Source organism: Streptomyces sp. SS1-1 (assembly GCF_008973465.1).
Taxonomy (GTDB): domain Bacteria; phylum Actinomycetota; class Actinomycetes; order Streptomycetales; family Streptomycetaceae; genus Streptomyces.
This window is the reverse complement of sequence record NZ_WBXN01000004.1, coordinates 3177843-3234066: the sequence shown is the minus strand read 5'-3', so window position 1 is coordinate 3234066 and position 56224 is coordinate 3177843. Positions and strand designations below refer to the sequence as shown.

Here is a 56224-nt window from a genome sequence, read left to right as displayed (position 1 = left end):
GGCCGTCGCGACGGTGCCGTCCTGGGGCCTGACCACCCCGAAGTGGCCCGGCAACCCGGTCGCCAGTCCCGACTTCGGCCTGATCGGCGAGGTCAGCCTGTTCGGCGGCTTCGGCAAGGTCGGCGTGCTGACCGGCGTCCTCTTCGTCTTCACCGTCCTGCTGTCCTGCTTCTTCGACGCCATGGGCACGATCATGGGCGTCAGCGACGAGGCGAAGCTGACCGACGCCCGCGGCCAGATGCCGGGCATCAACAAGGTGCTGTTCGTCGACGGCCTCGCCGTCGCCGCGGGCGGCGCCAGCTCCTCCTCGGCCACCACGGCGTTCGTGGAGTCCACGGCCGGCGTGGGCGAGGGTGCCCGGACGGGCCTCGCCAACGTCGTCACCGGCGGTCTGTTCGGTGTGGCGCTGTTCCTCACGCCGATCGCCACGATGGTGCCGTCCCAGGCGGCCACCCCGGCCCTGCTCGCGGTGGGCTTCCTGATCCTCGCGAACTCCGTCAAGGAGATCGACTGGGCCGACTACACGATCGCCATCCCGGCCTTCGTGACCATGGTGATGATGCCGTTCACCTACTCGATCACCAACGGCATCGGCATGGGCTTCATCACCTTCGCGGTCCTGCGGCTCGCCGCCGGGCGCGGCCGGGAGGTCCCGGCCGCGATGTACGTGGTGGCGGCGGTGTTCGGCTTCTACTACCTGATGCCGGCGCTGGGCCTCACGTGACGCCGTAGAACCTCTCGGTCTCCTCGACGGCGGTCTTGAACCGCTCGTCGAAGTCATCGCGGATGAGCGTCCGGACGACATAGTCCTGGACGCTCATCCCTCTTTTCGCGGCATGCTCGCGCAGCCGGTCGAGCAGCTCGTGGTCCATCCGCAGGCTGAGCACGCTGGTCCCCATGCGAAGAGGGTCGCGGCACCTTCCGGCATGACGTGTCACGTTCCGCCGCTGGATCACCCATATGAGTGAAGACGGGATGACGTGGCGGGAGTCACGGGGGACGGGGGGCATCCCGAGTGGTATTTAGCCAGAGTAATGAGTTACGCTAATGAACATGTCGGACCTCACCCATGGCGACGACGCTGCCGCCGTGAACTCCCTGCGCTCCGGGGTCATGCGCCTCTCCCGCCGGCTCAAGCACCAGCGGGTCGACGAGTCGCTGAGCCCCACCGAGATGTCGGTGCTCGGCACCCTCTCCCTCTGCGGCAGCGCCACCCCCGGTGAGCTGGCCCGCAAGGAGCACGTCCAGCCGCCGTCGATGACCCGCATCGTCGCCCTGCTGGAGGCCAAGGGCCTGGTCCGGCTGGAGCCGCACCCGGAGGACCGGCGACAGAAGGTCGTCTCGAAGACCGAGCAGGCCGAGACGATGCTCGCCGAGAGCCGCACCAAGCGGAACGCCTTCCTGGCCACCCTCGTCGAGGGACTCGACGAGGAGGAGTGGGCGACGCTGCGCGCCGCCGCCCCCGTGCTGGAGAAGCTCGCACACCTGTAAGCAGTCACCAAGGAGGCGACCACTTTTGAGTTCGGGACCCGGAGCAGACTCCGCCCCCGCACCGACCACCCACGACTCCCCGCCCGCCCCCGAGCGCCGCTCCTCGATGTTCAGCTCGCTCCGGATCCGGAACTACCGGCTGTTCTTCCTCGGCCAGGTCGTCTCCAACACCGGCACCTGGATGCAGCGCATCGCCCAGGACTGGCTGGTGCTCAGCCTCACCGGCTCCGCCACCGCCGTCGGCATCACCACGGCCCTGCAGTTCCTGCCCATGCTGCTGCTCGGACTGTACGGCGGCGTCCTCGTCGACCGGCTGCCCAAGCGCCCCACGCTGATCGTCACGCAGTCCGCGATGGCCCTCACCGGCATCGCGCTGGCCGCCCTCACCCTCACCGGACACGTCCAGGTCTGGCACGTCTACCTGGCCGCCCTCTTCGTCGGCCTCGCGACCGTCCTCGACAACCCGGCCCGGCAGTCGTTCGTCTCCGAGATGGTCGGCCCCGGCCAGCTCCAGAACGCCGTCAGCCTCAACTCCGCGAACTTCCAGTCCGCCCGGCTCGTCGGCCCCGCCGTGGCCGGCCTGATGATCACCGGCGTCGGCACCGGCTGGGCGTTCCTCGCGAACGGCCTGTCCTTCGTCGCGCCCATCACCGGGCTGCTCATGATGCGGGCCCGCGAGCTGCACGTCGTCGAACGGGCGCCGCGCCGCAAGGGACAGCTGCGCGAGGGCCTGCACTATGTCGCCGGGCGCCCGGACCTGATCTGGACCATCGTCCTCGCCGGGTTCGTCAGCACCTTCGGCTTCAACTTCCCGGTCTTCCTGTCCGCCTTCGCCGACGACGTCTTCGACGCGGGCGCCGGCTCCTACAGCCTCTTCAACACCCTGATGGCCGTCGGCTCCCTCGCCGGGGCGCTGCTCGCCGCCCGGCGCGGCACGGCCCGGATGCGGGTGCTGATCGCCGGGGCCGTCGCCTTCGGCACGATGGAGATCGTGGCGGCCGTCGCCCCCTCGATGTGGCTGTTCGCCGTGCTCATGGTGCCCATCGGCATGTTCGGCATGACGGTCAACGTCACCGCCAACAGCAGCATCCAGATGGGCACCGACCCGAGCATGCGCGGCCGGGTGATGGCCCTCTACATGATGGTCTTCATGGGCGGCGCCCCCATCGGCGCGCCGATCGCCGGCTGGGTCACGGACGCGTACGGCGTCCGGGCCGGCCTCGCCTCGGGCGGCGCCGTCACCGCCGCCGCGGCCGTCGCGGTCGCCCTGGTCCTGGCCCGCGTCGGCGGACTGCGCCTCGCCGTCGGCTGGTGCCACGGGCACCCGAAGGTGCGGTTCGTGCCGCGCGAGCGCGAGCGGCTGGCCACGGCCGCCTGAGTCCCCGGGACGGACACGGGCACGGCGGCGAGACTCTCCCCATGAGACTCTTCGCCGCCGTGCTGCCCCCGGACGACGTTCTACGGGAACTGGACACCGAGGTCGCCGCCCTGCGGGAGCTGCCCGGTGCCGACCGGCTGCGCTGGACCGCCAGCCCCGGCCGGCACCTCACCCTCGCCTTCTTCGGCGAGGTCGACGACGCGCTGTTCCCCGAACTGTCCGCCCGTCTGGAACGCGCCGCGCACCGGACCTCCCCCTTCCCGCTGGCGCTGCACGGAGGGGGCCAGTTCGGGCACGGGCGGGCCCTGTGGACGGGAGCGCGCGGCGATGTGCCCGCCCTGCGCGTGCTGGCCGGGCGCTGTGAGGCGGCGGCCGTGAAGGCGGGCGTGCCGATGGGGGAGCACCGCCGGTACACGGCCCATCTGACGCTGGCCCGCAGCCGTACCGCCGTGGACACCCGGCCGTATGTGACGGCCCTCGCGGACTTCGCGAGCCGCACCTGGACGGTGACCGAGCTGGCGCTGGTCCGCAGCCGGCTGCCCACCTCCGGCGTGCCGGGCGAGCAGCCCCGCTACGAGGTGGTCGCCCGTCGCCCGTTCGGCGGCGCCGGTTAACCTCGATGGCGTGGACCCGAAAACCCGTAACCGGATCATGGCCGGTGCGCTCGTGCTGATGTTCGTCCTCGTGGCCCTGGCGGCGGCGCTCGGACGCTGACGGAAGCCGACGCCCTCACGCCGCCCCTCAGGTGCCTGGGAGCGCTGGGAGCGCCCCTACCAGGCGAACGCCTCCGGTGACGGTCCCGGGCCCGGGAACACCTCGTCCAGCCCGTCCAGCAGCTCCTGGCTCAGCTCCAGCTCCACGGCCCGCAGCGCCGACTCCAGCTGACCGGCCGTGCGGGGGCCGACGATCGGGCCCGTGACGCCGGGCCGGGTGAGCAGCCAGGCCAGGGCGACCTCGCCGGGCTCCAGACCGTGCTTGTCGAGCAGGTCCTCGTACGCCTGCAGGCGGGCGCGCGCCGCCGGGTCGGCGAGGGTGTCCGCCGCCCGCCCGGACGCCCGGCGCCCGCCCTCGGCCTGCTTCTTCAGCACCCCGCCCAGCAGTCCGCCGTGCAGCGGCGACCAGGGGATGACTCCGAGGCCGTAGTCCCGGGCTGCGGGGATCACCTCCATCTCGGCGCGGCGCTCGTAGAGGTTGTACAGGCACTGCTCGCTGACCAGGCCGATGGTGCCGCCGCGCCGGGCGGCGGTCTCGTTGGCCTGGGCGATCTTGTATCCGGGGAAGTTGGAGGACCCGACGTAGAGGATCTTGCCCTGCTGCACCAGTACGTCGATCGCCTGCCAGATCTCGTCGAACGGGGTGTCCCGGTCGATGTGGTGGAACTGGTAGACGTCGATGTGGTCGGTCTGGAGCCGCTTCAGGCTGGCGTCGACCGCGCGCCGGATGTTCAGCGCGGAGAGCTTGTCGTGGTTGGGCCAGACCTCGCCGTCGGCGCCCATGTTGCCGTACACCTTGGTGGCGAGGACGACCTTGTCGCGCCGGTCGCCGCCCTGGGCGAACCAGTTGCCGATGATCTCCTCGGTGCGGCCCTTGTTCTCGCCCCACCCGTAGACGTTGGCGGTGTCGAAGAAGTTGATGCCGGCGTCCAGCGCCGCGTCCATGATCGCGTGGCTGTCGGCCTCGTCGGTCTGCGGTCCGAAGTTCATCGTGCCGAGGACGAGTCGGCTGACCTTGAGTCCCGTGCGTCCGAGCTGCGTGTACTCCATGACCACCTAGCCAACGGCTTGGAGTGCGCTCCAGGCAAGGGCGTAGGTTCTAGTCGCGGGGGAACGTGGCCGTGTCGAGGGCGAGGTCGAGGGGGGTGTGGGTCAGATCCATCCGCTCGCCGAAGTCGTACCTGGACTCCGTGCGGTACTCGCCGTCCTTGGGGTCGGTGAAGAGGTGGCAGCGGCCCTGGTAGGGATCGGCGACGAGGTAGACGGGAACCCCGGCCTCCGCGTACGCGGCCTTCTTCGGGCCGTAGTCGTTCATGCCGGTCCCACGGGAGATGACCGCGGCGACGAATTCGACGTCCTCGTGGCGCCAGCCGCGCTCCGGGTCGCGTTCCGCGTCGTCACGCAGCTTCATCACGTCGGGGCAGAAGCCGTTCTCGAAGCCGGGGAAGTCGATGCGTACGTCCGACTTCACGTTGATGTCCCTGCCGAACCTGTCCTCCAGCGCGTGGATGATCCGGCGAGTGATCTCCCAGTGCGTGTCCCGCTGCGGCACCATGTGGACGGCCCCCTCGACGACCTCGGCTTTGTGACCCTCGGGGACCATCCGCTCAATCAGCTCGAACCACTGGTCGAGGCGCTGGGCGTTGTCGTCGGCCATCGCGATCCTGTCTTCGAGGACGGTCATCGTGGCGCTCCTCCCCGGCCGTCCACGGTCGGTGCGACCGCGCTGTACAACGATACGCACGGTGACCTCGGTACGGAGACGAAGCTCACACAGCGGTGTACGGCTCGCCCAGGTCCCACGCCTGGTGCATCGCGTCCGCGAAGGCGGCGGCGATCTTGTGCTCACCGCTCGCGTTCGGGTGGGTGCCGTCGTATGTGTCCAGGTCGATGGCGTACGACGGCGGCGGGGACGCCAGCAGCAGCGGGGAGCGGGGCTGGTCCAGATCGGCGACCGCCTTCGCGAGGAGTTCGTTGAAGCGGGTGACCTGCGCGGCGAAGGGGGCGTCGTTCGTGGCCCGCACGTTCGGGATGACCGGCAGTACGACGATCCGCACGCGCGGGTTGGCCGTGCGGGCCTCGGCGACGAAGGCCCGCACGTTCTCGGCCGTCTGCTCGGCGTTCGTGTAGAAGCCCAGGTCGATCAGGCCCAGCGAGACGAGGAGCACGTCGGCCCGGTGCGCGCGGACCGCGTCGGCGATCAGCGGGGCCATGTGCTGCCAGCCCTCGCCCCAGCCGGCCAGGTGGGCGCGGGGGAAGTCGGGGTCGGCGTACTCGTACGAGTCCGGGGCCTCCGTGGCCTTGTCGTACAGCGTCTCGCGCGGGCCGACGAGGGCGAAGGGACCGCCGTAGGTGTCCCGCAGGTGCTGCCACATGCGGTAGCGCCATGTGTGTTCGCCGGCGCTGCCGATGGTGATGGAGTCGCCGACGGGCATGAACCTGAGCATCCGCTCATGATGGACGATCTCCGGGGGGTGCGAGGAGCCGGTGGGGTGTGAAGCCCGCCACGCGGTGCCCCGCCCGCGCCGGGCCTCGCGGACCCCGGCTCCGAACGCCCGGGCGGGATGGCAGGCTTGGGGCATGCGCCGACCGCTCGCCATACTCGCCGGGGTCCTGCTCACCGGTGCGCTGACGCTGCCCGCGTCCGCCGCCGACGGAGCCGGGAACGAGGACTTCACGATCAAGGACCCGCGGATCACCGAGTCCAGCGGCCTGGCCGCCTCCCGGCAGCACAAGGGGATCTACTGGACGCACAACGACCAGGACACCGGCGCCTACCTGTACGCCGTCGACAGCGCCACCGGCAAGACGGTCGCCCGGATCACGATGACCGGCGTGGGCACCCCGCGGGACGTGGAGGCGATCTCCATGGGTCCCGACAACCAGCTGTACGTCGGCGACATCGGGGACAACGACGGTGTGGAGTGGCCCTATGTGTGGGTCTACAGGCTGCCCGAGCCGAAGGTCCTGAAGGACCAGACGGTCCGTGCCACGCAGTACGTCGTGAAGTACTCCGACGGCCCCCGGGACGCCGAGTCGATGGTGGTGCACCCGAAGACCGGGCGCGTCTACATCATCGACAAGCAGGAGGAGGGCGGGCACCTGTACGTGGGGCCGGAGAAGCTGTCCCCGTCCGGCACGAACGTCTTCGAGCCGACCACGCCCGTCGACCTGTGGGCCACCGACGCCGCCTTCTCACCGGACGGCAGGAGGCTCGTCGTACGCGGCTACTTCGGGGGGCTCGCCTACGACTGGAACGGCGGGAAGCTCAAGCGCCTGGAGCGGGTCAGCGTGCCGCTCGGGCAGGGGGAGTCGGTGTCGTACTCGCCCGACGGAAGCAAGATCATGCTGGGCAGCGAGGGTCTGAACAGCAGGGTGGTGGCGAAGGACGCGCCGGGAGGCAGCGAGTCCGACGCGTCGTCGTCCGGCGGCGATTCGGCCTCCTCGGACGGCGACGGCGGCACGGACGGCACCCTCAAGGCCGGCGCGGTGGCCGTGGCGGCGGTCCTGGTGGTGCTGTTCGCGCTGCGGAGGCTGTTCCGGCGGGCGTGAGGCCGCGAGTGTCGGCAGTCTGTCCGGGTATGGCGGGAACTCCCCGTTCCTGAGCGGCTCTTGAGAGCTGACTGTGCCTCGATTTGGTCAAGTCTTGCTCGAATTCGCCCATGCGCGGTGCGCGCTTCCGCGACGATGCCGGTCGGCCCGCGTCACTCGCGGGTCTGTCCCCTCACCGTTGCGAGAGACTCCATGAGAAGAAGCGCAGCCGTACTGTGCGGCGCCACGGTCGTCCTGGCCGGGACGCTCACCGCCGTCCCCGCCAGCGCCAGCGCGTCCCACTCCGCGAACACCGCCCTGGCCACCGCCGCGGCGAAGGTCACCTGGAAGAAGTGCGGGACGGACGACACCCCGACACTCCAGTGCGGATCGATCAAGGTGCCGCTCGACTACGCGAAGCCGCACGGGAAGCAGATCAAGCTGGCCCTCTCCCGCGTGCCGCACACCGCGCGCAAATCCCAGGGCCCGCTGCTCGTCAACCCCGGCGGCCCGGGCGGAAGCGGACTGGGGCTGGCCGAGTTCGTCGCCTCCTCCCTGCCCAAGGCGGTCGCCGCCCAGTACGACGTCATCGGCTTCGACCCGCGCGGCGTGGGCGAGAGCGAGCCCGCCATCGACTGCAGGCCGGGCCACTTCGACCCCGTGCGCCCCGACGCCGTGCCGAGCACCCCGGCGCTGGAGAAGGCCAACCTGGAGCGCACCAAGGCCTTCGCCAAGGCCTGCGGCACGAAGTACGCGGCCGTCCTGCCCTACATCGACACGGTCAGCGCCGTGAAGGACATGGACTCGATCCGCAAGGGCCTAGGCGCGTCGAAGATCAACTACTTCGGCTACTCGTACGGCACCTACCTCGGCGCCGTCTACGCCAAGCTGTTCCCCGAGCGGGTGCGGCGCCTGGTGCTGGACTCGATCGTCGACCCGACCGGTGTCTGGTACGAGGACAACATCCAGCAGGACTACGCCTTCGACAAGCGGCACAAGGCGTTCACGGCGTGGGTCGCCAAGTACGACTCCACGTACAAGCTCGGCACCAGCGCGAAGAAGATCGAGGCCAAGTGGTACGCCATGCGGGCGGCCCTGGCGAAGAAGCCGGCCGGCGGCAAGGTCGGCGCCTCCGAGCTGGAGGACATCTTCATACCGGGCGGCTACTACAACGGCTACTGGCCGACGCTCGCCAAGACGTTCTCGGCGTACGTCAACAAGCACGACACGGCGGCGCTGGTCAAGGCGTACGACAACATCGCCGCGATCGACGCCTCCGGTGACAACGGCTACAGCGTCTACGCGGCCGTGCAGTGCCGTGACGCCTCCTGGCCGCGCGACTGGAAGCAGTGGCGCAAGGACACCTGGGCGGTGCACGAGAAGGCCCCGTTCATGGCGTGGAACAACGCCTGGTACAACGCGCCGTGCGCGTTCTGGCCGACGAAGACGCTGAAGCCGGTGAACGTCTCCAACAGCAAGCTCCCGCCGGTGCTGCTGTTCCAGGCGACGGACGACGCGGCCACGCCCTACCAGGGCGGTGTCACCATGCACCGGCTGCTGAAGAACTCCAGCCTGGTGGTGGAGCAGGGCGGCGGCAACCACGGCATCACGCTGAGCGGCAACGCCTGCCTCGACAAGCACCTCGCGGCATACCTCACCAACGGCAAGGTCCCGCACGGCAAGGGCGTGGCCGACGCGGTGTGCGCCAAGCTCCCCGACCCCACCCCGCAGCCGGCGACGGCGCAGAAGGCGGCGGCGGGCAACAGCCTGCGCGCCCTGCTGAGTTCCGCGCGGTGACCCGCTCCTGACGTAACGCCAGAGGGGCGTCCGGCGACTGTCGCCGGACGCCCCTCTCGGCTGTCCGGCCGCGTCCTCGCCGTTAACATGCGGCCCATGGAGCAGTACAGACGCCCGATCGGGGAACTGCCGGGCGATCCACGCCGGTTGACGCTGGAGTACCGCCTCGGGGAGTCCTTGAGCGGCGTGGACGACCGGTACGGCGTCGAGGAGTGGACGGTGTCGGTGCGGGTGGCGCGGTTCCGGGACCGCACCGTCGGCGGGGCCGTCGGCTCCCTGACCTTCTTCCGGCTGCGTCAGGACGAGCGGTTCAGCCCGTTCCCGGCCGGGGACGCGGAGGGCGAGGACCGTGCCCTCTTCCACACCGTCATGGGCTGCTACGACCTCGGACGGGGCGGCTACTCGCGGGAGTTCCGAGACAGCGTGACGTCCGCCGACGGCGACCTGCTCGTCCTGGGGGACGTCCGGCTGGACCCGGAGTGGCGCGGTGCCGGACTCGGGCCCGTGCTCGCCTCCCAGGCGCTGTGGACCCTGGCCACCGGGTGCGCCGCGGTGGCCGCCGCTCCGCCGGGGCCCGCGCTCACGGCCCGGTGCGCGTCGCTCGGCTTCCGGCGCCGCCCCCGGCCCCTGGGACACCTCCTCGACCCGGCCGCCGAGGAGGCGCGGGACGCGCGGGAGGAGCAGCGCCGCCGGTACGACGCCCTGGCCGACGCCTGGCGCGCGGCGCATCGCGGATGAGAAAGGGCGCCCGGTCCACCGGGCGCCCTTTCCGTCACGTGCGGGAGAAGGTCAGAGCTTCTCGATGACGTGGTCGACGCACTTCGTCAGGGCCTCGATGTCCGCCGGGTCGATCGCCGGGAACATCGCGACGCGCAGCTGGTTGCGGCCGAGCTTGCGGTACGGCTCGGTGTCGACGATGCCGTTGGCGCGCAGCACCTTGGCGACGGCGGCGGCGTCCACCTCGTCCGTGAAGTCGATCGTGCCGATGACCTGCGAGCGCTTGGCCGGGTCGGTGACGAACGGGTTGGCGTACTTGCTGTCCTCGGCCCAGCCGTACAGGGTGCGGGCGGAGGCGGCGGTGCGGCCGACCGCCCAGTCCAGGCCGCCCTGGCCGTTGATCCACTCCAGCTGCTGGTTCAGCAGGAACAGGGTGGCGAGGGCCGGGGTGTTGTACGTCTGGTTCTTGCGGGAGTTGTCGATCGCCGTCGGCAGCGAGAAGAACTCCGGGATGTGGCGGCCGGAGGCGTGGATCCGCTCGGCGCGCTCGATCGCGGCCGGGGAGAACACGCCGATCCACAGGCCGCCGTCGGAGGCGAAGGACTTCTGCGGGGCGAAGTAGTAGACGTCCGTCTCGGCGATGTCGACCGGCAGACCGCCCGCGCCGGAGGTCGCGTCGACCAGGACCAGCGCGCCCTCGTCGGCGCCGGCCACACGCTTGATCGGCATGGCGACACCGGTGGAGGTCTCGTTGTGGGTGAAGGCGTACACGTCGACGCCGGCCTCGGCGGCCGCCTCGGGGTGCGTGCCCGGGTCGCTCGCCACGACGGTCGGCTCGGCCAGCCAGGGGGCCAGCTTCGCGGCCTTGGCGAACTTGGAGGAGAACTCGCCGAACGTGAGGTGCTGCGACTTGTTCTCGATCAGGCCGTGCGTCGCGATGTCCCAGAACGCGGTGGAGCCGCCGTTGCCGAGGATCACCTCGTACCCGTCGGGCAGGGAGAACAGCTCCTTGATGCCCTCGCGCACCTGGCCGACCAGGTTCTTCACCGGGGCCTGGCGGTGGGAGGTGCCGAGCAGGGAGGTACCGGTCGCGGCCAGCGCGTCCAGCGCTTCCGTCCGCACCTTGGAGGGGCCCGCGCCGAAACGACCGTCGGCGGGCTTGATGTCAGCGGGAATCTGGATCTCAGCCACGACACGGAGGGTAGCCGGTGGAGGAAACCCGGGTGAAACCTCGTCCGTCCGGTGAGACGGCGGCCTGGTTGAGTGGACGTATGGCCGAACTGGAGACGGAACTGCGCGCGGCGGTCCGGGGCGAGGTCGGGTTCGACGTCACGTCCCGCGCGCTGACGACGATGGACGCGTCCAACTACCGGCGTGTCCCGCTGGGGGTGGTGGCCCCCCGGGACGCCGGCGACGTCGCCGCCGCGCTGGCGGTGTGCCGGGAGCACGGGGTGCCGGTGGTGGCGCGCGGCGGGGGCACGTCCATCGCCGGACAGGCCACCGGCACCGGGGTCGTGCTGGACTTCACCCGGCACATGGACCGGCTGCTGTCGCTGGACCCGGAGACACGCACCGCCGTCGTGCAGCCCGGACTGGTCCTCGACCGGCTCCAGGAAGCCGCAGCCCCGCACGGACTGCGGTTCGGGCCCGACCCGTCCACGCACAGCCGCTGCACCCTCGGCGGCATGATCGGCAACAACTCCTGCGGGTCGCACTCCGTGGCGTGGGGGACGACCGCCGACAGCGTGCGCGAGCTGGAGGTGCTCACCGCGCGCGGCGAACGGCTGCGCCTCGGCCGTGACTGGGCGGGCGCGCCCGAGGGGCTGCGTGCCCTGGTGGAGGGCGACCTGGCGCGGCTGCGGACCGGCTTCCCGGAGCTGCCCCGCCGGATCTCCGGGTACGCCCTCGACGCGCTGCTGCCCGAGAACGGCGCCGACGTGGCCCGCTCGTTCTGCGGCAGCGAGGGCACCCTCGGCGTGCTCACCGAGGCCGTCGTGACGCTCGTGCCGGCGCCCCGCGCGCGAGCGCTCGCGGTGCTGGCGTACGCCGACGAGAGCGCCGCCGCCGAGGCGGCCGCAGGACTGCTGCCGCTGGGGCCGCTCACCGTGGAGGGCATGGCCGCCGACCTCGTGCCGGCGTCGGCCGCGCTGCCCCGGGGCGGCGCCTGGCTGTTCGTGGAGACGGGCGGGGAGTCCGAGGGCGAGGCACGCGCGCGTGCGGAGGCGGTCGTGCGTGCCGCCGACGTGGTGGACGCGGCGGTCGTCACCGACCCGGCCGGGCAGCGGGCCCTGTGGCGGCTGCGGGAGGACGCCAGCGGCACGGCGACCCGGATGCCGGACGGCGCGGAGGCGTGGCCCGGCTGGGAGGACTGCGCGGTGCCTCCGGCGCGGCTCGGCGCCTATCTGCGGGAGTTCCGGGCGCTGCTGGCCGCCCACGGGCTGCGCGGGGCGCCGTACGGGCACTTCGGGGACGGCTGCATCCACGTCCGGATCGACTTCGACCTGCTCACCGAGCGGGGCGTCGGCCGCTTCCGGCGCTTCTCCGAGGAACTGGCCGCCCTGGTCGTCGCGCACGGCGGCTCGCTGTCCGGGGAGCACGGCGACGGGCAGGCACGGGCCGAACTGCTGCCGAGGATGTACGGGCAGGAGACGGTCCGGCTGTTCGAGCGCGCCAAGGGCGTGTGGGACCCGGACGGCCTGCTCAACCCGGGGATGCTGGTGCGCCCGGCGCCCCTCGACGCGAACCTGCGCTTCGCGGTCCTGCCCCGCGAGCCCGTCGACGTCGCCTTCGGCTACCCGGCGGACGGCGGCGACTTCACGGCGGCCGTCCGCCGCTGCGTCGGCGTCGCCAAGTGCCGTACGACGTCGGTGTCCGGGTCCGCCGTGATGTGCCCGTCGTTCCGGGCGACCGGGGCCGAGGAGCACTCCACGCGCGGGCGTGCCCGGCTGCTCCACGAGATGCTCGCCGGGGAACTGGTGACCGACGGGTGGCGCTCGGACGAGGTGCGTGACGCGCTGGATCTGTGCCTGGCCTGCAAGGGGTGCCGCTCCGACTGTCCGGTCGGGGTGGACATGGCCACGTACAAGGCGGAGTTCCTGCACCACCACTACGCAGGCCGGCGCCGGCCCGCCGCGCACCACAGCATGGGGCGGCTGCCCCGCTGGCTGCGCCTGGTGGACCGGACGCGGACGGCGGCCCTGGTCAACTCCCTCGCCGCCGTCCCGCCGCTGGCACGGCTGGCGCGACGGCTCGGCGGGATCGCGCCCGAGCGGCGGCTCCCGAGGCTCGCGACCCGCACCTTCAGCCGCTGGTGGGAGACGCGGGAGCAGCCCGCGGCCCCGGCGGGCGGGGAGCTGGTCGTGCTGTGGCCGGACACCTTCACCGAGCATCTGTCGCCGTCCGTCGGGCGGGCGGCCGTCCGGGTGCTGGAGGCGGCCGGGCTGCGGGTCGCGCTGCCGCCGACGGTGCGCATGACCCCGTCCGGGCGGGGCGGGGGCCTCGCGGTGCCGATGGACCCGCTGTCCGTGCTGCGCGGCCGGGAGCGGGTCTGCTGCGGCCTGACGTACGTCTCCACCGGCCAGCTCGACCGGGCCCGCGCGGTGCTGCGGCGCACGCTGGACCTCGTGGAACCGCTGCTGGAACGGGACACGCCGGTCGTCGTCCTGGAGCCGAGCTGCGGGGCGTCCCTGCGCACGGACCTGCCCGAGCTGCTGCACGACGACCCCCGCGCCCGGCGCCTCGCCGACCGCGTATTGACCTTCGCGGAGGCCCTGGAGCGGTACGCGCCCGGCTGGACGCCGCCCCGGATCGGACGGCAGGCGGCCGGGCAGACCCACTGCCACCAGCACGCCGTCCTCGGTGACGCGCCCGACCGGCGGCTGCGGGAGGCGGCCGGGCTGACCGGCGAGCTGAGCGGCGGCTGCTGCGGCCTCGCGGGGAACTTCGGGTTCGAGAAGGGGCACTACGACATGTCCGTGGCGTGCGCGGAGGAGCAGCTGCTGCCTGCGGTGCGGGACGCCGGGGAGGACGCCGTCGTCCTGGCGGACGGCTACTCCTGCCGGACCCAGCTGGCGCAGCTCGCGGGCGTGCGGGGCCGCCATCTGGCCGAGGTCCTCGCGGACGCGCTGGAGACGGGGGGATTGGGCCGTCCGGGAGCGGACGGACCCGCAGGAGATGAGCGGGACGGGGGCCGCGCCTAGGCTGGCTGATCAGTGGACCGCCGCCCCCCGGTGGGGCCCGGCACCCCCTTCCCGGACCGTCCGTCCGGTCGTCGACAGGAGCCCCCATGCCCCTCCTCCTCCGGCCCATCACGCGCGACGAGCACCTGGCGTTCGTCGCGGCCCGCCGGTCCGCCAGCCACACCCAGGTCCCGTCCTGGGGCGAGGTGAAGCCGGACTGGACGGCGGAGAGCCTGGGCTGGTTCGACGACGAGGGGCGGCTGCTGGGCACGGGCCTCGTGCTCTACCGGCCGCTGCCCCGCCTGAGGAGGTACCTGGCGTATCTGCCGGAGGGCCCGCTCATCGACTGGCACGCGCCCGACCTGGCCGAGCGGTGGCTGGCGCCGATGGTCGCGCACCTGAGGCGCAAGGGCGCCTTCTCGGTGCGGATGGGCCCGCCCGTCGTCGCGCGCCGCTGGAGCCCGGACACGGTGAAGGCGGCCATCGCCGACCCCGCCGCGCACCGGCTGCGCGACGTGGAGCCCACGGCGGACGACCCGCGCGCCGCCGACGTCGAGGAGCGCCTGCGGGCCGCCGGATGGCGGCGGTCGGAGCCGGCGAGCGAGGAGGGCTTCGCGGCGGGCCAGCCCCAGTACGTCTGCCAGGTGCCGCTGGCCGGGCGGTCGCTGGAGGACGTGCAGCGCGGGCTCAACCAGCAGTGGCGGCGCAACATCAAGAAGGCCGAGAAGGCGGGCGTCAAGATCGTGCGGGGCGGCCGGGAGGACCTGCCCGTCTTCCACGAGCTGTACCGGGAGACCGCCGAGCGGGACCGGTTCGTGCCGCGTCCGCTGCCCTACTTCGAGCGCATGTGGAGCGCGCTCACCGCCGAGCACCCGGACCGGATGCGGCTCTACCTCGCCCACCACGACGGCGAGGTCCTGGCCGCCGCCACGATGCTCACCGTCGGCGAGCACGTCTGGTACTCGTACGGCGCCTCCACCAGCCGCCGCCGCGAGGTCCAGCCGAACAACGCGATGCAGTGGCAGATGATCGCCGACGCGCACGCGGCGGGCGCCGCCGTCTACGACTTCCGGGGCATCACCGACACCCTGGAGGAGTCCGACCACCTGCTGGGCCTGCTGCGCTTCAAGGTGGGCGCGGGCGGCGAGGCCGTCGAGTACCTGGGCGAGTGGGACCTCCCGCTCAACCGGCTGCTGCACCGGGCCCTGCATCTGTACATGGCCCGCAGGTAGGTCGGGGCCGGGGCGGCCCCGCCGTCCACAGTCTGGGACAGTGGCATAAGCAGTTCACACGCCTGACCGAGTCCACTACCGTGGACTAGGCAGTACAGCACGCTGAACGACTTTCCAGCCAAGCCCAGGAACGCCCCGTGAGCCTCCCCGAAGCCGCCGCAGCCCCCGCGCACGCCGGCGCCCCGGCCCCCTCCGCGCCGCCGGTCCCCGGCACCCCCGGCCGCCGCGGCTCCCTCGGTCCGGTGGGCCTGGTGCTCGCCGGCGGCATCTCGGTCCAGTTCGGCGGCGCCCTCGCGGTGGGCCTGATGCCGCGCGCGGGCGCGCTCGGCGTCGTCGCGCTGCGGCTGCTGGTCGCGGCCGTCGTCCTGCTGCTGGTCTGCCGGCCCCGGCTGCGCGGCCACTCCCGGACCGACTGGGGCACGGTGGTCGTCTTCGGCGTCACCATGGCCGCGATGAACGGCCTCTTCTACCAGTCGGTCGCCCGCATCCCGCTCGGTCCCGCGGTCACCCTGGAGGTGCTCGGCCCGCTCGCCCTGTCCGTGCTGAGCTCCCGGCGCGCCCTCAACCTCGTCTGGGCCGGGCTGGCCCTCGCCGGTGTCTTCCTGCTCGGTGGCGGCGGCTTCAGCGACCTGGACCCGCTCGGTGTGGCCTTCGCCCTGGGTGCCGGCGCCATGTGGGCGGCCTACATAGTCTTCAGCGCCCGCACGGGCCGGCGCTTCCCGCAGGCCGACGGCCTCGCACTGGCCATGACGGTGGGGGCGGTGCTGTTCCTGCCCCTGGGCCTGGCCGAATCCGGCGCCAAGCTGGCCGACCCCGTCACGATCGGGCTGGGCGCGGCCGTGGCGATGCTCTCCTCGGTCCTGCCGTACACGCTCGAACTCCTCGCCCTGCGCCGGCTGCCCGCCGCGACCTTCGCGATCCTGATGAGCCTGGAACCGGCGATCGCCGCGACCGCCGGGTTCCTCGTCCTGGACCAGGCCCTGTCCACCACCCAGGCGCTCGCCATCGCGCTCGTCATCGCGGCGACCATGGGGGCCGTGCGGACACAGGTGGGGCGGGGGAGGAAGGCGAAGGCCGCGTCCCCCGTGGGCGACGCGGCCTGATACCTCCTGGGCAGGGCTTTCTAGCGCATCAGCAGGCCGCGCATCCCCAGGCCGTAGTGCACCCGCAGCCGGTGCAGTTCCCACAGGCCCACCGCCGTGACGGACAGCGGGGAGCCCAGGATGAACACGTACCGGACCACCGTCGGCACGCCCTCGTGGGCGCCGGTGAACACGTCGATCAGCGCCATCTCCCACGCCAGCGCCATGATCAGCAGCGGCGGCACCGTCTCGTGGATGTCGGCCGTGCGGAACACGTGCTGGACGGCGAGTCCCACGCCCCAGACCACGAACGGCAGCACCCAGAAGAAGATGAAGACGCTGACCGCGAGGACGAAGCCCTTCATCGGGGTGAAGTCGCCTTCCCAGAGCGAATCGTCGTCCCCGTAGAACCCCGACAGCACGACGATCGGGAAGACGGACGCCGCCGCCATCATGGCCACGATCGCGCCGAAGCACCGCCCGGCCCGGCGCAGCAGGTCCCGCCGCGCCGCCGGAGCGGCCAGGACGTAGAGGACGCCGACCAGGATCGGGAGGGTCGCCGCCAGCGCGAGGGCGCTGGTCCACGACTTGTCGACCTGGTCGCCCGCCGTATCGCTGATCCTGGTGGAGAGCTTGTAGGTGTAGGACATCCACAGGAACGCGGCCACACCGACCCAGGTCCTGATCCTCCGCATCCGGGCCACCTCGGGGTCCGAGACGATGCCCGGCCGGGACGGGGTGAAGACCCTGCGCGCGGTGTGGATGGGGCCGATCCGCCGCCGCAGCCGGGTGACCGGCCCGCCCGGCGGCGGCCCCGGCGGCCCCGGGTAGGGCGGCTGGGGCTGCGGCGGCACATGGGGCTGGGGCACATGTGGCTGGGGCACATAAGGCTGCGGCGGATAAGGCTGAGGTGGCTGCGGCTGGTAGGGCTGGGGCCCCTGGGGCGGTTGTCCGCCCGGGTTCCAGTTGCTCATCGTTCGTCCCCCGATATACGCGTGTGCGCCGCGTAGGGCGCGATCGCCGAGTGTAGGGAGCACACAGGGTCCGCACAGCCCTCACCTCGGGTCGTGCACCGAACGAACGCAATTATGCAAGCATGCTTGCTTGTTTTCTCCGCCGCTGCCATGCTCCTCAGCACGCCGCACACCGCCGTGCCCCGAGGGGAGCGTCCCGTGTCCGATCCGACGCCCGTGTTCGACGACCTGCGCGAGGAGAGCGAGGAACTCGACCGTCTCGTCGCCGAGTTGAGCCCCGAGCAGTGGGCGCTCGCCACCCCGGCGCCCGGCTGGAGCGTCGCCCACCAGATCGCGCACCTCGCCTGGACGGACCACTCGGCGCTGCTGGCCGCCACCGACATGGACGCCTTCCACACCCTGGTGGAGAAGGCGCTGGTGGCGCCGGGCTCCTTCGTCGACGACGGCGCCGAGGAGGGGGCCGCGCTGCCGCCCGCCGAGCTGCTGACGCGCTGGCGCGAGGGAAGGGCCGCCCTGGACAAGGCGCTGCGCGCGGCCCCGCGGGGAGGCAAGCTGCCCTGGTACGGCCCGCCCATGTCGGCGGCCTCCATGGCGACGGCCCGGCTCATGGAGACCTGGGCCCACGGCCTGGACATCGCCGACGCACTCGGTGTGGTGCGCCCACCCACCGACCGGCTCCGGCATGTGGTGTGGATCGGGGTGCGCACCCGTGACTTCGCCTTCACCGTCCATGGCCTGCCCGTGCCGTTCGAGCCGTTCCGCATCGAACTGACCGCCCCGTCCGGCGAGCTGTGGACCTACGGCCCCGAGGACGCCGGCCAGCGGGTCACCGGCTCCGCCGTCGACTTCTGCCGGCTGGTCACCCAGCGCGCCCACCGCTCCGACCTGGACCTGCGGGCCGAAGGCCCGGACGCCGACCGCTGGTTCGACATTGCCCAGGTCTTCGCGGGACCGCCCGGCGCCGGACGCGGCCCGAAGGGGGACGCCCGGTGACGGCGGCCGCCCGGCCGCTGCGGATCGGCAACGCCTCCGGCTTCTACGGCGACCGCTTCGACGCCATGCGCGAGATGCTGACCGGCGGCGAACTGGACGTCCTCACCGGTGACTACCTCGCCGAGCTGACCATGCTCATCCTCGGCCGCGACCGCCTGAAGGACCCCGGAGCCGGGTACGCCCGCACCTTCCTGCGGCAGCTGGAGGAGTGCCTCGGCCTCGCGCACGAGCGGGGCGTGCGGATCGTCGCCAACGCGGGCGGACTCAACCCGGCCGGGCTCGCCGACGCCGTACGGGCCCTCGCGGACCGGCTCGGAGTGCCCGTGCGCGTCGCCCATGTCGAGGGCGACGACCTGGCCGCCCGCCACCCCGGCGCGCTCGCCGCCCACGCCTACCTCGGCGGCTTCGGGATCGCCGCCTGCCTGCGGGAGGGCGCCGACGTCGTGGTCACCGGCCGGGTGACCGACGCGGCCCTGGTGACCGGTCCCGCCGCCGCCCACTTCGGTTGGGGGCCCGGCGACCACGACCAGCTCGCGGGCGCCGTGGTCGCCGGACATGTGCTGGAGTGCGGGGCGCAGGCGACCGGCGGCAACTACGCCTTCTTCGACGTGGACGCCACGACCCGCCCCGGCTTCCCCCTCGCCGAACTGCACGAGGACGGAAGCTGCGTCATCACCAAGCACCCCGGCACCGGCGGGCTCGTCGACGTCGGCACGGTCACCGCCCAACTGCTCTACGAGACGGCGGGCGCCCGCTACCCGGGACCCGACGTCACCGCCCGGCTGGACACCGCCCGCCTCACCCAGGACGGCCCCGACCGGGTACGGATCGACGGAGTGCGCGGCGAGGCCCCGCCCCCGGAGCTGAAGGTCGGCGTGAACCGGCTCGGGGGCTTCCGCAACGAGGTCGTCTTCGTGCTCACCGGACTGGACGTCGAGGCCAAGGCGGCCCTCGTACGGCGGCAGATGGACGACGCGCTCGCCGCGTCCCGGCCCGCCGAGACACGGTGGGACCTGGTCCGCACCGACCGGCCCGACGCGCCGACGCAGGAGACGGCGAGCGCCCTGCTCCGGCTTGTCGTGCGGGACCCGGCCCAGGAGAACGTCGGACGGGCGCTCAGCGGCGCCGCCATCGAGCTGGCGCTCGCCAGCTACCCCGGCTTCCACGTGCTCGCACCACCCGGAAAGGGCACGCCCTATGGGGTGTTCGAGGGTGTGTACGTCCCCCATGGTGCCGTCGACCATGTGGCCGTCCTCCACGACGGACGCCGGATCAGCGTGCCCCCGCCCCAGGAGACGGCTGTGCTCGACGCCGTCCCGGAGCCGCCGCTGCCCGAGCCGCCGCGCGCCGGGCCCACCCGGCGCGCCCCGCTCGGCCTGGTCGCCGGCGCCCGCAGCGGCGACAAGGGCGGGGACGCCAACGTCGGTGTCTGGGCCCGCACCGACGACGCCTGGCGCTGGCTCGCCCACACGCTCACCGTGGACCGGTTCCGGGAGCTGATCCCGGAGAGCCGCGATCTGAAGGTGACCCGGCACGTCCTGCCGGAGCTGCGCGCCCTGAACTTCGTCGTCGAGGGCATCCTCGGCGAGGGCGTCGCCGCCCAGCACCGCTTCGACCCGCAGGCCAAGGCCCTCGGTGAATGGCTGCGCAGCCGCCACCTCGACATCCCGGAGAGTCTGCTGTGACCGTCCTGCCCACCGCCCTGGACCCCACGGGCCCCGACCACCGGGCGAACCGCGAGGCCATGCTCGCCAAGCTGGCCGACCTCGACGCCGAGCACGCCAAGGCCCTCGCGGGCGGCGGCGAGAAGTACGTCCAGCGGCACCGGGGACGGGGCAAGCTGCTCGCCCGCGAACGCATCGAGCTGCTCCTCGACCCGGACACGCCGTTCCTGGAGCTGTCCCCGCTGGCCGCCTGGGGCAGCGACTACACCGTTGGCGCCTCCCTGGTCACCGGCATCGGGGTGGTCGAGGGCGTGGAGTGCCTGATCACCGCCAACGACCCGACCGTGCGCGGCGGGGCCAGCAACCCGTGGTCGCTGAAGAAGGCGCTGCGCGCCAACGACATCGCGCTCGCCAACCGGCTGCCCGTGATCAACCTCGTGGAGTCCGGCGGCGCCGACCTGCCCTCCCAGAAGGAGATCTTCATCCCCGGGGGCGCCATCTTCCGGGACCTGACCCGGCTGTCGGCGGCCGGCATCCCCACCGTCGCCGTCGTCTTCGGCAACTCGACGGCGGGCGGCGCCTACGTACCCGGCATGTCCGACCACGTGATCATGGTCAAGGAGCGCGCCAAGGTGTTCCTCGGCGGTCCGCCGCTGGTGAAGATGGCGACCGGCGAGGAGAGCGACGACGAGTCGCTCGGCGGCGCCGGGATGCACGCGCGGGTGTCGGGTCTCGCCGACTACTTCGCCGTCGACGAACCGGACGCCCTGCGCCAGGCCCGGCGGGTCGTGGCCCGGCTCAACCACCGCAAGGCGTACCCGGATCCGGGCCCCGCCGAGCCGCCCAAGTACGACCCGGAGGAACTCCTCGGCATCGTCCCCGGCGACCTGAGGACGCCGTTCGACCCGCGCGAGGTCATCGCCCGGATCGTCGACGGCTCCGACTTCGACGAGTTCAAGCCGCTGTACGGGACCAGTCTGGTGACCGGCTGGGCGGCCCTGCACGGCTATCCCGTCGGGGTGCTGGCGAACGCCCAAGGCGTCCTGTTCAGCGAGGAGTCGCAGAAGGCCGCCCAGTTCATCCAGCTCGCCAACCAGCGCGACATCCCGCTGCTGTTCCTGCACAACACCACCGGCTACATGGTCGGAAAGGAGTACGAGCAGGGCGGCATCATCAAGCACGGCGCGATGATGATCAACGCGGTCTCCAACTCCCGTGTCCCGCACCTGTCCGTCCTCATGGGCGCCTCCTACGGCGCCGGGCACTACGGCATGTGCGGCCGGGCCTACGACCCGCGCTTCCTGTTCGCCTGGCCCAGCGCCAAGTCGGCCGTGATGGGCCCCCAGCAGCTCGCCGGGGTGCTGTCCATCGTCGCCCGGCAGTCGGCGGCCGCGAAGGGGCAGCCGTACGACGACGAGGCGGACGCGGCGCTGCGGGCCATGGTGGAGCAGCAGATCGAGTCCGAGTCGCTGCCGATGTTCCTGTCCGGGCGGCTGTACGACGACGGCGTCATCGACCCCCGCGACACCCGCACCGTCCTCGGCCTGTGCCTGTCCGCCGTCCACACCGCCCCCTACGAGGGCGCGCGCGGCGGCTTCGGCGTCTTCCGGATGTGAGGGAACCACCAGTGATCACTTCTGTCCTCGTCGCCAACCGGGGCGAGATCGCCTGCCGGGTCTTCCGCACCTGCCGCGACCTGGGCGTCCGCACGGTCGCCGTGTACTCGGACGCCGACGCGAACGCCCTGCACACCCGCGAGGCCGACACCGCCGTACGGCTGCCCGGGGCGGCGCCCTCCGAGACGTACCTGGACGGCGCCCTGATCGTGAAGGCGGCGCTGACCGCCGGCGCGGACGCCGTGCACCCCGGCTACGGGTTCCTCTCCGAGAACGCCGGTTTCGCGCGGGCCGTCCTCGACGCGGGCCTCGTCTGGATCGGCCCGCCGCCGGAGGCCATCGAGGCGATGGCGTCCAAGACCCGGGCGAAGGAGCTGATGGGCCTCGCCCCGCTCGGCGAGGTCACCGACGCCGACCTGCCCGTGCTGGTGAAGGCCGCCGCGGGCGGCGGCGGGCGCGGGATGCGGATCGTGCGCCGCCTGGACGAGCTCGACGCGGCTCTCGCGAGCGCCCGCGCGGAGGCGGCGAGCGCCTTCGGCGACGGCGAGGTGTTCGTCGAGCCGTACGTCGAGGACGGCCGCCACGTCGAGGTGCAGATCCTCGCCGACACCCACGGCACGGTGTGGCCGCTGGGCACCCGGGACTGCTCGCTGCAGCGCCGCCACCAGAAGGTGATCGAGGAGTCCCCGGCGCCCGGCCTGTCCGGCACGCTCACGGCCGAACTGCACGCCCTCGCGGTCCGGGCCGCCCGCGCCGTCGACTACGTGGGCGCCGGCACCGTCGAGTTCCTGGTCGCCGGCGACACCGCGCACTTCCTGGAGATGAACACCCGGCTCCAGGTCGAACACCCGGTGACCGAGGAGGTGTTCGGCGTCGACCTGGTCGCCGAGCAGCTGCGGATCGCCGAGGGCCACGCCCTGGACCCCGAGCCGCCGCCCGCGCGCGGGCACGCCGTCGAGGCCCGCCTGTACGCCGAGGACCCGGCCCGCGACTGGGCGCCGCAGACCGGGCGCCTGCACCGCCTCGCCGTGCCTGGCGCCGTCCGCCTGGACACCGGATTCACCGACGGCGACGACATCGGCGTCCACTACGACCCGATGCTCGCCAAGGTGATCGCCCACGCCCCCACGCGCGCCGAGGCGGTCCGCAGGCTGGCGGCGGCGCTGGAGCGCGCGGTGATCCACGGTCCCGTCACCAACCGCGACCTCCTCGTCCGCTCCCTGCGCCACGAGGAGTTCACCCGGGCCCGGATGGACACCGGCTTCTACGACCGGCACCTGGCCGCCCTGAGCGCGCCCGCGCACGACCCGTACGCCCCGCTCGCCGCCGCCCTCGCCGACGCGCACGGCCGCTCCCGGTTCGGCGGTTTCCGCAACGTCCCCTCCCAGCCGCAGGTCAAGCGGTACGCCGTCGGCGACGAGGAGCACGAGGTCCGCTACCGGCACACCCGCACCGGCCCGGAGGCCGACGGCGTACGCGTCCTGCACGCCGACGCGCACCGGGTCGTCCTGGAGGCGGACGGCGTCCGGCGGACGTTCGAGGTGGCGCGGTACGGCGACCAGGTGCAGGTGAACGGCACCCGTCTCACCGCGCTGCCCCGTTTCCCCGATCCCACGGCACAGCTCGCCCCGGGGTCCCTGGTGGCCCCCATGCCGGGGACGGTCGTCCGGATCGCCGACGGCCTGGCGGAGGGGTCGGCCGTGGAGGCCGGCCAGCCGCTGCTCTGGCTGGAGGCGATGAAGATGGAGCACAAGATCATCGCGCCGGGCGCGGGCACGCTCACCGCCCTGCACGCCGCCCCCGGACAGCAGGTGTCCGTCGGCGCGCTCCTGGCGGTCGTCCAGCCGTCCGACTGACGGCCCCCTCTGCACGGTCAGCCACGACGAAGGAGTCACATGGCCATGATCGAGACCGACGAGCACAAGGCCCTGCGGGCCGCCGTGGCCGCCCTGGGCAAACGCCACGGCCGTGAGTACGACCGGGAGACCCTGTGGGCGGAGGCGGCCAAACTCGGCTACCTCGGCGTGAACCTGCCCGAGGAGTACGGCGGCGGAGGCGGCGGCATCACCGAACTCTCCATCGTCCTGGAGGAACTGGGCGCCGCGGGCTGCCCGCTGCTGCTGATGGTCGTCTCCCCGGCGATCTGCGGCACGGTCATCGCCCGCTTCGGCACCGAGGAGCAGAAGCGGCACTGGCTGCCCGGCCTCGCCGACGGCTCCCTCACCATGGCCTTCGGCATCACCGAGCCGGACGCCGGGTCCAACAGCCACCGCATCACGACCACCGCCCGCCGCGACCCGGACTCGGGGGACTGGATCCTCAACGGGCGCAAGGTGTTCGTCTCCGGCGTCGACATCACGGACGCGACCCTCATCGTCGGCCGCACCGAGGACGCCCGCACGGGCAGGCTCAAGCCGTGCCTGTTCATCGTCCCGCGCGACACCGAGGGCTTCGGGCGCCGGGTGATCGACATGGAACTCAGCGCGGTGGAGAAGCAGTTCGAGCTGACCCTGGACGATGTGCGACTGCCCGCCGACGCGCTCGTCGGCGACGAGGACGCGGGGCTCCTCCAGCTGTTCGCCGGCCTCAACCCCGAACGCATCATGACGGCCGCCTTCGGCATCGGCATGGGCCGCTTCGCGCTGGCCCGCGCCATCGAGTACGCCCGCGAACGCACGGTGTGGAAGACGCCCATCGGAGCCCACCAGGCCATCGCGCACCCCCTCGCGCAGGCGCACATCGACCTGGAGATGGCCCGCCTGATGATGCAGAAGGCGGCGTACCTGTACGACGCCGGGGACGACGTCGGCGCGGGCGAGGCGGCCAACATGGCCAAGTACGCGGCCGGAGAGGCCTGTGTGAAGGCCGTCGACCAGTCCGTGCACACCCTCGGCGGCAACGGCCTCACGCGCGAGTTCGGCATCGCCTCGCTGATAACGGCCGCGCGCGTGTCTCGTATTGCCCCGGTGAGCCGGGAGATGATTCTCAACTACGTCTCCCACCAGACCCTGGGTCTGCCCAAGTCGTACTGACCGGGCGCCCGTCCGGCACCGTGTCGCGAGGAGGAACCGTGTTCCGCAGCGAGTACGCAGACGTCCCGGCCGTAGAACTCCCCATCCACGAGGCGGTACTGGGCCGGGCCGCCGAGTTCGGGGACGCCCCCGCGCTCATCGACGGCACCGACGGCACCACCCTCAGCTACGAACAGCTCGACCGCTTCCACCGGCGGGTCGCCGCCGGTCTGGCCGAGGCGGGCGTACGCAAGGGCGACGTGCTCGCCCTGCACAGCCCGAACACGGTCGCCTTCCCCACCGCGTTCTACGCGGCCACGCGCGCGGGTGCCTCCGTCACCACGGTGCACCCGCTCGCCACCCCCGAGGAGTTCGCCAAGCAGCTCAAGGACTGCGCGGCCCGGTGGATCGTCACCGTGTCGCCGCTGCTGGAGGCGGCACGCCGGGCCGCCGAACTCGCGGGCGGAGTCCAGGAGATCTTCGTGTGCGACAGCGCGCCCGGACACAGGTCGCTGATCGACATGCTGGGCTCCACCGCCCCCGAGCCGGAGGTCGCCATCGACCCCGTCGAGGACGTCGCCGCCCTGCCGTACTCCTCCGGCACCACCGGCATCCCCAAGGGCGTGATGCTCACCCACCGGCAGATCGCCACCAACCTCGCCCAGCTCGAACCGGCGATCCCGGCCGGGCCCGGCGACCGCATCCTCGCCGTGCTGCCGTTCTTCCACATCTACGGCCTCACCGCGCTGATGAACGCGCCCCTGCGGGTCGGCGCCACGGTCGTCGTCCTGCCCCGCTTCGACCTGGAGACGTTCCTCGCGGCCATCCAGAACCACCGCATCACCGGCCTGTACGTGGCGCCGCCCATCGTGCTCGCCCTCGCCAAGCACCCGCTGGTCGCCCAGTACGACCTGTCGTCGCTGGAGCACATCGTCAGCGCCGCCGCGCCCCTGGACGCGAAGCTCGCCGCCGCCTGCTCGCAGCGGCTCGGCCTGCCGCCGGTCGGCCAGGCGTACGGCATGACCGAGCTGTCGCCCGGCACCCACGTCGTCCCGCTGGGCGCCATGGCGGAGGCGCCGCCCGGGACCGTCGGCAAGCTCATCGCCGGCACCGAGATGCGCGTCGTCTCCCTCGACGACCCGGACAAGGACCTCGGCGTCGGCGAGTCCGGCGAGATCCTGATCCGCGGACCCCAGGTCATGAAGGGCTACCTGGGCCGCCCCGACGCCACCGCCGCCATGATCGACGCGGACGGCTGGCTGCACACCGGCGACGTCGGCCATGTGGACGCCGACGGCTGGCTGTTCGTGGTCGACCGGGTCAAGGAGCTCATCAAGTACAAGGGCTTCCAGGTGGCCCCCGCCGAACTGGAGGCCCTCCTCCTCACCCACCCCGGCATCGCGGACGCGGCGGTCATCGGCTTCTACAACGACGAGGGCAACGAGGTCCCGCACGCGTACGTGGTCCGCCAGCCGTCCGCGCCGGACCTGACCGAGGGCGACGTCATGATGTACGTCGCCGAACGCGTCGCTCCCTACAAGCGGGTCCGCCGGGTCACCTTCATCGACGGCGTCCCGCGGGCCGCCTCCGGCAAGATCCTGCGCCGCGAACTGCGGACGCCGAAGGAGAGCGCATGACGATGGTCGGCCGCGCCCACGCGCGCGGGGTGCACACCCTGAGCCTCGACTCCCCGGACACCCGCAACGCGCTGTCGGCGGCCCTCGTGGGCGAACTGGCCGACGCGCTGGACGCGTTGGCCAAGGACCCCGAGGTGCGCGCGGTCGTGCTCACCCACACCGGGAACACCTTCTGCGCGGGCGCCGACCTGCGGGACCCGCCAAACCCGGACGCGCTGGTGGCGCTGCTGCGGGCGATCGTCGCCCTGCCGAAACCCGTCGTCGCCCGCGTCACCGGCCATGTCCGCGCGGGCGGCCTCGGCCTCCTCGCGGCCTGCGACATCGCGGCCGCCGCCCGCACCGCCACGTTCGCGTTCACGGAGGTCCGCATCGGGGTGGCCCCGGCGGTGATCTCGCTGCCCGTGATGCCCCGCGCGGACCCGCGCGCCCTCGCCCGCTACTACCTCACCGGGGAGCGGTTCACCGCGCCGGAGGCGGTCCGCGTCGGCCTGCTCACGGCCGAGGGCGACGACGTGGACGCCGTACTGGAACCCGTCCTGGACGGCCTGCGCAGGGCCGCCCCCCAGGCCCTCGCCGAGACGAAGGCGCTGCTCGCGGCTAAGGTGCTGGAGACCTTCGACCGGGACGCGGCCGGACTGACCGCGCTCTCGGCCCGGCTGTTCGCCTCCTCCGACGCCCGTGAGGGGATGACGGCCTTCCTCGAAAGACGGGATCCGGAATGGGTGGTGTGAGCACGGCCGGCGACCGGGTGGACCGCGTGCCCAAGCAGGACCGCAGCCGCGTCACCCGGCAGCGGCTCCTGGAGGCCGCCGTGGCCTGCCTGGCCGAGCACGGCTGGGCGGGCTCCACGGTGTCCGTCGTGGCCGAACGGGCCGGTGTCTCCCGGGGCGCGGCCCAGCACCACTTCCCGACCCGCGAGGACCTGTTCACGGCGGCCGTGGAGTACGTCGCCGAGGAGCGCTCCACGGCCCTGCGCGCCCTCTTCCCCGAGGGCGCGTCCGGCGACCGGCAGGCGGTCGTCGCCGCCCTCGTGGACCTCTACACCGGCCCGCTGTTCCGGGCCGCCCTGCACCTGTGGGTCGCCGCGTCCGACGAGGAGCAGCTGCGGCCCCGGGTCACCGAGCTGGAGGCCCGCGTCGGCCGGGAGACCCATCGCATCGCCGTGGAGCTGCTGGACGCCGACGAGTCGCGGCCCGGGGTCCGGGAGTCCGTGCAGGGCCTGCTCGACATGGCCCGCGGCCTGGGCCTGGCCAACCTGCTCACCGACGACACCGGCCGCCGGGCCCGGGTGGTGGCGCAGTGGGCCCGGCTGCTGGACGACGCCCTGGACTGAGCGCCGCCGGGCGCGCGCCTCAGTCGTCGCCGCCGTCGTCGTCCTGCGCGGCGGCCGGGGACGGCTGCGCCGCCGGGTCCGAGTCACCCGTGGTCGGCGGGGCCTCCGACGTCGTCCCGGAGCCCCCGGTGTCGTCCGGGGCGAACCACTTCATGCCGAGCAGCATCGCGGCCATGAACAGCAGGGCGCCCGCGGCCGTGGCGGCGATACGGCGCGCCCCGAACGCGGCCGGGGGCGCGGACCGGCTCCGGGCCCGCCCGCGCGAGCGCACGGGGGCCTGGGAGCGGGGGCGCGGCTCGGGGGCCGCCTGGGCCGAGGGCAGCATGTACGTGGTCGCGCCGCCCGTGCCGCGCCGCCGGGAGGCGGGAGCGGGGACGGGAGCGGGGGCCGGGGCCGCCGGTGCGGGGCGGGGGGCCCGTGCGGCCGGCTCCGGGAGCGGCTCGGGGCGGCCCTGCCAGGCGCCGGCGGTGAACCAGTCGGCGGCCTGCTGGGCGCCCGGCCGGTGCTCGGGGTCCTTGGCGAGCAGGCCCAGCAGATAGTTCTCGAAGGCGGGCGGCAGCCCGGTGACCCCCAGCTCGCGCGGCGGCACGGGGGTGGCGTCCAGGTGCTGGTGCAGGATGGCGACGGCCGTGTCCGCGTTGAACGGCGGGCGTCCGGTGAGCAGCTGGTAGAGCACGCAGCCCAGCGCGTAGACGTCGGAGGCGGGCCCCGCGGGCTTGCCCAGCGCCCGCTCCGGGGCGAGATAGAGGCTGGTGCCGACGATCTGCCCGGTGGCGGTGAGCGCGGCGCCGGGGTCGTCGAGGAAGCGGGCGATGCCGAAGTCGCCGATCTTGAGGGTGCCGTCGGCGTCCAGCAGCAGGTTGCCGGGCTTGATGTCCCGGTGGACGACGCCCTGCCGGTGCGCGGCGGAGAGTCCGGCGGCGGCCTGGGCGGCCATCCGGGCCACGCGGTCGGCGGGCTGGGCGCCGGACTGTGTGAGGACCCGCGCGAGACTGTCGCCCTCGACGAGCTCCATCACCAGGTAGAGCTGGTTGTCGTGCTCTCCGAAGTCCCGGACGCCCACCACGTTGGGGTGGTCGATCCGTGACGCGGTCCGGGCCTCCAGCCGGAACCGGGAGGCGGCGGTCGGGTCCGAGTCCTGGGGCAGCAGCAGCTTGACGGCCACCTGCCGGTCCAGCGTCTCGTCGTAGGCCCGCCAGACCTCCCCCATCCCCCCGCGCCCGATCGACTCGATCAGCCGGTAGCGGCCCGCTATCAGCACCTGTTCCCATCCTCATGCCGGGGGACGTGTGGGTCGCCGCGGCCACAACTCACCCTCCGGGGAAGGGGGATGACTGGGGGTGCCGCAGCCGCCCCAGCATACTGGCGCAGTGGATCACCGGTGCCGCGTGCGCCGTCGCGCGCGAGGTGGCCGGCGGGGGTGCCTCCCGCCGGCCGTCCCACGGCCGGTGCGGTCAGTGCGCGATCGAGGCGTACCCCTCGACCTCGCGGGGGTCGCGCGGGCCCGGGCCCACATAGCGCGCGGAGGGGCGGACGAGGCGGCCGGTGCGCTTCTGCTCCAGGATGTGCGCGGACCAGCCCGCCGTACGGGCGCACGAGAACATCGACGTGAACATGTGCGCCGGGACCTGGGCGAAGTCCAGCACGATGGCCGCCCAGAACTCGACGTTGGTGGCGAGCACCCGGTCCGGGCGGCGGCTGTGCAGCTCCGCCAGGGCCGCCTTCTCCAGGGCCTCGGCGACCTCGAAGCGGGGCGCGCCGAGCTCCCGCGCGGTGCGGCGCAGCACCCGCGCGCGGGGGTCCTCGGCGCGGTACACGCGGTGGCCGAAGCCCATCAGGCGCTCGCCCCGGTCGAGGGTCTGCCTGACGTACGCCTCGGCGTCCCCGGTGCGCTCGATCTCCTCGATCATGTGCAGCACCCGGGAGGGCGCCCCGCCGTGCAGCGGGCCGGACATGGCGCCCACCGCGCCGGAGAGGGCCGCGGCCACGTCGGCGCCGGTGGAGGCGATGACGCGGGCCGTGAAGGTGGAGGCGTTCATGCCGTGCTCGGCGGCGGACGTCCAGTAGGCGTCGACGGCGGCGACGTGCTTGGGGTCGGGCTCGCCGCGCCAGCGGATCATGAAGCGTTCGACGACGGACTGCGCCTTGTCGATCTCGCGCTGCGGCACCATCGGCAGGCCCTGGCCGCGCGCGGACTGGGCGACGTAGGACAGGGCCATGACCGCGGCCCGGGCGAGGTCGTCGCGGGCCTGCTCCTCGTCGATGTCCAGGAGCGGTTTCAGGCCCCACACGGGCGCCAGCATGGCGAGCGCCGACTGCACGTCGACCCGGATGTCCCCGGAGTGCACGGGGATCGGGAAGGGCTCGGCGGGCGGCAGGCCGGGGCGGAAGGCACCGTCGACGAGCAGTCCCCAGACATTGCCGAACGAGACATGACCGACGAGGTCCTCGATGTCGACGCCGCGGTACCTGAGCGCGCCGCCCTCTTTGTCGGGTTCGGCGATCTCCGTCTCGAACGCGACGACTCCCTCGAGTCCGGGTACGAAGTCGGACATCAGGCGGCTCCTCGTGACGGTTGCGGCGGATGGTGTTGTGGTGGCGGGACGACCCTGTCGCGGCTGGTGGGACGGGACGCGGCCCCCGGCGGATCCACGGTCACGGACCCGCTCCCCGGTTCGTCCGGGTGCCACGGGCCTCGTCGGACTCGCGGTCCGGGGCGTATCCCTGTGATGCCCCGTGCGCCCGAAGCTCATCCAACCCGGGCCACATCCCCGACGATATCCCTGAGTGCCACTCTTGGGGAGGTCTCGCGGCACTCAGTGCCATACGGGGACCCGGCGGCGACCGTCCCCGGCGCCGCGTCCCTCATACGGCAGGATGACCGCGTGACCGACCCAGACGCCTCCCTCGATCCCGCGGCGCCCGAGCTCGACCCGGCCGCGATGCGCAAGCACTACCGGGCCGAGGGCCTCGCCGAGCGCGACCTGGCCGACGGCCCGGTGGAACAGTTCGCGCGCTGGTTCCGGCAGGCCGCGGCCCAGGCCCACCTCTTCGAACCCAACGCCATGATCGTGTCCACGGCCGACGGCGAGGGGCGGCCCAGCTCGCGCACCGTGCTGCTGAAGCAGTTCGACGAGCGGGGCTTCGTCTTCTACACCAACTACGACTCCCGCAAGGCCCGCGACCTCGCCGAGAACCCGTACGTCTCGCTGCTGTTCCCCTGGCATCCGATGGCCCGGCAGGTCATCGTCACGGGCGTGGCGCGGCGCACCGGCCGCGACGAGACGGCCGCCTACTTTCGCACCCGGCCGCACGGCTCCCAGCTCGGCGCCTGGGCCAGCGCCCAGTCGTCCGTCATCGCCTCGCGCGCCGAGCTCGACGCGTCGTACGCGGAGCTCTCCGCCCGCTACCCCGAGGGCGCGGAACAGGTGCCGGTGCCGCCGCACTGGGGCGGCTTCCGGGTCGCGCCGAGCACGGTCGAGTTCTGGCAGGGCCGGGAGAACCGGCTGCACGACCGGCTGCGGTACGTGGCGGAGCCCGACGGCGGCTGGCGGGTGGAGCGGCTCAGCCCCTGAGCGGTGCGCGCCCGGGCGGCTGGAGGCGGCCCCCGGAAACGCAGCGACCCGCGAGCTCTGGTCCCTCCGCCGGGGCGGGGGAGCCGGCCGGACGTACCGGCGAGCTCGCGGGTCGGGTGACTGCGTGGAATTGGCCGGCTGCGTGTCTCACTCACACGCTGGTCCGGCACCGCACGTGGTGGGTGACGGGCCGCTAGCCCGCAGCCACCTCTTCCGTCCGGTATGCATACATCTGCCGAACCACCTCCTTTCCGAAGTACGTCCCACCCTAAGAACCCCACCCGCCACGCTCAACCCCTTTTTTCTTGGACGCCGGAAGCCCTCCTGACCTAGCGTTCCGCGCATGACGGAACCGAGGTCTGTGCCCGGAAGGGGAGTGGGGCGGGTGTCCGAGCCGAGGATCGCGCCGGTGGAGGGCGAGCGGGCGCTCCAGGAGTGGCGGCACGTCCACAACGTCATCGTGCCGCCCGCCGCCCTGAGCCTCGACGAGGTGCGCGAGCGCGCCGGGCGCAACCGGCTGCGCAACGCGTACGTGGGCGACGTCCTCGTCGGCTGCTCGACCGTGCGCCCCCCGCGGGACGAGGACGCGGTCGCGACGGTCATCGCGCGCGTGCTGCCCGGCCACCGGGGCCGCGGATACGGCACGGCCCTCTACGCGGACGGGCTCGCCCACGCGCGGGCGCTGGGCGCGCGGGCCGTCGAGACGTGCGTGCTCGCCGTCAACGAGGAGGGGCTGCGGTTCGCGCGCGCCCGGGGCTTCGCCGAGACCGACCGCTATGTGCTGGACGGCGCCACCGACCAGTGGGTGGACCTGCGGCTGGACCGGCTGGAGACGGCCGGTACAACGATTCCTTCAATCTTGCGGGAACCCGGTGTGTGCTGAGTCACGTTCCAGTTAGATGAGGGTGAGTGAGCGAACCGGCGCGCCGTTCCGACGGCGCGGCTTGGCAGGGGGTCCAGGTGAGTGCTTCCCGGCGTAGTGGGACCACCGACGAGCTGGGACCGGACGAACCCGAGCGGGACGGTCCGGACGAGTCGTCGGCCGGTGCCGAGGGTCCGGCGGGCGGGTCCGATCTGCTGGCCGCCCTGCTGGACGGCATGGACGCGGCCCTGTGCGCCTTCGACGCGGACGGCGTCCTGACCCACTGGAACCGCGAGGCGGAACGCATCCTCGGCTGGACCGCCGCGGAGGCCGTCGGCCGGCGCGGCTTCGCCGGCTGGGCGGTGCGCCCGGCGGACGCCGAGGAGGTCGAGGCGCGGCTGATGTCCGCGATGCGGTCCCCCGGCCGCCAGGTGCACGAGTTCGCGCTGCTCACCAAGGACGGCGGCCGGGTCCTGGTGCGCACCCAGTCGGCCGCGGTGCGCGGCCCGGACGGCGAGCCCGCCGGGGTGTACTGCGCCTTCAGCGAGGTGCACACCCAGATCGACCTGGAGCGGTCCATCGCGCTCAGCGAGGCGCTCTTCGAGGACGCGTCCTGGGGCGTGGTGCTCGTCGACGCCGACCTGCGTCCCGCCGTCGTGAACGCGCACGCGGCCCGCGCCCTCGGCATCGGCCGCACCGCCGTGCTCGGCCGGCCGCTCGGCGACCTGCTCGCCCAGGGCGTGGAGGAGCTGGAGAGCGCGCTCACCCATGTGCTGGCGGAGGGCGCGCCGCCCGCCCCGGCCGAGATCTGGGTGAGCGTGCGCACCCCGGAGGGCGACCGGCGCCGCTGCTGGCGGTGCGGGTTCGTGCGCCTCGCCTCGCCGCTCGCGGAGGAGCCGGTGCCGCTCGGCGTCGGCTGGTTCTTCCAGGACGTCACCGAGGCCAAGCAGACCGAGCAGGAGGCGGCGCTGCTGCGGTTCCGGGCCAACCAGCTGCACCGCGCGGCGCGGGCCGCCGCGGAGTGCGAGGACCCCGCCGAGGCGGCGACCGTCCATCTGGACTTCGCGCTCGCGGGCTTCGCCGACCACGCCCTGATCGACCGGGTCGCGGGCGGCGCGCTGCGCGACGCGGAGGCCGTCGACGCCGTCCGGCTGGTCCGGGTCGCCGTCACCCCGTCCGGCACCCCGGGACCCTCCCGGCTCGGCGGCGAAGCCGGCCTGCCCGTCCGCTACGGCGAGGGGCACCCGGCGCTCCAGTGCGTGGCGCGGACGGGGTCGGTGCGGGCGGCGGCCGGTGACGTGCCGCCCGAGCGGGCGCGCGCCTGGGCGGTGAGCCGGCAGTGGCCGGCGGACGCGGTGTACGCCCTGTGCGCGGTGCTGCGCAGCCGGGGCCGGACGCTGGGCGTCGTGACGTTCCTGCGCGGCGCGGGCCGCACCGCGTTCGAGCGGAGCGACGCCGTGTACGCGGAGGACGTGGCGGTGCGCATCGCCTCCGCGCTGGACCTGGCGGAGACGACGGGCACCCCGTGACGCGTCAGTGCCGGTAGAAGATCCGGTCGCCGTACTCCTCGAAGATCCGGCGGTTCCACTCGTGGCCGCCGTCCACGTTGCCCGAGCGCAGCAGCGGGACCTCGACGCCGCGGGCGGCCAGTGAGGCGGCGGCGGTCGCCATGACGGCCTGCATCAGCGCCGAGGTGACGACCGTGGACGCCGGGGCGAACGGCGCCGGGACGGTGTCGAGGGTCAGCTCCGCGTCGCCGACCGCGATCTTCGAGTCGATGACGACGTCGCAGTGGTCCTTCAGGAAGGTGCCCGAGGAGTTCCGGGGCGTCGTCCGCTCGGCGTACGCCACCGACGTCACGCCGACGACCCGCACCCCGAGGGAGCGCGCGTGCCGGGCCATCTCCACCGGCAGCGCGTTGCGGCCGGACAGCGAGACGACCACGAGCGCGTCGCCCGCGCGCAGCGGCGAGCTGTCCAGCACGGCGGTCGCGAGCCCGTCGACGCGTTCCAGGGCGGAGCCCAGCGTGGCGGGCACGACGTCCACGCCCACGGCGCCCGGCACCGCGAGCAGGTTCATCAGGGCCAGACCGCCCGCGCGGTAGACGACGTCCTGGGCGGCGAGGGAGGAGTGCCCGGCGCCGAAGGCGAACAGCCGCCCCCCGGCGGCGACGGTGTCCGCGAGCAGGGTGCCGGCCGCCTCGACGGCCTCCGCCTCCTCGGCGCGGGCCCGCTGGAGCAGGCCGATCGCGGCGTCGAAGAACTGCTCGGCCGGCGTGCTGTCGCTCATGCGGGGCCCTCCGGGGTGCCGGGTGGTGCGTCGGGGTGTGCCGCGGATCACCGTGCGGTCTGGACCACTGCGGTGTCAATACGGGGTGCGGCCGCGGTGGCCGTGCCCGCCGCGGCCGGGCGGTGTCCGGGTTTCGGCGGCGCGGCACGGTTGTCAGTGCCATCCGGCAGAATTGAGTCAGGGCCAGCGCACGCGCCGCGGAGCTGTCTCGCTTCCGGCTGAGCCAAACGCAGAGCTAATCGAGGGGCACGTATGTCCGGACTGATCGACACCACGGAGATGTATCTCCGCACCATCCTCGAGCTGGAGGAGGAAGGTGTGGTCCCCATGCGCGCCCGGATCGCCGAGCGGCTGGACCAGAGCGGGCCGACCGTGAGCCAGACCGTGGCGCGGATGGAGCGGGACGGCCTGGTGTCCGTCGCCACCGACCGGCATCTGGAGCTCACCGACGAGGGGCGCCGGCTGGCCACGCGCGTCATGCGCAAGCACCGCCTGGCCGAGTGCCTGCTCGTCGACGTGATCGGCCTGGAGTGGGAGCAGGTGCACGCGGAGGCGTGCCGCTGGGAGCACGTGATGAGCGAGGCCGTGGAGCGGCGGGTGCTGGAGCTGCTGCGCCACCCCACCGAGTCGCCGTACGGCAACCCCATCCCGGGCCTGGAGGAGCTGGGCGAGAAGGACGGCGCCGACCCCTTCCTCGACGAGGGCATGGTGTCGCTGGCCGACCTGGACCCGGGCGCCGACGGCAAGACGGTGGTCGTGCGCCGGATCGGCGAGCCGATCCAGACCGACGCGCAGCTGATGTACACGCTGCGCCGGGCGGGCGTGCAGCCCGGCTCGGTGGTGAGCGTGACCGAGTCGGCGGGCGGTGTCCTGGTCGGCAGCAGCGGCGAGGCGGCCGAGCTGGACTCGGAGGTCGCCTCCCACGTGTTCGTCGCGAAGCGCTGACCGCCTCCGCCGTCCGCCAAGATCCAGTGCCGCGAATCGCAGCGCGGGGCCCGCGCGCGTGCGAGGCTGTCGGCTGAGGCATCCACCTGAGAGCTCTTGGCCGTGACCCGGCGCCGCCGTGTCCGGCCGGGGAAGGGGCGGGAGGAGATGTGCCGTCGCCGTGGAGAGGGCCCCGGCGCCGTGTGGCGCCGGGGCCTGTCCTCCCCTGCTGACCCGGAGCCCCGAGCTCCCAGGGTCATCCCCCTCGGACCGTTTTCCCCGAGCGGTCCGCCTCCCGATGAAGGTCTCCCCCGGGCGACGACGATCAATCGCGGCGCGGGGTCACCCGAAGGTGGGGTGTTGCCCGTGAGAACCGCATTTTCGAATAAGAGTTCGATAGTCTGCGGTGACAGGTCGGGCGGACCGTGCGCTGCAGAGATGTGCGCATAAGATCACGTCGGACACACACGGCATGCACATCGTTCGCGAGGGGGCCGTCGCCGCGGGGGACGCGGCCGGCGGCGGTGCGCGGACGGGTGACGACGGATACGGCAGGCACAGACGGAGCAGGCGGACGCGGAGCACAGGACCGGCCCACACGAGCGGTCCGAGTGGAGCTAGGGGGGTGCCAGGACCAATGGCGCGGCGCATCGACGTGACCGGGACGGACGGCGTACGTCTCGCGGCCTGGGAGTTCGGCGACCCCCCGAAGCCCGACGCCCACCCAGGCCCCCAGGACACCCCCGGAGTGCTGTTACTGCACGGCCTGATGGGCCGCGCCTCCCACTGGGCCCCCACCGCCCGCTGGCTCTCCGAGCGGCATCGCGCGATCGCCCTCGACCAGCGGGGCCACGGCCGCAGCGACAAGCCCGCCGGGGCCGCGTACACCCGAGAGGCGTACGTCGACGACGCCGAGGCCGCCCTCGAACAGCTCGGCCTGAGCCGGGCCGTCCTCATCGGGCACGCCATGGGCGCCCTGACCGCCTGGCAGCTCGCCGCCCGCCGCCCCGACCTGGTGAGCGGCGTGGTCATCTGCGACATGCGGGCCTCCGCGCTCGGCGCGGCCTCGCAGCGCGAGTGGGCGGAGTGGTTCAAGGCCTGGCCGGTCCCCTTCGCCACGCTCGCCGACGTCCGCAAGTGGTTCGGCGAGGACGACCCCTGGGTCGAGCGCCCCAACCCGGCCCGCGGCGAGTTCTACGCCGAGGTCATGCACGAGTGCGAGGACGGCTGGCGTCCGGTCTTCGACCCGGAGCAGATGCTGCGCACCCGTGAGACCTGGGTGTACGACGCGCACTGGGAGGAGCTGGCGCAGGTCAGGTGCCCGGCGCTCGTCGTGCGCGGACTCGACGGCGAGCTGGGGCGGGCCGAGGCCCAGGAGATGGTCCGCGTCCTGCCGCGCGGGCAGTACGCGGAGGTCGCGGACGCCGGCCACCTGGTCCACTACGACCAGCCGGAGGGCTGGCGCACGGCCGTCGAGCCGTTCCTGGACGCGGTGTGGGCCTGAGGAGCCGTCAGACGGTCGCGGCTCAGCCTTTGCTGACCGCGGTGAGGATCTCCGGCAGGCGGGCCGCCGTCCGGGGCGCCGCGAGCCGCAGGCCCAGGAGCGTGATCGCCGCCCCGTAGGCCGCCCCGGCGGGCAGCAGCAGCCAGGTCCACGCCTCGCCGCCCTCGCTGACCCGCAGCCAGATCACCGCCGCGATCACCGGGGCGCACAGCAGGGCCGCCGCGACCATGCCGCCGAAGATCGAGATCCACGCCAGGCCCGCCTGCCCGGGGGCGACGTTCTTGTGGCCCTCCTGCGGGATCGAGTACGGGAAGCGGGCCGACGTCCAGGCGCCGGTCGCCAGCATCGCGCCGAGCAGCGCGAAGGACAGCCCCAGCACCTCCGGCAGCCGGCGCCAGTCCCCGATGAGGGCCGTCGTCACCACGGTGACGAGCGTGGCGTACGGCAGGGTGATCAGCAGCAGCGCCAGCGCCCGGCCGCGCAGCTCCACGTACGCGTCCCGCGGCGAGGAGATCGTCATCGCGACCATCCAGAAGGCGGACGTGTCCTGCCCGAACTGGTTGTACATCTGGATGCCGAGCATCCCGGCCGCGAAGCACGCGAAGTAGATCGACCCGGTGCCCTGCACGGCGTTGAACACCGGCACGATCAGGCCGATGGCCAGCGACGTCACCCAGGCCGCCTTGGTCTTCGGATCCCGCCAGACATAGCGCAGACTGCGCTCCATGACGGTGCCGGTGCGCCCCGCCGGCAGCAGCCGGGCCACGCCGCCCGTGCCCTTCTCCCGTACGGCGCTCTCGCCGGCCGCCTGGAGCGTCGAACCGTCCGGGGCGGTCATCAGCCGGGTCAGATGCCGCGCCCACAGCGCGATCAGGCCCGCCAACGCGAGCGCGCACAGGCCCAGTTGCAGCGCGGCGGCGCCGTAGGAGCCCTCGCTCACGGACCGTACGGCCCCGATGGCGGACCCCGGCGGCACCCAGCGCAGTACGTCCGCCAGCGGGTCGAGCCGCCCGAGTCCCGCCGAACCGATGCGCTGAGCCGCGAAGTTGACGACCTGCGCCCCGATCGCGACGACCAGTCCGCTCAGGACGGCCAGATCGCGGCCCTTGCGGCTGGTCAGCAGCCGGATGTTGGCGGCGGCGACCGCGCGCGCCAGCGCGACGCACACCAGCAGGGCCAGCGCGACACCGACGACACCGACGGCGAACGCCGCCGCCCCGTGCGCCACCGCGATCACCGACCCGGTGAGCAGGCACAGCGTGAACAGCGGCCCGATGCCCACCAGGGAGGCCACCAGCAGCGCCCGCACCAGCGGCCGGGGCCGCAGCGGCAGCATCACGAGCCGCGTCGGGTCCAGGGTCTCGTCGCCGCCGGGGAAGAACAGCGGCATCACCGCCCAGCCCAGCGCGAGCACCCCGACCAGCAGCACGACCAGGGCGTCGGCGTGCGCGGTGCCCCGCAGCAGGATCAGGCCGAGCAGCTGGAGCGCGGCGAACAGCAGCGCCACGACCGCCGAGGCGATCCAGGCGGCCCGCCGGCCCCCGGACTGGCGCAGCCCGTTGCGCAGCAGCGACAGCTTCAGCCGGACGAAGACCCCGGTCACGTCGGTGCTCATCGCGCCCCGCCGCCCAGCCAGTCGAGGTCGGACCCGGCGTCCCGGCCGTGCGCGCCGACCAGTTCGAGGAACGCCTGCTGCAGTGAGGGCGCCTCCCCGCGCACCTCGGCGAGCGGCCCGTGCGCGCGGATGCGTCCGGCCGCCATGACGGCGACCCAGTCGCACAGCGACTCGACGAGCTCCATCACATGGGAGGAGAAGACGACGGTGGCACCGGAAGCGGTGAACCGTTCCAGCACGCCCCGGATGGTCTGGGCGGACACGGGGTCCACCCCTTCGAACGGCTCGTCCAGGAACAGCACTTCGGGGTTGTGCAGCAGGGCGGCGGCCAGCCCGATCTTCTTGCGCATGCCCGTCGAGTAGTCGACGACCAGCTTGTGCTGGGCCCCGGCGAGGTCGAGGACGTCGAGCAGCTGCGTGGCCCGCTTGTCGACCTCGGCACCGGGGAGCCCGCGCAGCCGTCCGGTGTAGCCGAGCAGCTCCCGGCCGGACAGCCGCTCGAAGAGCCGCAGCCCCTCGGGCAGCACCCCGATGCGCGCCTTGACCTCCGCCGGGTCCCGCCACACGTCGTGCCCGACCACCTCCACGGACCCCTGGTCGGGCCTGAGCAGCCCGGTCACCATGGACAGGGTGGTGGTCTTCCCGGCTCCGTTCGGGCCGACGAGCCCGATGAACTTCCCGGCGGGCAGCTCCAGATCGATCCCGGCGACGGCGACCTGCTGCCCGAACCGCTTCCAGAGCCCGTGAACGCGTACGGCTGCTGACGTCATACCCGGAACCCTACGGGCCGGGTGGGAGCCGTGGGACTACCGGTCGCGGCCGCACGCGTACGCGAGCGGCGAGATCAGCTCCTCGGCGTCCGGCAGCCAGCGGTTCGCCGGGGTGGGCCGGCACGCCCACTGCACGGCGCCCCGGGACCCGAACCGGGTGGGTGGCGCGGCGACCCAGGCCCCCTCGCCGAGGGCGACCAGGTCCAGCGAGCCCATCGACCAGCCGAGCCGGCGGACCAGCTCGGGCAGCTTCACGGCGGCGCCGGGCAGCACGAAGAAGTGCATCCGGCGGTCCGGCGCCAGCGTCACCGGGCCCAGCGTCAGCTCCATCCGCTCCATACGGGCCAGCGCCAGGAACCCGGCCGTCTCCGGGACGGACAGCGCGTCGAAGGTCCGCCCGGTGGGCAGCAGGATCGACGCGGCCGGCTGCTTCTGCCACAGGCGGCGCGCGACCGTGGCGCTCCCCGTCGCCTGCGTCGCCCAGTCGGGGCGCGCGGGGTGCGCGCCCGGCGCGGGGCACGCCGCGTCGCCGCAGGAGCAGTACGGCACTCCGTCGACGGCCTCCAGCCAGGTCCCCGGAAACACGTCCCAGTGACGCTCCTCGGCGTAACGGACGGCGGTCTCCAGCAGCGAATCCCCGCGCTGCTTCGGAATCTGTGCGGCTTCGGTGGCCGGGATCGTCTCTTCCACGCTCAGCACAACTCCCGCGCCCACCCGGGGTTACGGCCCCCGCGCGCGCGGGGGAGGAGCACCGCGCACGTCGCCGGGGCGCATGGGAGCACGGGTGGGGGCGCGCGCGAGGATCCCCGGCCGGCGCGGGGTAGCCCCCTGGGGGGCCGGCTCCGGCCGTGACCCCGGCAATCCTCACAAGCCTCGCATTTTCCGTATACGGACGGGGCATTGATCTTCACGGCCGGGAACCGCCGGGGCGCAGCCAGTGCCCCGGGCCGGGACCCGGCGGTGACAGGGACGTCAACTCGGTGCGCGGGCAGGCACCGCAGTCACAGGGGGTTACGCCATGGCCGCAAGGCCTCTCGTCGCGCGGCAGCCGAACGAACGGCTCCAGGCGCTCATCCAGGAAGCGGGCTGCTCGAACGCCGGGCTGGCCCGCCGGGTCAACATGTGCGGCGCCGAACACGGCCTCGACCTGCGCTACGACAAGACGTCCGTGGCCCGCTGGCTGCGCGGACAGCAGCCGCGGGGCCGGGCGCCCGCCATCATCGCCGAGGCGCTCGGCCGCAAGCTGGGCCGGACCGTCACCATCGACGAGATCGGCATGGCCAACGGCAAGAACCTCGCCTCCGGCGTGGGGCTCCAGTTCTCCCCGACCGTGCTCGGGGCGATCGAGCAGGTCTGTGAGCTGTGGCGCAGCGACGTCGGCCGGCGGGACTTCCTGTCCGGCTCGTCCGTCGCCGCGTCCGCGCTCGTCGAGCCCAGCCGGGACTGGCTGATCTCGGCACCCGACGCGCAGGTGGCGCGCTCGGCCGGGCCGCGGGTGGGCCCGTCCGACGTGGCGGCTGTGCGCGCCATGACCCAGGCCCTCGTGGACCTGGACCACCAGTACGGCAGCGGGCATGTGCGCCCGGTCGTCGTGCACTACCTCAACAGCGTCGTCTCCGGGCTGCTGGCCGGGTCGTACCGGGAGGCGGTCGGCCGTGAACTGTTCGCCGCCGTCGCCCGGTTGACGGAGCTCGCCGGCTACATGGCCGTGGACACCGGGCAACCGGGCCTCGCCCAGCGCTACTACATCCAGGCGCTGCGCCTCGCGCAGGCGGCGGGGGACCGCGGGTACGGCGGCTATGTGCTGGCCGCCTCGATGAGCCACCTCGCCGCCCAGCTCGGGAATCCCCGGGAGATCGCCCAGTTGGCGCGGGCGGCGCAGGAGGGCGCACGGGGGCGGGTGACCCCCCGGGCCGAGGCGATGTTCCACGCGGCCGAGGCGCGCGGGCACGCACTGCTGGGCGACGCGCGCGCCGCCCAGCTGTCGTCCGGGCGGGCCGTGGCCGCGCTGGAGGCGGCCGATCCGGCCTCCGGCGACGACCCGGCGTGGATCGGGCACTTCGACGAGGCGTACCTCGCCGACGAGTTGGCGCACTGTCACCGCGACCTCGGGCAGGCGGAGGCGGCGGCGCGCTGCGCGCAGGAGTCGCTGGCCGGGCTGCCGGAGACGAAGGCGCGCCGCCGGGCCATCGGATATGTGCTTCTCGCCACAGCCCAGGTGCAGCAGCGGGAGATCGAACAGGCCTGCCACACCGGGCTGAAGGCGGTGGAGTTGCTGGAGACCCTGCGCTCCAACCGGGGCGCCGAGTATCTGGAGGACTTCCAGCAGCGCCTGGAGCCGTACCGGGACGAGCCCGTGGTCAGGGACTTCGGGGAACGGATCGATCTCCAGGTGGCCGCCTGACGCCTCGGGCGGCCGGCGGTGAAGACCTGGTGAAGAGAGGGGGACGCGAAGCGCGGGTGGCGAAAGGGGACTTGCCGGGCGGATGAGGGGCCGGGACTGTAACGGCGGTCACAGGGGCGCCGGTCACGCACCGGGCTGCGTGGCACCGGCGTCGGCGGAGCCGGTAGCGTGAGCCGACGATTCACAAGGTCCCCCATTCGTAGGAGTCCCGGTGACGCAGAGTGGACAGGGCGAGGAGCCCTCGGCGCGGCCCGCGCGCGAAGGCATCGTGCTGCCCTCCGACGGTGGGGAGCCGCTGCTTCCGGGGATGACGGGCGGCCCCGCCGGCCGTCCGGCGACGCCCCCGGCCGCACCCCCGCCCTCGGCGCCGCCCGGCGGCCAGTCCTGGGGCACCCCCTGGGGACCCGAGCAGCACACGCAGTCCCCGCCCGCCGCGCAGGGACAGCCCTGGGGCGCCCCGCAGGACCAGGGCTGGGGCGGCCAGGACCAGCAGCAGTACCAGGCGCCCCAGCAGCAGCCGTACGGTCAGCAGCAGTACGGGCAGGACGCGAGCCAGGGCCAGGGGGCCTACGGCGGTCACGGCGGGAGCGCGCCCATGCCGCCCGCCGCCGGCGGCTACGGCGCCCCGATGCCCCCGGCCGACGAGGGCGCGACCCAGTACATACCCCCGGTCCCCGCGCACCCGGACGAGCAGGCCACCCGCTTCATACCGCCCGTCCCGGCGGCCGACGAGGGCGCGACCCAGGTGATCCCGCCCGTGGGCCCGGGCGCTCTGCCGCCCGAGACGCATGGCGAGAGCACCCAGGCGCTGGGCCGGGCCCGGCACGGGGCCGGACCGATGCCGGCGGCCTCCGACGCCGACCCCACCCAGTTCCTGCCGCCCGTGCCGGGCGGCTCCGGCGAGCGCCAGCCGCACTCGGACTTCGACAACCTCTTCCGCAGCGAGGGCCCCGGCCCCGCCCCGGCCACCCAGCACCTGCCGCCGTACCAGCAGCAGCCGCAGGGTCCGCACCAGGGCGGGTACCCGCCGCCCGGCCGGCCCGGGCCGCAGGACGACGGCGGGCACGGCGGCGGCCGCCGCCGCTCGCGGGTGCCGCTGATCGCCGCCGTCGGCGTCGGCATCGTGGCCCTCGGCATCGGCGCGGGCGCGCTGCTCGCCGGCGGAGGCGGCGACGACGACAAGGCCGACGCCAACCAGCCCGTCTCGGCGACGGCCCCCGCGGCCGAGGAGTCCGCGTCCCCGTCCGCCGACCCGGCGGAGCAGCAGGCGGTCGCCCTGGACAAGCTGCTGGCCGACAGCGGCAACAGCCGCAGCGCGGTGATCAAGGCCGTGGCCGACGTGAAGTCCTGCGGGAACCTCCAGCAGGCCGCGCAGAACCTGCGGGACGCGGCCGGGCAGCGCAACCGGCTGGTCGCCGACCTCGCCAAGCTGAAGGTCGACCGGCTCCCCGACCACGCCCGGCTGACGGCCGCCCTGAACCGTGCCTGGCAGGCGTCGGCGTCCGCCGACAACCACTACGCGGCCTGGGCGGACCAGGTCGCCGGCAACAAGAAGCTCTGCAAGAAGGGCCAGGCCCGGGAGACCAACGAGACCCGGGCCGGCAACCGCGACAGCGGTACGGCGAGCCAGCAGAAGGGGACCGCCTCCCGGCTGTGGAACGCGATCGCCCGCGAGTACGGCCTGACGGAGCGGCAGCCGACCCAGCTGTGACGCTCGGTGGTCCCGCGGTGACGTCGAGGTGAAGTGCGGGGGCCGGTGGGGCCCCTCCGAGGGGGAACGTACGATCGATGACTGTGCAAGGTTCGGATAGCTCTTCCCGTCGCGGCCGTCGCTCCTCCACCATGGGCGGCATGCCACTCAACGACATGCCGTGGTGGCGCTGGCGCAGCAATGTGCGTTCCGCGCTGCACATGCTCTCCGATCCGGTGTTCCAGCGGGACGTCTGGCTGGCAGGCGTGGACGGCTACGGCGACGTGACCGACGCCGTCTACCGCCTCGTCGAGGACACCTGGCTGGACAACTGGTCCGCCGAGAAGTACGTCGGCACGATCTTCCGGGACTCCCAGGAGGCGGCCCTCGTCGACACCGCCGTGCTGCGCGTGCTGCGGATCATGCACCAGGTCGGCCCGGACGCCCCGGTCTCCGCCTACGTCGACCACCAGGGCTGGCCGGAGGCGGTGCGGGCGGCGCGGGACGCGCACGTGCGGATGGCGACGGCCGACGGGGAGGACCCGGACGCGCCGCCGCGCACCCTCGAGGTGCTGCGCATCATGACGCGGTCCGCGTAGCGGGACGACCGCCCGCGCGGCACCCGTCGTATGGGACCCTGTCCTGCATGAACGAGCAGTCCACCGGAGCCGCGGTCCCCGCCGACCAGTACGTCCTCACGCTGTCCTGCCCCGACAAGCAGGGCATCGTCCACGCCGTGTCGAGCTACCTCTTCATGACCGGCTGCAACATCGAGGACAGCCAGCAGTTCGGTGACCACGACACGGGACTGTTCTTCATGCGCGTCCACTTCTCGGCGGACGCCCCCGTCACGGTGGAGAAGCTGCGCGCGAGCTTCGCGGCGATCGGCGACTCCTTCCACATGGACTGGCAGATCAACCGCGCCGAGGACAAGATGCGGGTCCTGCTCATGGTGAGCCGGTTCGGGCACTGCCTGAACGACCTGCTGTTCCGGGCCTCGATCGGCGCGCTGCCGGTGGAGATCACCGCCGTGGTGTCCAACCACACCGACTTCGCCGAGCTGGTGGGGTCGTACAACATCCCCTTCCACCACATCCCGGTGACCAGGGACACCAAGGCCGAGGCCGAGGCGCGGCTGCTGGAGATCGTGCGCGAGGAGGGCGTGGAGCTGGTCGTACTGGCCCGCTACATGCAGGTCCTCTCGGACGACCTGTGCAAGCAGTTGAGCGGGCGGATCATCAACATCCACCACTCGTTCCTGCCGAGCTTCAAGGGCGCCAAGCCCTACCACCAGGCGCACGCGCGCGGCGTGAAGCTCATCGGGGCGACCGCGCACTACGTCACCGCCGACCTCGACGAGGGCCCGATCATCGAGCAGGAGGTCGAGCGGGTCGGGCACGACGTCACGCCGGACCAGCTCGTCGCGATCGGCCGCGACGTGGAGTGCCAGGCGCTGGCGCGGGCCGTGAAGTGGCACGCCGAGCGGCGGATCCTGCTGAACGGCCGCCGCACGGTCGTCTTCGCCTGACGGCCGCCCCTACATCCGGCTCAGGCTCGCCGCCGCGAACAGCACGTCCCTGATCGCCTCACGGTCGCCGAGCTGTCCGGCCGCCGCCTCCGCGGGCGGCACATGACCGGCCGCCAGCCGGCAGAACTCGGCGCCGTCCAGGGCGACATGGGCCACCTCGTGCTCGGCGGAGCCCACGGCGGCCGGGGAGTCGAGCGGGATCAGCCACTCGCCGCCGCCCGACCCCTCGATCTCCAGGCGCAGGCTCCGGCCGGGCTCCCCGGCCGGCACGAGCCGCCGGTGGCCCGCGGGCGCCGGGGCGGCCAGCCCGGCCTGCCGCCGGGCCGACAGCACGCTCGGCAGCAGACGCGCCGCCAGGTCCACCATGTGGTGCAGATCGCTGCCGGACGGCGGCTCGTAGGGGTAGTCCACCGCCTCGGCGATGTCCTCGGCGTGCACCCAGCACTCGAAGGCCCGGTCCAGCATGGCGTCCCGCAGCGGCAGCGCGAAGTCGCCGTAGGGCACGGACAGCGCGCCGGTGCCGCCGCCCGTGAAGGAGACCGTGCGGACCAGGTCGTGGGTCTGCTCCCGCCAGGGCGCCCGTACGGCGCGGGTCGGCGGGAAGTGCGAGGCCCGCCAGTACGCCTCGGTCCGCGCGGACGGGGTCGGCCGGTCGGCGGGCACGTCGCCCAGCGGGTCGGGCAGCCCGAGCGCCGCCGCCACCAACCCGTCGACGGTCAGCAGATGGGCGATCACCCCGGCGACGGTCGTACGGCGGCTGGTGGGCTCGTCCTTGCGGAACCACCGCAGCCGCACGGGCGCGTGCCACTCGGCGTCCCCGAAGTCCTGGAGCAGGGCGTCCAGCCGGGCCGTCTCGGCGTCGTAGGGCGCGGCCCACTCGGGCACCGGCACGCGCGGCGGACGCCGCTCCAGGCAGCCCGCCAGGACGCGGGCGCGCAGCGACGGGTCCAGGTCGAGGCTCTCCGCCGGGTGCAGCAGGCCGACGGCCTCGCGCAGCCGCAGCGCCTCGTCCGCGCAGCCGCCGCAGTCCCCGAGGTGCTCCTCCACGGCGGCCGTCTCCTCCGGCGAGCAGGCGGCCAGTGCCCAGGCGCCGAGCAGCGACTTCAGGACCCGGTGCTCCAGGACGGGCACCGGAGCGTCCGGCAGGTCGGGCAGCGGGCGTCCGGTGTCCTCGACGGACAGCCGGGGGAGCGGTATGCGGGGCGGCCCGCCGGGGCCGGGCTCGGAGGTGGGGTGCTGGTGGTCGCCGTGGCCGCTGTTCATGCCGTCGGCTCCGCGGGTGCTGTCCGCGGGGCCGTTCTCCTCCTCGTGCGGGTCGTCGGGTTCGTACGGTTCGGCCCCGGTCATGCGGCACCCCCGTACTCCGGTGGCGCCCCGGGGCCGGTCCCGGCGTCGTGCGCCGTGGACAGCAGTTGCAGGCCGAGGCGCAGCCGGCGGCGGGCCTCCTCCTCGGTGACGCCGAGGTCGGCCGCGGTCTGGCGGTAGTCCCGGCGCTGGAAGTAGGCCAGTTCCAGCGCGGCCCGCAGCGGGGCGGGCATGGACTGGACGATGTAGTCGGCGCGGGCGGCGACCGAGGCGTGGCGCACCTTGCGTTCCAGTTCCTCGGTGGAGCCCTGTCCGGCCCGGACCAGCGCGGCGGTCTCGGTGGCGCGCAGCCGCTGCACGGCCAGGCGGTGGGTCAGGGCGGCGACCCAGGAGCGCAGCGGGCCCTGCCGCGGGTCGTAGGTGTCGGGGTGCTCCCAGACGTGGGTGAAGACCTCGCGGGTGACGCGGTCGGCGGCGCGTTCGTCGCCCAGCACGGTGTGGGCGAGTCCGTGCACGAGTGAGGCGAACCGGTCGTAGAGCTCGCCGAGGGCGGCCGCCTCGCCGCGTGCCAGCCGCTGCTGCATCTTGCGGTCCCAGCGGGGCGGTGCGTCCTTCTTCGCCATACGGCCCCCCTCCGGAGCCTGTGAACAGGCTCTCACCGGTCCGTCCCTGTCCAGCGTGCGTCCGTCTTCTTCACGAATGTAGTCGGCACGTCCGGCGGCACACGCCCCTTTGTGGCAATGTGCGCCCCTTGCAGCGTCATGGCTGGTGACACACCTCGCTCTCGTGGTAGAGGGCTCGCTCTCGGGTCGGCTACCCGTCTCGTGTGACCGGACACGATCGAACAGGATCGAATGCGATGGAAACAAGCCTTTTCTGATCGGTGACCGTTTTCTGAAGGGAGTTTCAGGGAACAGCCGCTGGGCAGCCGCGCTGCAAGGAAGCGTAGGAATGGCTTCCGTTTCGACGGCCGAGGGGCGTGGTGGTGACCTTGAAAGTGACCGGTGACGAGCGGGGCGACTGGGCCGTCCTCCAGGTGTCGGGCGAACTGGACCTGGTGACCTCGCCGGTACTGCGCCAGCACGTCCACGACGCGGTGGCCGAGGGACGCCACAGCCTCGTCCTGGACCTGTCCGAGGTCCTGTTCTGCGACTCCTCCGGCGTCGGCGTGCTGATCGCGGCCCGCCGCCTCATCCGCTCCTGCCGGGGCAGTCTGCGGCTGATACTGCCCGCCCAGGGCGCGGTGGACGGCTCGCACGTCAACCGGGTGCTCGGCGCGCTCGGCGTGCGCCGGTTGTTCGAGGTCTACCCCGACGTGGCGGCGGCGGTCGCGGACGACGCCCGCCCCCTGTCGGCCTGAGCACGCCCCCCCCGCACCCCGGGGGACGGCCACATCCCCGTACCGGTACGTGCCCGGTTCTGCCACAACCGCCGCCGCGCGGTGCCCCGGCGGCCCGCGGCGTCGTACGCTCCGTGCGAGAAGCACCCCACGTGACGTTAGGCGGCCCGACACAACATGGTCAGCAGCGAGTACGAGCGCAGGATCGCGGCCCGGTTCGCCACCTTCGACCAGGACGGCAACGGGTACATCGACCGGGAGGACTTCAGCGCGGCGGCCAAGGCGCTGCTCGCCGAGTTCGGCACAGCCGCCCGGTGCGACAAGGGCCAGGCTCTGTACATCGGCGCCGAGGCGTTCTGGCAGGGCATGGCCGGGATCGCCGACCGCGACGGCGACCAGCGCATCACCCGCGAGGAGTTCGTCACCGGCGCGGTCAAGCGGCTGCGCGACAACCCCGACCGGTTCGCGGAGATCGCGCGCCCCTTCCTGCACGCGGCCCTCGCCGTGGCCGACACCGACGACGACGGGAAGGCCACCGTCGACGACACCGCGCGGGTGCTCGTCCGTCTCGGCGTCCCGCGGGACACGGCCCGCACGGCCGCCGCCGGCCTCGACACCGACGGCGACGGCGCGGTGACCGAGGACGATGTCGTGACCGCCTTCGCCCGTTACTTCACCGTCCCGGAGTGAGCGCCCGGCCCTGACGCGGAAGTGTCCGGGAACCGCTCCCGCAGCCGGTACTCGAGGACCTTGCGCAGGGTCTCGTCGCGGGGCAGGGCGTCCACCACCTCCAGCCGCTCCGGCAGCTTGCGGGGCCTCACGACGACCGTGCCGGGCCGCACCCCGAGCCCGTACAGCCCGGCCGCCAGCCGCTCGGCGCGCTCGCACAGCGCGCCGAAGGTCAGCGCGCGGTCGTCCTGGAGCAGGGCCGCGCGGTCCGGGGTGCGGCGGGCGCGGGCGGAGCGTAGGGCGGGACGCCTTGCCGGTCCGGGGACCGGGGCCTGACCCTCCCGTGCGGGATACATGACGGTCCATCAGACTTACCGCGGCCGAACAACTGGGCAGTGCCGGGCGCACGTGCGAGCCGGCCGTGCAACACGCCCGGACCCGTGAGCAGTTCGGGCGGCCGGTCGGGGCGTTCCAGGCCGTGCGGCACCTGTGCGCGGACCTGCTGGTGCGGACCCGGACCGCGCGGGCCGCCGTCCACGCGGCGGCCGTCACCGCCGACCAGTCCGACGTCCACGCCGCGCGGCTGCTCGCCGACGAGGCCGCCGTGCGGGGCGCCCGCGACTGCCTCCAGGTGCACGGCGGCACGGGATCCACCTGGGAGTTCGAGGTCCATCCGCATCCGAAGCGGGCCTGGGTCCGCACCGACCGTGCGGGTCTCATCACCGAAAGTGAGGAGTTGATGGCGACCGCGTTGCTCGAAGAGGAATCCTGAATGGCCGTGGTCTGCGCGGTCGCGGAAAGGCCCGCAATTGATGTCGCGGATTGTGGCAAACCGTCATCACGGAGCGTTGATATCGCCTTGTGTCCGGAGTGTGACTCGTCACGGGGCGGAGTCGGGCGTTCGCTCCGGTACCTTGTGTGGGATGCGAGTGGTTCCGAGTACGAGCCATGCCGGAGCCGCCTTCGAGGCGGCTTCGTATCCGGCGGTGCTCGCCGCTGCTCGCCCGGCGTCCGGGCCGTTCGCCCCCGCCTGTTCGACTCTCCACGGCAAGCGTCGCACAGTATGCAGCAGAGGTAATCCTTCGCGCTGGAATATGCCCGAAGCGCTTGTTGGGGTGACTGTACGTCAACCATGCTGTCAGTCAAGGGATTCACGTTCCGTGACCCTGGCTTTGGCCATTGTTCTGGCCATGAAAAAAATGGCTAGGATCGTGGCCCTCGTGAGGCGCGGGGTCAATTGTCCGCCGGTTCGGATGGTGTGAGCGGTGCAGGTGCTTCAAGTGCAGTTGGAGATCCGGCCCGATCCCGCTGAGGTGGGGCGAGCCAGGCGCTGGGCGCGCTCGCGGCTCGCCGGCTCGGGGATAGGGGCCGACGAGCCGCTCGCCGAGACGCTGATCCTGCTCGTCTCCGAACTCGTCACCAACGCCGTGGTGCACACCGGCTGTCCGGCCGTGCTGCGGCTCTCCCTGCCCGAGGTGCCGCAGGACTCCGCCACCGTCCGGCTCGAGGTGGCCGACCGCAGCGGCCGGGCGCCCGTGCCCCGCTGTGCCGACGGGGACGCCACGGGCGGGCGCGGGCTCGCCCTCGTCGACGGGCTCGCGGACCGGTGGGGCTGGGCCTCCGAGGGCTCCGGCAAGCGGATCTGGTGCGAACTCGACCGGGGCGGCGAGCAGGACGCCGCCGTCACCGCCTGCGGCGGCGGAGTCTCCGCCTACGAGGGGTTCGCGTACGAGGCGGTGTGACCGGCGCGCACCGCGGTCGCCTGCTCCGGCCCACAGGGCACGGACGCAGAGGACGCCCCGTCGTCCGGTCCGGCGGCCTTCGATGCGCCCGTGCGTGCTTCCGTGCGCGGGCTTCCGTAAATGGGACGTAAGTAACAAATCCCCAACAGGGTGTTGACGAGTCGTGTCCGTTTGATCACGCTTGTGGTCAGCGATTCGCCGCGAGGGGACGGCGAGGGCTTCGGTGACGGAGGCCCTTGCCGAGTGTGGGTCGTGTTTCGGCGTCGGTTCTCCAGGGCCAGGAGGGGCAGGCACGCCGGAGCCGGATGGCGGCGCGCGTGCCGTGCTCGGGGCGGTCGGGGCATCCCCGCCCGGTGGAGCCGGGAGTGGGGGAAGCCGCGCCGCCAGCCGGCGTCATCGCGGCCGTCAGAGGACCGCCACGGGGGCGACCGGACTTCCCGTACCGCCCACGAAGGGCTCGGGCGTCGCCGACAGCGGGAACGTGGAGCGACCCTCTTCTCCACAGGCTGTGGACAACTCTTCGAGCGCGATGGCGTCGGCGCGCACCCTCACGCCCTGTCGCTGCCGTCGAAGCGGGCGCCGCCGTGCGCGGTGACGGCGGCCGCGGGGCGGCCGTTGTAGAGCCGGCCGGAGTGCGTGACATGGGCGAGCGCGTCCCCGTGGGTCGCCGCGACCTACCCGGTGGAGGACTTCGCGCGGGCGGCGGCGGACGCGGAGGCGGGGAACGTGGCACGAGGGGTGCTGACCTTCTGAAACGCCGTCGCGGGACGGGCGGTTCGTCCCGGAACGGACGGTGCCGGGGGACTTTTCCACAGGCCCGGAAAACCGCTGCCGTGTTGTCGGTGCCGGGCCCTAACGTCGACTGCATGACCTATCGAGACATCGCCTCCAGGCAGGTCCTGGTGTGGGCCGGCACCGCCGTCGCCGCGCGGATGCCGGTCGCCATGACCCCGCTGGCGCTGGTGTTCCTGGTGCGGGAGCGGCCCGGCGGCTACAGCCTGGGCGCGGCGCTCGCGGCGGCCTATGTGCTCGGCGAGATCGTCGCCGCGCCCGTCCTCGGCACCCGCCTCGACCCGGAGCGCGGCCGGCGTCAGCTGACCGCCGGACTGGCGGGCGGCGCCCTGGGGTTCACCGGTCTCGGGGTCTTCGCCGGGTCGCACCCCCTGGTGCTCGGCGCGTGCGCGTTCCTGGCCGGGGCCGCCCCGTCCGCGGCCGCCGGAGGGCAGCGCGCGCTGCTGACCTCCCTGGTGCCGGAGCGTGCCGTCGCGCAGGCGCTGTCGGCGGAGTCGATGCTCATGTCCGGCGTGTGGGCGGTCTCGCCGGTCGCGGTCGCCGGGCTGGCCCTCGCCTGGGCGCCCCGGGTGCCACTGCTCCTCGCGGCCGTCCTCATGGCGCTGTCCGTGGCCGGTCACCGGCTGCTGCCCGCGGGCTGGGCGAAGGAGGGGCAGGGCGGCCGGGCGAACCGGGTGCGGACCCAAGTGCTCCTGGGCGCCTGGCCGGTGTACGTCACGGGCGCCGCCAGCATCACCCTGCTCGGCCTGGCCGAACTCACCCTGCCCGCCCTGCTGGAACAGCGCGGGATCGGTGTGGGCTGGTCGGGTCCGCTGCTGGCGGGGATGGCGGTGGGGGCGGGTGCCGGGGCGTTCGTGTACGGACTGCGGTCGTGGCCGGGCCGGTTGCGCTCGCGCAGCGTGGTCCTGATGTGCGGCATGTCGGTGTTCGTGGCACTGCTCGCGCTGATACCCGAGGGGCCGGGGATGGCGACCGCCCTCATCCTCGCGGGCATCCTCCAGTCCGGCGCGCTCATCACCCGCAATCTGTCGCTGCGGGACGCCCTGCCGCCGGGCGCGCTGGCCGCCGGCTACTCCGTGCTGTACGCGGCGGCGGGCGCCGGGTACGCGGCGACGGGGTCGCTGGCGGGCGCCCTGCTCCGGGTGGTCGAGCCGTCCACGGCCATGCTGGCCGGCGTCGGGGTGACGCTGCTGCTGACGGCGGTGGGCTGGTGGGGGGAGGCCCGGCGGGACCGGTCACCGGCTCCCGGCGACCTGGAGGCAGGCCCCGCCGCCCGCGCGGAAGGTGCGCCGGTAGCTGGTGGGGGTGACCCCGAGCGCGGCCTGTAGGTGCTGGCGCATCGACTGGGCGGTGCCGAAGCCGGACCGCTCGGCGACCTGGTCGACGGAGAGGCCGGTGGTCTCCAGCAGATGCCGGGCCCGCTCCACCCGCTGCCGGGTCAGCCACTGGCCGGGGCTGACACCGGCCTCCTCGCGGAAGCGCCGGGTGAAGGTGCGCACGGACATGGACTCCTGGTCGGCCATGTCACGCAGCTGGATCGGTTCGTGGAGGTGGGCCAGGGCCCAGGCGCGGGCGGCCGTCGTGGACGACTGCTGCGGGTCGGGGACCGGGCGCTCGATGTACTGGGCCTGCCCGCCGTCCCGGTGCGGCGGCACCACCATGCGGCGGGCCACGTCGTTGGCGACCGCGGTGCCGTGGTCGCGGCGGACCATGTGCAGGCACAGGTCGATCCCGGCGGCGACCCCGGCCGACGTCAGCAGGTCGCCGTCGTCGATGAACAGCACGTCGGCGTCGACCTCGACCGTCGGGAACAGCTCCTGGAAGCGGCGGGCGTCGGCCCAGTGCGTGGTCGCCGGGCGGCCGTCCAGCAGGCCGGCCGCGGCCAGGACGTAGACGCCGGTGCAGATGGAGGCGATCCGGGTGCCGGGGCGGATCAGGGCGAAGGCGGCGGCCAGTTCGTCGGTCAGGACGCCCTGCTCGAAGACCGGTCCGCGCTCGTACGACGCCGGGACGACGACCGTGTCGGCGGTGGCGAGGGCCTCCGGGCCGTGCTCGACCTGGATGGCGAAGTCGGCGTCGGTGCGCACCGGTCCGGGAGCCCGGACGGAACAGGTGACGACCTCGTACAGCGGCCGCCCCCCGGCGTCCCGGGGGCGGCCGAAGACGCGGTGCGCGATGCCCAGTTCGAAGGGGATCGCCCCGTCCAGGGCGAGCACGACGACCCGGTGGGGGTCCGGCCCCGGGCGGGAGTCCGTCGGGGGCTGGGGGTTCGGCTCGGCAGGCATGGCCCGATCCTAACGAATGCTGTCCTTCGGGCCAATGGAACGGGAAGCGCGCAGGCCCGAAGCTCGAGGACGTGACTCAGACGACCCCCGCACTCCCCGACAACACCACCCCGGACGCCTCCGCCGCCGGGGCGCAGTCGCCGCGCCGGCCGCGTGTGCACCGCGCCTGGTTCGTCGCCGCGGTCGCCTTCGTGACGATCCTCGGCGCCGCCGCCTTCCGCTCCCTGCCGGGCCTGCTCATCGACCCGCTCAACGCCGACTTCGGCTGGTCGCGCGGCACGATCGGAGCCGCCGTCTCCATCAACCTGGCGCTGTACGGCCTCACCGCCCCGTTCGCCGCCGCGCTGATGGACCGGTTCGGCATCCGGCGGGTCGTCGCGGTGGCCCTCGTGCTGATCGCGGCCGGGTCGGGGCTGACCTACTGGATGACGGCGGCCTGGCAACTGCTGCTGTGCTGGGGCCTGCTGGTGGGCCTCGGCACCGGCTCGATGGCGCTGGCCTTCGCGGCCACGGTCACCAACCGCTGGTTCACCGAGCGCCGGGGCCTGGTCACCGGCATCCTCACCGCCGCCTCCGCCTCCGGCCAGCTGATCTTCCTGCCGCTGCTGTCCTGGATGGTCGAGGAGCACACCTGGAAGCCGGCCGTCGTCACCGTCGCGCTCACCGCGCTCGCGGTCGTCCCCTTCGTCTGGCTGCTGCTGCGCGACCACCCGGCCGACGTGGGCCTCGCGCCCTACGGCGCCTCGGAGTTCGTGCCGAAGCCGCCGCCCGCGCGGGGCGCCGCCCGCCGGGCCGTCACCGTCCTGTTCTCGGCGGCCCGCACCGGTCCGTTCTGGCTGCTCGCGGGCACCTTCGCGATCTGCGGCGCCTCCACCAACGGCCTCGTGCAGACCCACTTCGTGCCCGCCGCGCACGACCACGGCATGCCGATCACGGCCGCCGCCTCCCTGCTCGCGGTGATCGGCGTCTTCGACGTCGTCGGCACGGTGTTCTCCGGCTGGCTCACCGACCGCTTCGAACCGCGCCGGCTGCTCGCCGTGTACTACGCGCTGCGCGGTGTCTCACTGCTGTTCCTGCCGATGCTGCTCGCCCCGAGCGTCCACCCGTCGATGCTCTTCTTCATCGTCTTCTACGGCCTCGACTGGGTGGCCACCGTCCCGCCCACGGTCGCCCTGTGCCGGGAGCAGTACGGCGACGACAGCGCGATCGTCTTCGGCTGGGTCCTCGCCTCCCACCAGGTCGGCGCGGCACTGGTGGCGTTCCTCGGCGGGGTCGCGCGGGACGTGTTCGGCACCTACGACATGGTCTGGTACGCGTCCGGCGCCCTGTGCGCGGCGGCGGCGCTGATGGCCCTGGTGATCCGGCGCCGCCCCGCGGGGGCCGTCCCCGCCCTCTGACCCCCCTCCGGCCCGCGGTCGTCGTGCGGGCGGAAGCCGGGCGGACGCCCTCCCGTCCGGGCGCGCGGGCGGGCCGGGTCAGACGGGCAGCCGGGCGACCGCGTGGCGCCGGTCGCGGGCGACGGACCGGGCGATCCTCTGCGCGTCCAGAGCCATCTCCCGCAGGTTCCCGCTGATGGGGTTGGTGTAGCCGGTGAAGTACAGGCCGGGTGCGTCCGTCGGGGTCCGGGCGCCCCGCACACCGGGTCTCCCGCGCTCGTCGAGCACGCCGAGATGGCCGACCAGGCCCTCCAGGCCGCGCGCGTAGCCGGTGGCCGCGACGACGGCGTCCGGCGAGATCCGGCTGCCGTCCGCGAGGACCACCTTGTCCGTGTCGAACCCCTCGACGGCGGCGACGATCTCGATCCGGCCCCGGCGCACCGCGTCGACGAGCCCGACGTCCAGGACGGGGATCGCGCCCTCCCTGACCCTGCTGTAGAGGCCGGTGTCGGGGCGCGGCAGCCCGTGCGCCGACAGGTCCGGGACGCTCAGCCGGGCCACGGGCCGGGCCAGCCGGTCGACGAGCCGCACGGGCAGCCGCCGTACGAGGATGCTCGTGAACTGCGCGGGCCACCCGGCGGTCGAGCGGCGCACGATGTGCGGCACCGTCCGCACCGCGAGCCGCACCCGGGCCGCGCCGCCCTCCACGAGGTCCACGGCGATCTCCGACCCGGTGTTCCCGGCGCCGACGACCAGCACGTCCCGGCCGGCGTAGGGGGCAGGGGAGCGGTACTCACCGGCGTGCAGCAGCTCACCGCCGTAGCCCTCGCGTCCGGGCCAGTCGGGGATGCGCGGCGTGTGGTTGTACCCGGTGGCCACGACGACGGCGGCGCCCGCCAGCTCCCGGCCGCCGGTGGCGTGCAGCAGCCAGCCGGAGCCGTCCGGCGCGGGGTCGACGCGCGAGACCTCGACGCCGGTGACGATCTCCAGGTCGTGGTGCTCGGCGTACTTCTCCAGGTAGCGCACCATGTCGTCGCGCGACACCCAGCGCCCGAAGCGGCGCGGCATCGGCAGGCCGGGCAGCGCCGACAGGCGCCGGGTGGTGTGCAGATGGAGCCGGTCGTAGTGCCCGCGCCACGAGGCGCCGACCGCGTCCGACCGCTCCAGGACGACGGCCCGTATGCCGCGGGCGCGCAGGGCGTACGCGGCGGCGAGTCCGCCGGGGCCGCCCCCGACGACGTAGACGGGGCGTTCCGGGAGATGGGGGGTGTCGGCCATGATTCGGAGCGTAATCACACGATTGGTTGATGGGTCTCGGTCAAGCCCGGAATTGATTGCGGATCGATCACGACTGTAGGAGACCTGGGTGGGGTCTGTGACGTAGCTCTCCTGGTTGTGGGCGCGGGGGCCGGGATGCGGGCGCGCGGTGGGCCGGGTGATCTGTGCCCACCTGCCCTTTCGCGCCCCGGGAGTTAGGATCCGGGCCCATGGTCCTCACGGTGAACGACGTGGAACGGTTCGAGGCGGCCCGGCCCCGTCTGGAAGCCATGGCCTACCGGCTGCTCGGCTCGGCGAGCGAGGCCGAGGACGCCGTCCAGGAGACGTTCCTGCGCTGGCAGGCCGCCGACGTGCAGCGCGTCGAGGTCCCCGAGGCGTGGCTGACCAAGGTGCTCACCAACCTCTGCCTGAACCAGCTCACCTCCGCCCGCGCCCGCCGCGAGACCTACGTGGGCCAGTGGCTGCCCGAGCCGCTGCTCGCCGGGGACCCCATGCTGGGCCCGGCCGACACCGCCGAGCAGCGCGAGTCGGTCTCGTACGCCGTGCTGGTCGTGCTGGAGCGTCTCTCGCCCAGCGAGCGGGCCGTGTACGTGCTGCGTGAGGCGTTCGACTACGGCCACCGCGAGATCGCCGAGATCCTCGACATCACCGAGGCCGCCAGCCAGCAGATCCTGCACCGGGCCCGCAAGCACGTGGCGCGGGGCAAAGCGCGGGCCCAGGTCGACGAGGCGGCGGCCCGGCGGATCGTCGACGAGTTCCTCACCGCCGCCGTCAGCGGCCGGACCGAGCCGCTGGTGCGGCTGCTCACCGAGGACGCGGTCGCGGTCGGCGACGGCGGCGGGAAGATCCCGGCGCGGGCCAAGGCGTTCGAGGGCGCCCTGGCGGTCGCGAAGTTCCTGCGGGGCCTGTTCAAGCCCAGCGAGGCCAAAC

At 73.5% G+C, this 56224-nt stretch carries 50 protein-coding genes and 2 pseudogenes (2 of these 52 only partly in view); 34 read left to right on the top strand and 18 right to left on the bottom strand.

Annotated elements, in window-relative coordinates; all coding sequences use genetic code 11:
• On the top strand, nt 1-724 hold the end of the coding sequence (locus F8R89_RS15885) for an NCS2 family permease (protein WP_151784609.1). Its footprint begins 728 nt before the window's first position; the window shows 724 of its 1452 coding nt (coding positions 729-1452); its start codon lies off the left edge, out of view; the stop codon is at nt 722-724.
• On the opposite strand, the gene F8R89_RS15880 is transcribed toward F8R89_RS15885, so the two are convergent.
• Nucleotides 717-899, bottom strand: coding sequence for a ribbon-helix-helix protein, CopG family (locus F8R89_RS15880; protein ID WP_151784608.1), 183 nt, complete (start codon nt 897-899; stop codon nt 717-719). The genes F8R89_RS15885 and F8R89_RS15880 overlap by 8 nt on opposite strands.
• A gap of 154 nt (nt 900-1053) precedes the next feature.
• Between F8R89_RS15880 and F8R89_RS15875 the strand changes: the two genes are divergently transcribed.
• From F8R89_RS15875 to thpR, 3 genes are read left to right on the top strand one after another with little or no spacing between them, the layout of a single operon-like run.
• Entirely contained in the window at nt 1054-1491 is a 438-nt protein-coding gene (locus F8R89_RS15875) for a MarR family winged helix-turn-helix transcriptional regulator (RefSeq protein WP_151784607.1), read from the top strand.
• A 25-nt stretch (nt 1492-1516) separates the two neighbouring features.
• Entirely contained in the window at nt 1517-2869 is a 1353-nt protein-coding gene (locus tag F8R89_RS15870) for an MFS transporter (protein WP_151784606.1), read from the top strand.
• Nucleotides 2870-2910: 41 nt separating this feature from the next.
• On the top strand, nt 2911-3483 hold the full coding sequence (gene thpR / locus F8R89_RS15865; protein WP_151784605.1) for an RNA 2',3'-cyclic phosphodiesterase: 573 nt from the start codon (nt 2911-2913) through the stop codon (nt 3481-3483).
• Between the two features lie 156 nt (nt 3484-3639).
• Here thpR and F8R89_RS15860 read toward each other — a convergent pair whose 3' ends face one another.
• The 3 genes from F8R89_RS15860 to F8R89_RS15850 all read right to left on the bottom strand — a co-directional run bounded on the left by F8R89_RS15860 (nt 3640) and on the right by F8R89_RS15850 (nt 6029).
• Entirely contained in the window at nt 3640-4632 is a 993-nt protein-coding gene (locus tag F8R89_RS15860; protein WP_151784604.1) for an aldo/keto reductase, read from the bottom strand.
• A gap of 49 nt (nt 4633-4681) precedes the next feature.
• Nucleotides 4682-5266, bottom strand: a complete 585-nt coding sequence (locus F8R89_RS15855; protein ID WP_151784603.1) for a Uma2 family endonuclease — start codon at nt 5264-5266, stop codon at nt 4682-4684.
• Between the two features lie 85 nt (nt 5267-5351).
• Nucleotides 5352-6029: an SGNH/GDSL hydrolase family protein gene (locus tag F8R89_RS15850; RefSeq protein ID WP_151784602.1), complete on the bottom strand. Its 678-nt coding sequence runs from the start codon at nt 6027-6029 to the stop codon at nt 5352-5354.
• 133 nt (nt 6030-6162) lie between these two features.
• Here F8R89_RS15850 and F8R89_RS15845 point away from each other — a divergent pair, with 133 nt between their 5' ends.
• From F8R89_RS15845 to F8R89_RS15835, 3 genes are all read left to right on the top strand, one after another.
• On the top strand, nt 6163-7134 hold the full coding sequence (locus F8R89_RS15845; protein WP_151784601.1) for a WD40 repeat domain-containing protein: 972 nt from the start codon (nt 6163-6165) through the stop codon (nt 7132-7134).
• Between the two features lie 192 nt (nt 7135-7326).
• Nucleotides 7327-8910: an alpha/beta hydrolase gene (locus tag F8R89_RS15840; RefSeq protein ID WP_151784600.1), complete on the top strand. Its 1584-nt coding sequence runs from the start codon at nt 7327-7329 to the stop codon at nt 8908-8910.
• A gap of 96 nt (nt 8911-9006) precedes the next feature.
• Nucleotides 9007-9648, top strand: coding sequence for a hypothetical protein (locus F8R89_RS15835; RefSeq protein WP_151784599.1), 642 nt, complete (start codon nt 9007-9009; stop codon nt 9646-9648).
• Nucleotides 9649-9699: 51 nt separating this feature from the next.
• Here the strand turns inward: F8R89_RS15835 and serC are convergent, their stop codons facing one another.
• Nucleotides 9700-10818, bottom strand: a complete 1119-nt coding sequence (gene serC, locus F8R89_RS15830; protein ID WP_151784598.1) for a phosphoserine transaminase — start codon at nt 10816-10818, stop codon at nt 9700-9702.
• Nucleotides 10819-10898: 80 nt separating this feature from the next.
• Between serC and F8R89_RS15825 the strand changes: the two genes are divergently transcribed.
• The 3 genes from F8R89_RS15825 to F8R89_RS15815 all read left to right on the top strand — a co-directional run bounded on the left by F8R89_RS15825 (nt 10899) and on the right by F8R89_RS15815 (nt 16140).
• Complete coding sequence (locus tag F8R89_RS15825) at nt 10899-13826, top strand: FAD-binding and (Fe-S)-binding domain-containing protein (protein WP_151784597.1); 2928 nt, start codon at nt 10899-10901, stop codon at nt 13824-13826.
• A gap of 86 nt (nt 13827-13912) precedes the next feature.
• On the top strand, nt 13913-15037 hold the full coding sequence (locus F8R89_RS15820) for a lipid II:glycine glycyltransferase FemX (protein ID WP_151784596.1): 1125 nt from the start codon (nt 13913-13915) through the stop codon (nt 15035-15037).
• 137 nt (nt 15038-15174) lie between these two features.
• Nucleotides 15175-16140 carry an EamA family transporter gene (locus tag F8R89_RS15815; RefSeq protein ID WP_151784595.1) on the top strand — a complete coding sequence of 322 codons (966 nt, stop codon included), beginning with the start codon at nt 15175-15177 and terminating at the stop codon, nt 16138-16140.
• 20 nt (nt 16141-16160) lie between these two features.
• On the opposite strand, the gene F8R89_RS15810 is transcribed toward F8R89_RS15815, so the two are convergent.
• Entirely contained in the window at nt 16161-16988 is an 828-nt protein-coding gene (locus F8R89_RS15810; RefSeq protein WP_225994403.1) for a hypothetical protein, read from the bottom strand.
• Nucleotides 16989-17291: 303 nt separating this feature from the next.
• On the opposite strand from F8R89_RS15810, the gene F8R89_RS15805 reads away from it, so the two are divergent.
• The 8 genes from F8R89_RS15805 to F8R89_RS15770 are packed head-to-tail and all read left to right on the top strand — an operon-like array spanning nt 17292 to nt 27347.
• Complete coding sequence (locus F8R89_RS15805; protein ID WP_151784594.1) at nt 17292-18086, top strand: TIGR03084 family metal-binding protein; 795 nt, start codon at nt 17292-17294, stop codon at nt 18084-18086.
• The gene (locus F8R89_RS15800; RefSeq protein ID WP_151784593.1) at nt 18083-19771 is read left to right on the top strand and encodes an acyclic terpene utilization AtuA family protein; all 1689 of its coding nucleotides are present in this window, start codon (nt 18083-18085) and stop codon (nt 19769-19771) included. The genes F8R89_RS15805 and F8R89_RS15800 overlap by 4 nt, the downstream gene beginning before the upstream one ends.
• On the top strand, nt 19768-21366 hold the full coding sequence (locus tag F8R89_RS15795) for an acyl-CoA carboxylase subunit beta (protein WP_151784592.1): 1599 nt from the start codon (nt 19768-19770) through the stop codon (nt 21364-21366). Before F8R89_RS15800 ends, F8R89_RS15795 begins: the two co-directional genes overlap by 4 nt.
• A gap of 11 nt (nt 21367-21377) precedes the next feature.
• Nucleotides 21378-23222, top strand: a complete 1845-nt coding sequence (locus F8R89_RS15790) for an acetyl/propionyl/methylcrotonyl-CoA carboxylase subunit alpha (RefSeq protein ID WP_151784591.1) — start codon at nt 21378-21380, stop codon at nt 23220-23222.
• Nucleotides 23223-23261: 39 nt separating this feature from the next.
• Complete coding sequence (locus F8R89_RS15785) at nt 23262-24398, top strand: acyl-CoA dehydrogenase family protein (RefSeq protein ID WP_151784590.1); 1137 nt, start codon at nt 23262-23264, stop codon at nt 24396-24398.
• Between the two features lie 38 nt (nt 24399-24436).
• Complete coding sequence (locus F8R89_RS15780; protein ID WP_151784589.1) at nt 24437-26014, top strand: 4-coumarate--CoA ligase family protein; 1578 nt, start codon at nt 24437-24439, stop codon at nt 26012-26014.
• On the top strand, nt 26011-26745 hold the full coding sequence (locus F8R89_RS15775) for an enoyl-CoA hydratase family protein (RefSeq protein WP_151784588.1): 735 nt from the start codon (nt 26011-26013) through the stop codon (nt 26743-26745). Before F8R89_RS15780 ends, F8R89_RS15775 begins: the two co-directional genes overlap by 4 nt.
• Complete coding sequence (locus tag F8R89_RS15770) at nt 26733-27347, top strand: TetR/AcrR family transcriptional regulator (protein ID WP_151784587.1); 615 nt, start codon at nt 26733-26735, stop codon at nt 27345-27347. The genes F8R89_RS15775 and F8R89_RS15770 overlap by 13 nt, the downstream gene beginning before the upstream one ends.
• Nucleotides 27348-27366: 19 nt before the next feature.
• Here the strand turns inward: F8R89_RS15770 and F8R89_RS15765 are convergent, their stop codons facing one another.
• Nucleotides 27367-28608 (bottom strand): serine/threonine-protein kinase, encoded by a 1242-nt coding sequence (locus tag F8R89_RS15765; RefSeq protein ID WP_151784586.1) that lies wholly within the window; start codon nt 28606-28608, stop codon nt 27367-27369.
• Between the two features lie 193 nt (nt 28609-28801).
• On the bottom strand, nt 28802-29902 hold the full coding sequence (locus F8R89_RS15760; protein WP_151784585.1) for a citrate synthase 2: 1101 nt from the start codon (nt 29900-29902) through the stop codon (nt 28802-28804).
• Nucleotides 29903-30289: 387 nt separating this feature from the next.
• On the opposite strand from F8R89_RS15760, the gene pdxH reads away from it, so the two are divergent.
• From pdxH to F8R89_RS15745, 3 genes are all read left to right on the top strand, one after another.
• Nucleotides 30290-30922, top strand: a complete 633-nt coding sequence (gene pdxH / locus F8R89_RS15755) for a pyridoxamine 5'-phosphate oxidase (RefSeq protein WP_151788140.1) — start codon at nt 30290-30292, stop codon at nt 30920-30922.
• Between the two features lie 385 nt (nt 30923-31307).
• Nucleotides 31308-31805, top strand: a complete 498-nt coding sequence (locus F8R89_RS15750; protein ID WP_225994402.1) for a GNAT family N-acetyltransferase — start codon at nt 31308-31310, stop codon at nt 31803-31805.
• Between the two features lie 77 nt (nt 31806-31882).
• Complete coding sequence (locus F8R89_RS15745) at nt 31883-33313, top strand: PAS domain-containing protein (protein ID WP_151784583.1); 1431 nt, start codon at nt 31883-31885, stop codon at nt 33311-33313.
• A 4-nt stretch (nt 33314-33317) separates the two neighbouring features.
• On the opposite strand, the gene F8R89_RS15740 is transcribed toward F8R89_RS15745, so the two are convergent.
• Nucleotides 33318-34073, bottom strand: a complete 756-nt coding sequence (locus tag F8R89_RS15740) for an SIS domain-containing protein (RefSeq protein WP_151784582.1) — start codon at nt 34071-34073, stop codon at nt 33318-33320.
• 252 nt (nt 34074-34325) lie between these two features.
• On the opposite strand from F8R89_RS15740, the gene F8R89_RS15735 reads away from it, so the two are divergent.
• The gene (locus F8R89_RS15735; protein WP_062668983.1) at nt 34326-35018 is read left to right on the top strand and encodes a metal-dependent transcriptional regulator; all 693 of its coding nucleotides are present in this window, start codon (nt 34326-34328) and stop codon (nt 35016-35018) included.
• A 616-nt stretch (nt 35019-35634) separates the two neighbouring features.
• On the top strand, nt 35635-36501 hold the full coding sequence (locus F8R89_RS15730) for an alpha/beta fold hydrolase (RefSeq protein WP_151784581.1): 867 nt from the start codon (nt 35635-35637) through the stop codon (nt 36499-36501).
• A gap of 22 nt (nt 36502-36523) precedes the next feature.
• Here F8R89_RS15730 and F8R89_RS15725 read toward each other — a convergent pair whose 3' ends face one another.
• The 3 genes from F8R89_RS15725 to F8R89_RS15715 are packed head-to-tail and all read right to left on the bottom strand — an operon-like array spanning nt 36524 to nt 39585.
• Nucleotides 36524-38116: a transporter gene (locus F8R89_RS15725; protein ID WP_151784580.1), complete on the bottom strand. Its 1593-nt coding sequence runs from the start codon at nt 38114-38116 to the stop codon at nt 36524-36526.
• Nucleotides 38113-38886: an ABC transporter ATP-binding protein gene (locus F8R89_RS15720; protein WP_151784579.1), complete on the bottom strand. Its 774-nt coding sequence runs from the start codon at nt 38884-38886 to the stop codon at nt 38113-38115. The genes F8R89_RS15725 and F8R89_RS15720 overlap by 4 nt, the downstream gene beginning before the upstream one ends.
• A gap of 36 nt (nt 38887-38922) precedes the next feature.
• Nucleotides 38923-39585 carry a bifunctional DNA primase/polymerase gene (locus F8R89_RS15715; RefSeq protein ID WP_151784578.1) on the bottom strand — a complete coding sequence of 221 codons (663 nt, stop codon included), beginning with the start codon at nt 39583-39585 and terminating at the stop codon, nt 38923-38925.
• A gap of 319 nt (nt 39586-39904) precedes the next feature.
• Here F8R89_RS15715 and F8R89_RS15710 point away from each other — a divergent pair, with 319 nt between their 5' ends.
• The 4 genes from F8R89_RS15710 to purU all read left to right on the top strand — a co-directional run bounded on the left by F8R89_RS15710 (nt 39905) and on the right by purU (nt 44508).
• Nucleotides 39905-41290 carry a transcriptional regulator gene (locus tag F8R89_RS15710; protein WP_151784577.1) on the top strand — a complete coding sequence of 462 codons (1386 nt, stop codon included), beginning with the start codon at nt 39905-39907 and terminating at the stop codon, nt 41288-41290.
• A 211-nt stretch (nt 41291-41501) separates the two neighbouring features.
• Nucleotides 41502-43001: a hypothetical protein gene (locus F8R89_RS15705; RefSeq protein ID WP_151784576.1), complete on the top strand. Its 1500-nt coding sequence runs from the start codon at nt 41502-41504 to the stop codon at nt 42999-43001.
• Nucleotides 43002-43078: 77 nt separating this feature from the next.
• Nucleotides 43079-43579 (top strand): SCO4402 family protein, encoded by a 501-nt coding sequence (locus tag F8R89_RS15700; protein ID WP_062668977.1) that lies wholly within the window; start codon nt 43079-43081, stop codon nt 43577-43579.
• A 47-nt stretch (nt 43580-43626) separates the two neighbouring features.
• A complete protein-coding gene (gene purU, locus F8R89_RS15695; protein ID WP_151784575.1) occupies nt 43627-44508 on the top strand; it encodes a formyltetrahydrofolate deformylase in 882 nt (293 codons plus the stop codon).
• A gap of 9 nt (nt 44509-44517) precedes the next feature.
• Here the strand turns inward: purU and F8R89_RS15690 are convergent, their stop codons facing one another.
• Together F8R89_RS15690 and F8R89_RS15685 are read right to left on the bottom strand one after the other, a co-directional pair.
• A complete protein-coding gene (locus F8R89_RS15690; protein ID WP_151784574.1) occupies nt 44518-45855 on the bottom strand; it encodes a maleylpyruvate isomerase N-terminal domain-containing protein in 1338 nt (445 codons plus the stop codon).
• Nucleotides 45852-46436 carry a sigma-70 family RNA polymerase sigma factor gene (locus F8R89_RS15685; protein WP_151784573.1) on the bottom strand — a complete coding sequence of 195 codons (585 nt, stop codon included), beginning with the start codon at nt 46434-46436 and terminating at the stop codon, nt 45852-45854. Before F8R89_RS15685 ends, F8R89_RS15690 begins: the two co-directional genes overlap by 4 nt.
• A 356-nt stretch (nt 46437-46792) precedes the next feature.
• Here F8R89_RS15685 and F8R89_RS15680 point away from each other — a divergent pair, with 356 nt between their 5' ends.
• The gene (locus tag F8R89_RS15680; RefSeq protein ID WP_151784572.1) at nt 46793-47173 is read left to right on the top strand and encodes an STAS domain-containing protein; all 381 of its coding nucleotides are present in this window, start codon (nt 46793-46795) and stop codon (nt 47171-47173) included.
• Between the two features lie 156 nt (nt 47174-47329).
• A complete protein-coding gene (locus F8R89_RS15675; RefSeq protein ID WP_151784571.1) occupies nt 47330-47842 on the top strand; it encodes an EF-hand domain-containing protein in 513 nt (170 codons plus the stop codon).
• Here the strand turns inward: F8R89_RS15675 and F8R89_RS15670 are convergent.
• A complete protein-coding gene (locus tag F8R89_RS15670) occupies nt 47821-48177 on the bottom strand; it encodes an AMP-binding protein (RefSeq protein WP_151784570.1) in 357 nt (118 codons plus the stop codon). The two genes, F8R89_RS15675 and F8R89_RS15670, sit on opposite strands and share 22 nt — an antisense overlap.
• Before the next feature lie 8 nt (nt 48178-48185).
• Between F8R89_RS15670 and F8R89_RS15665 the strand changes: the two are divergent.
• Nucleotides 48186-48593 (top strand): annotated as a pseudogene (locus F8R89_RS15665) (acyl-CoA dehydrogenase family protein); the annotation flags it as partial.
• A gap of 508 nt (nt 48594-49101) precedes the next feature.
• A complete protein-coding gene (locus tag F8R89_RS15655; RefSeq protein WP_151788138.1) occupies nt 49102-49563 on the top strand; it encodes an ATP-binding protein in 462 nt (153 codons plus the stop codon).
• A gap of 405 nt (nt 49564-49968) precedes the next feature.
• On the opposite strand, the pseudogene F8R89_RS36745 reads toward F8R89_RS15655, so the two are convergent.
• Nucleotides 49969-50234, bottom strand: a pseudogene (locus F8R89_RS36745) (hypothetical protein); the annotation flags it as partial.
• A gap of 195 nt (nt 50235-50429) precedes the next feature.
• Here F8R89_RS36745 and F8R89_RS15645 point away from each other — a divergent pair.
• A complete protein-coding gene (locus F8R89_RS15645) occupies nt 50430-51683 on the top strand; it encodes an MFS transporter (protein ID WP_151784568.1) in 1254 nt (417 codons plus the stop codon).
• Here the strand turns inward: F8R89_RS15645 and F8R89_RS15640 are convergent.
• Nucleotides 51591-52640: a GlxA family transcriptional regulator gene (locus tag F8R89_RS15640; RefSeq protein ID WP_151784567.1), complete on the bottom strand. Its 1050-nt coding sequence runs from the start codon at nt 52638-52640 to the stop codon at nt 51591-51593. The two genes, F8R89_RS15645 and F8R89_RS15640, sit on opposite strands and share 93 nt — an antisense overlap.
• 71 nt (nt 52641-52711) lie before the next feature.
• Here F8R89_RS15640 and F8R89_RS15635 point away from each other — a divergent pair, with 71 nt between their 5' ends.
• Nucleotides 52712-54037 (top strand): MFS transporter, encoded by a 1326-nt coding sequence (locus F8R89_RS15635; RefSeq protein ID WP_383651783.1) that lies wholly within the window; start codon nt 52712-52714, stop codon nt 54035-54037.
• A gap of 78 nt (nt 54038-54115) precedes the next feature.
• On the opposite strand, the gene F8R89_RS15630 is transcribed toward F8R89_RS15635, so the two are convergent.
• Entirely contained in the window at nt 54116-55294 is a 1179-nt protein-coding gene (locus F8R89_RS15630) for a flavin-containing monooxygenase (protein ID WP_151784566.1), read from the bottom strand.
• A 209-nt stretch (nt 55295-55503) separates the two neighbouring features.
• Here F8R89_RS15630 and F8R89_RS15625 point away from each other — a divergent pair, with 209 nt between their 5' ends.
• Nucleotides 55504-56224, top strand: the 5' portion of a protein-coding gene (locus tag F8R89_RS15625; RefSeq protein WP_151784565.1) for an RNA polymerase sigma-70 factor. 227 nt of this gene lie beyond the right edge of the window; only the first 721 of its 948 coding nucleotides appear in the window; the start codon lies at nt 55504-55506; its stop codon lies beyond the right edge, outside the window.

What these genes read in the sequence shown, in the direction of transcription:
- F8R89_RS15855 (WP_151784603.1), bottom strand. Translation starts at nt 5,266, where the DNA reads ATGACCGTCCTCGAAGACAGGATCGCGATGGCCGACGACAACGCCCAG.
- F8R89_RS15785 (WP_151784590.1), top strand. Translation starts at nt 23,262, where the DNA reads ATGGCCATGATCGAGACCGACGAGCACAAGGCCCTGCGGGCCGCCGTG.
- F8R89_RS15825 (WP_151784597.1), top strand. Translation starts at nt 10,899, where the DNA reads ATGGCCGAACTGGAGACGGAACTGCGCGCGGCGGTCCGGGGCGAGGTC.
- F8R89_RS15875 (WP_151784607.1), top strand. Translation starts at nt 1,054, where the DNA reads ATGTCGGACCTCACCCATGGCGACGACGCTGCCGCCGTGAACTCCCTG.
- F8R89_RS15835 (WP_151784599.1), top strand. Translation starts at nt 9,007, where the DNA reads ATGGAGCAGTACAGACGCCCGATCGGGGAACTGCCGGGCGATCCACGC.
- F8R89_RS15820 (WP_151784596.1), top strand. Translation starts at nt 13,913, where the DNA reads ATGCCCCTCCTCCTCCGGCCCATCACGCGCGACGAGCACCTGGCGTTC.
- F8R89_RS15845 (WP_151784601.1), top strand. Translation starts at nt 6,163, where the DNA reads ATGCGCCGACCGCTCGCCATACTCGCCGGGGTCCTGCTCACCGGTGCG.
- F8R89_RS15860 (WP_151784604.1), bottom strand. Translation starts at nt 4,632, where the DNA reads ATGGAGTACACGCAGCTCGGACGCACGGGACTCAAGGTCAGCCGACTC.
- F8R89_RS15840 (WP_151784600.1), top strand. Translation starts at nt 7,327, where the DNA reads ATGAGAAGAAGCGCAGCCGTACTGTGCGGCGCCACGGTCGTCCTGGCC.
- F8R89_RS15700 (WP_062668977.1), top strand. Translation starts at nt 43,079, where the DNA reads ATGACTGTGCAAGGTTCGGATAGCTCTTCCCGTCGCGGCCGTCGCTCC.
- F8R89_RS15690 (WP_151784574.1), bottom strand. Translation starts at nt 45,855, where the DNA reads ATGACCGGGGCCGAACCGTACGAACCCGACGACCCGCACGAGGAGGAG.
- F8R89_RS15720 (WP_151784579.1), bottom strand. Translation starts at nt 38,886, where the DNA reads ATGACGTCAGCAGCCGTACGCGTTCACGGGCTCTGGAAGCGGTTCGGG.
- F8R89_RS15880 (WP_151784608.1), bottom strand. Translation starts at nt 899, where the DNA reads ATGGGGACCAGCGTGCTCAGCCTGCGGATGGACCACGAGCTGCTCGAC.
- F8R89_RS15640 (WP_151784567.1), bottom strand. Translation starts at nt 52,640, where the DNA reads ATGCCTGCCGAGCCGAACCCCCAGCCCCCGACGGACTCCCGCCCGGGG.
- F8R89_RS15770 (WP_151784587.1), top strand. Translation starts at nt 26,733, where the DNA reads ATGGGTGGTGTGAGCACGGCCGGCGACCGGGTGGACCGCGTGCCCAAG.
- pdxH (WP_151788140.1), top strand. Translation starts at nt 30,290, where the DNA reads ATGCGCAAGCACTACCGGGCCGAGGGCCTCGCCGAGCGCGACCTGGCC.
- F8R89_RS15775 (WP_151784588.1), top strand. Translation starts at nt 26,011, where the DNA reads ATGACGATGGTCGGCCGCGCCCACGCGCGCGGGGTGCACACCCTGAGC.
- F8R89_RS15740 (WP_151784582.1), bottom strand. Translation starts at nt 34,073, where the DNA reads ATGAGCGACAGCACGCCGGCCGAGCAGTTCTTCGACGCCGCGATCGGC.
- F8R89_RS15725 (WP_151784580.1), bottom strand. Translation starts at nt 38,116, where the DNA reads ATGAGCACCGACGTGACCGGGGTCTTCGTCCGGCTGAAGCTGTCGCTG.
- purU (WP_151784575.1), top strand. Translation starts at nt 43,627, where the DNA reads ATGAACGAGCAGTCCACCGGAGCCGCGGTCCCCGCCGACCAGTACGTC.
- F8R89_RS15685 (WP_151784573.1), bottom strand. Translation starts at nt 46,436, where the DNA reads ATGGCGAAGAAGGACGCACCGCCCCGCTGGGACCGCAAGATGCAGCAG.
- F8R89_RS15850 (WP_151784602.1), bottom strand. Translation starts at nt 6,029, where the DNA reads ATGCTCAGGTTCATGCCCGTCGGCGACTCCATCACCATCGGCAGCGCC.
- F8R89_RS15670 (WP_151784570.1), bottom strand. Translation starts at nt 48,177, where the DNA reads ATGTATCCCGCACGGGAGGGTCAGGCCCCGGTCCCCGGACCGGCAAGG.
- F8R89_RS15760 (WP_151784585.1), bottom strand. Translation starts at nt 29,902, where the DNA reads ATGTCCGACTTCGTACCCGGACTCGAGGGAGTCGTCGCGTTCGAGACG.
- F8R89_RS15675 (WP_151784571.1), top strand. Translation starts at nt 47,330, where the DNA reads ATGGTCAGCAGCGAGTACGAGCGCAGGATCGCGGCCCGGTTCGCCACC.
- F8R89_RS15645 (WP_151784568.1), top strand. Translation starts at nt 50,430, where the DNA reads ATGACCTATCGAGACATCGCCTCCAGGCAGGTCCTGGTGTGGGCCGGC.
- thpR (WP_151784605.1), top strand. Translation starts at nt 2,911, where the DNA reads ATGAGACTCTTCGCCGCCGTGCTGCCCCCGGACGACGTTCTACGGGAA.
- F8R89_RS15710 (WP_151784577.1), top strand. Translation starts at nt 39,905, where the DNA reads ATGGCCGCAAGGCCTCTCGTCGCGCGGCAGCCGAACGAACGGCTCCAG.
- F8R89_RS15630 (WP_151784566.1), bottom strand. Translation starts at nt 55,294, where the DNA reads ATGGCCGACACCCCCCATCTCCCGGAACGCCCCGTCTACGTCGTCGGG.
- F8R89_RS15735 (WP_062668983.1), top strand. Translation starts at nt 34,326, where the DNA reads ATGTCCGGACTGATCGACACCACGGAGATGTATCTCCGCACCATCCTC.
- F8R89_RS15730 (WP_151784581.1), top strand. Translation starts at nt 35,635, where the DNA reads ATGGCGCGGCGCATCGACGTGACCGGGACGGACGGCGTACGTCTCGCG.